Origin of the sequence: Natronomonas gomsonensis, from assembly GCF_013391635.1 — an archaeon.
GTDB classification, from domain to species: Archaea; Halobacteriota; Halobacteria; order Halobacteriales; family Haloarculaceae; genus Natronomonas; species Natronomonas gomsonensis_A.
In genome coordinates this window covers 213,924-269,186 of record NZ_JACAWU010000001.1, presented here as the reverse complement: position 1 = coordinate 269,186, position 55,263 = coordinate 213,924, and the positions used below count along the sequence as shown (strand labels likewise).

56 protein-coding genes (2 of these 56 running past the window's edge) are annotated in these 55,263 nt (G+C 66.4%); 16 read left to right on the top strand and 40 right to left on the bottom strand.

Annotated elements, in window-relative coordinates; genetic code table 11:
- Positions 1-44: the 5' end (the start) of a pyridoxamine 5'-phosphate oxidase family protein gene (locus HWX69_RS01570; protein ID WP_178915318.1), read on the bottom strand. It extends 1,066 nt beyond the left edge of the window; 44 of the gene's 1,110 nt are visible here — the first part of the coding sequence; its start codon is at positions 42-44; its stop codon lies off the left edge, out of view.
- 129 nt (positions 45-173) lie between these two features.
- Here HWX69_RS01570 and HWX69_RS01565 point away from each other — a divergent pair, with 129 nt between their 5' ends.
- Entirely contained in the window at positions 174-1,610 is a 1,437-nt protein-coding gene (locus tag HWX69_RS01565) for a dihydrolipoyl dehydrogenase (protein ID WP_178915317.1), read from the top strand.
- An 84-nt stretch (positions 1,611-1,694) separates the two neighbouring features.
- Positions 1,695-2,051, top strand: a complete 357-nt coding sequence (locus tag HWX69_RS01560; RefSeq protein ID WP_178915316.1) for a DsrE family protein — start codon at positions 1,695-1,697, stop codon at positions 2,049-2,051.
- Between the two features lie 3 nt (positions 2,052-2,054).
- Here HWX69_RS01560 and HWX69_RS01555 read toward each other — a convergent pair whose 3' ends face one another.
- From HWX69_RS01555 to HWX69_RS01510, 10 genes are all read right to left on the bottom strand, one after another.
- Positions 2,055-2,486, bottom strand: coding sequence for a pyridoxamine 5'-phosphate oxidase family protein (locus HWX69_RS01555; protein ID WP_178915315.1), 432 nt, complete (start codon positions 2,484-2,486; stop codon positions 2,055-2,057).
- A gap of 65 nt (positions 2,487-2,551) precedes the next feature.
- On the bottom strand, positions 2,552-4,600 hold the full coding sequence (gene fdhF, locus HWX69_RS01550; protein ID WP_178915314.1) for a formate dehydrogenase subunit alpha: 2,049 nt from the start codon (positions 4,598-4,600) through the stop codon (positions 2,552-2,554).
- Between the two features lie 94 nt (positions 4,601-4,694).
- Positions 4,695-4,910: a YgaP family membrane protein gene (locus HWX69_RS01545; protein ID WP_178915313.1), complete on the bottom strand. Its 216-nt coding sequence runs from the start codon at positions 4,908-4,910 to the stop codon at positions 4,695-4,697.
- Between the two features lie 52 nt (positions 4,911-4,962).
- Positions 4,963-6,213, bottom strand: coding sequence for a M20 family metallopeptidase (locus HWX69_RS01540; RefSeq protein ID WP_178915312.1), 1,251 nt, complete (start codon positions 6,211-6,213; stop codon positions 4,963-4,965).
- 118 nt (positions 6,214-6,331) lie between these two features.
- Positions 6,332-7,234, bottom strand: a complete 903-nt coding sequence (locus HWX69_RS01535) for an ABC transporter permease (protein ID WP_178915311.1) — start codon at positions 7,232-7,234, stop codon at positions 6,332-6,334.
- Complete coding sequence (locus tag HWX69_RS01530) at positions 7,231-8,145, bottom strand: ABC transporter ATP-binding protein (RefSeq protein ID WP_178915310.1); 915 nt, start codon at positions 8,143-8,145, stop codon at positions 7,231-7,233. The genes HWX69_RS01535 and HWX69_RS01530 overlap by 4 nt, the downstream gene beginning before the upstream one ends.
- Entirely contained in the window at positions 8,129-9,502 is a 1,374-nt protein-coding gene (gene nosD / locus HWX69_RS01525; protein ID WP_178915309.1) for a nitrous oxide reductase family maturation protein NosD, read from the bottom strand. Before nosD ends, HWX69_RS01530 begins: the two co-directional genes overlap by 17 nt.
- 3 nt (positions 9,503-9,505) lie before the next feature.
- Complete coding sequence (locus HWX69_RS01520) at positions 9,506-10,231, bottom strand: hypothetical protein (RefSeq protein WP_178915308.1); 726 nt, start codon at positions 10,229-10,231, stop codon at positions 9,506-9,508.
- Between the two features lie 3 nt (positions 10,232-10,234).
- Positions 10,235-12,136, bottom strand: coding sequence for a TAT-dependent nitrous-oxide reductase (nosZ, locus tag HWX69_RS01515; protein ID WP_178915307.1), 1,902 nt, complete (start codon positions 12,134-12,136; stop codon positions 10,235-10,237).
- Positions 12,137-12,359: 223 nt separating this feature from the next.
- Complete coding sequence (locus HWX69_RS01510) at positions 12,360-12,899, bottom strand: halocyanin domain-containing protein (protein WP_178915306.1); 540 nt, start codon at positions 12,897-12,899, stop codon at positions 12,360-12,362.
- 168 nt (positions 12,900-13,067) lie between these two features.
- Here HWX69_RS01510 and HWX69_RS01505 point away from each other — a divergent pair, with 168 nt between their 5' ends.
- A complete protein-coding gene (locus HWX69_RS01505; RefSeq protein WP_178915305.1) occupies positions 13,068-13,757 on the top strand; it encodes a helix-turn-helix domain-containing protein in 690 nt (229 codons plus the stop codon).
- 84 nt (positions 13,758-13,841) lie between these two features.
- Positions 13,842-15,023: a hypothetical protein gene (locus HWX69_RS01500; protein ID WP_178915304.1), complete on the top strand. Its 1,182-nt coding sequence runs from the start codon at positions 13,842-13,844 to the stop codon at positions 15,021-15,023.
- Between the two features lies 1 nt (position 15,024).
- On the opposite strand, the gene HWX69_RS01495 is transcribed toward HWX69_RS01500, so the two are convergent.
- Positions 15,025-15,351, bottom strand: a complete 327-nt coding sequence (locus tag HWX69_RS01495) for a DUF7521 family protein (RefSeq protein WP_178915303.1) — start codon at positions 15,349-15,351, stop codon at positions 15,025-15,027.
- 109 nt (positions 15,352-15,460) lie between these two features.
- On the bottom strand, positions 15,461-16,687 hold the full coding sequence (locus tag HWX69_RS01490) for an acyl-CoA dehydrogenase family protein (RefSeq protein ID WP_178915302.1): 1,227 nt from the start codon (positions 16,685-16,687) through the stop codon (positions 15,461-15,463).
- A gap of 108 nt (positions 16,688-16,795) precedes the next feature.
- Here HWX69_RS01490 and HWX69_RS01485 point away from each other — a divergent pair, with 108 nt between their 5' ends.
- Together HWX69_RS01485 and HWX69_RS01480 are read left to right on the top strand one after the other, a co-directional pair.
- Positions 16,796-17,092, top strand: coding sequence for a cupin domain-containing protein (locus HWX69_RS01485; RefSeq protein ID WP_178915301.1), 297 nt, complete (start codon positions 16,796-16,798; stop codon positions 17,090-17,092).
- Between the two features lie 91 nt (positions 17,093-17,183).
- Positions 17,184-18,107, top strand: coding sequence for a hypothetical protein (locus HWX69_RS01480; RefSeq protein ID WP_178915300.1), 924 nt, complete (start codon positions 17,184-17,186; stop codon positions 18,105-18,107).
- A gap of 13 nt (positions 18,108-18,120) precedes the next feature.
- Here HWX69_RS01480 and HWX69_RS01475 read toward each other — a convergent pair whose 3' ends face one another.
- The 3 genes from HWX69_RS01475 to HWX69_RS01465 form a co-directional block, all read right to left on the bottom strand.
- The gene (locus HWX69_RS01475; protein ID WP_178915299.1) at positions 18,121-18,771 is read right to left on the bottom strand and encodes an RAD55 family ATPase; all 651 of its coding nucleotides are present in this window, start codon (positions 18,769-18,771) and stop codon (positions 18,121-18,123) included.
- Positions 18,764-19,642 (bottom strand): GAF domain-containing protein, encoded by an 879-nt coding sequence (locus HWX69_RS01470; protein ID WP_178915298.1) that lies wholly within the window; start codon positions 19,640-19,642, stop codon positions 18,764-18,766. Before HWX69_RS01470 ends, HWX69_RS01475 begins: the two co-directional genes overlap by 8 nt.
- A 93-nt stretch (positions 19,643-19,735) precedes the next feature.
- Complete coding sequence (locus HWX69_RS01465; RefSeq protein WP_178915297.1) at positions 19,736-20,986, bottom strand: outer membrane protein assembly factor BamB family protein; 1,251 nt, start codon at positions 20,984-20,986, stop codon at positions 19,736-19,738.
- 106 nt (positions 20,987-21,092) lie between these two features.
- On the opposite strand from HWX69_RS01465, the gene HWX69_RS01460 reads away from it, so the two are divergent.
- Entirely contained in the window at positions 21,093-22,493 is a 1,401-nt protein-coding gene (locus HWX69_RS01460) for a hypothetical protein (protein ID WP_178915296.1), read from the top strand.
- 15 nt (positions 22,494-22,508) lie between these two features.
- On the opposite strand, the gene HWX69_RS01455 is transcribed toward HWX69_RS01460, so the two are convergent.
- Genes HWX69_RS01455 through HWX69_RS01440 form a run of 4 tightly spaced genes read right to left on the bottom strand, consistent with a single transcriptional unit; the run spans position 22,509 to position 26,364 of the window.
- Positions 22,509-23,396 (bottom strand): polysaccharide deacetylase family protein, encoded by an 888-nt coding sequence (locus tag HWX69_RS01455; RefSeq protein WP_178915295.1) that lies wholly within the window; start codon positions 23,394-23,396, stop codon positions 22,509-22,511.
- Entirely contained in the window at positions 23,389-24,423 is a 1,035-nt protein-coding gene (locus HWX69_RS01450) for a DUF354 domain-containing protein (protein WP_178915294.1), read from the bottom strand. The genes HWX69_RS01455 and HWX69_RS01450 overlap by 8 nt, the downstream gene beginning before the upstream one ends.
- A 1-nt stretch (position 24,424) precedes the next feature.
- A complete protein-coding gene (locus HWX69_RS01445; protein ID WP_178915293.1) occupies positions 24,425-25,783 on the bottom strand; it encodes a nucleotide sugar dehydrogenase in 1,359 nt (452 codons plus the stop codon).
- A complete protein-coding gene (locus HWX69_RS01440) occupies positions 25,780-26,364 on the bottom strand; it encodes an N-acetyltransferase (RefSeq protein WP_178915292.1) in 585 nt (194 codons plus the stop codon). The genes HWX69_RS01445 and HWX69_RS01440 overlap by 4 nt, the downstream gene beginning before the upstream one ends.
- Before the next feature lie 211 nt (positions 26,365-26,575).
- Here HWX69_RS01440 and HWX69_RS01435 point away from each other — a divergent pair, with 211 nt between their 5' ends.
- The gene (locus HWX69_RS01435; protein ID WP_218644648.1) at positions 26,576-27,769 is read left to right on the top strand and encodes a carboxylate--amine ligase; all 1,194 of its coding nucleotides are present in this window, start codon (positions 26,576-26,578) and stop codon (positions 27,767-27,769) included.
- An 18-nt stretch (positions 27,770-27,787) separates the two neighbouring features.
- Here HWX69_RS01435 and HWX69_RS01430 read toward each other — a convergent pair whose 3' ends face one another.
- From HWX69_RS01430 to HWX69_RS01415, 4 genes are all read right to left on the bottom strand, one after another.
- Entirely contained in the window at positions 27,788-28,765 is a 978-nt protein-coding gene (locus HWX69_RS01430; protein ID WP_178915291.1) for a Gfo/Idh/MocA family protein, read from the bottom strand.
- Complete coding sequence (locus HWX69_RS01425; RefSeq protein WP_348642994.1) at positions 28,762-29,856, bottom strand: DegT/DnrJ/EryC1/StrS family aminotransferase; 1,095 nt, start codon at positions 29,854-29,856, stop codon at positions 28,762-28,764. Before HWX69_RS01425 ends, HWX69_RS01430 begins: the two co-directional genes overlap by 4 nt.
- 169 nt (positions 29,857-30,025) lie before the next feature.
- A complete protein-coding gene (locus HWX69_RS01420; RefSeq protein ID WP_178915289.1) occupies positions 30,026-30,586 on the bottom strand; it encodes a metal-dependent hydrolase in 561 nt (186 codons plus the stop codon).
- A 2-nt stretch (positions 30,587-30,588) separates the two neighbouring features.
- The gene (locus HWX69_RS01415; protein ID WP_178915288.1) at positions 30,589-31,587 is read right to left on the bottom strand and encodes a DUF1616 domain-containing protein; all 999 of its coding nucleotides are present in this window, start codon (positions 31,585-31,587) and stop codon (positions 30,589-30,591) included.
- 297 nt (positions 31,588-31,884) lie between these two features.
- Here HWX69_RS01415 and HWX69_RS01410 point away from each other — a divergent pair, with 297 nt between their 5' ends.
- The 3 genes from HWX69_RS01410 (at position 31,885) to HWX69_RS01400 (ending at position 34,185) form a co-directional block, all read left to right on the top strand.
- Positions 31,885-32,415 (top strand): DUF7344 domain-containing protein, encoded by a 531-nt coding sequence (locus tag HWX69_RS01410; protein ID WP_178915287.1) that lies wholly within the window; start codon positions 31,885-31,887, stop codon positions 32,413-32,415.
- Between the two features lie 25 nt (positions 32,416-32,440).
- Positions 32,441-32,719, top strand: a complete 279-nt coding sequence (locus HWX69_RS01405) for an ArsR/SmtB family transcription factor (RefSeq protein ID WP_178915286.1) — start codon at positions 32,441-32,443, stop codon at positions 32,717-32,719.
- Positions 32,720-33,252: 533 nt separating this feature from the next.
- Entirely contained in the window at positions 33,253-34,185 is a 933-nt protein-coding gene (locus HWX69_RS01400; RefSeq protein WP_178915285.1) for a glycosyltransferase family 2 protein, read from the top strand.
- A 14-nt stretch (positions 34,186-34,199) separates the two neighbouring features.
- Here HWX69_RS01400 and HWX69_RS01395 read toward each other — a convergent pair whose 3' ends face one another.
- The 9 genes from HWX69_RS01395 to HWX69_RS01355 all read right to left on the bottom strand — a co-directional run bounded on the left by HWX69_RS01395 (position 34,200) and on the right by HWX69_RS01355 (position 44,290).
- Positions 34,200-34,883 (bottom strand): hypothetical protein, encoded by a 684-nt coding sequence (locus tag HWX69_RS01395; protein ID WP_178915284.1) that lies wholly within the window; start codon positions 34,881-34,883, stop codon positions 34,200-34,202.
- Complete coding sequence (locus HWX69_RS01390; RefSeq protein ID WP_178915283.1) at positions 34,876-35,877, bottom strand: methionyl-tRNA formyltransferase; 1,002 nt, start codon at positions 35,875-35,877, stop codon at positions 34,876-34,878. The genes HWX69_RS01395 and HWX69_RS01390 overlap by 8 nt, the downstream gene beginning before the upstream one ends.
- Before the next feature lie 64 nt (positions 35,878-35,941).
- Entirely contained in the window at positions 35,942-37,405 is a 1,464-nt protein-coding gene (locus tag HWX69_RS01385) for a flippase (protein WP_178915282.1), read from the bottom strand.
- Positions 37,405-39,204: a hypothetical protein gene (locus tag HWX69_RS01380; RefSeq protein WP_178915281.1), complete on the bottom strand. Its 1,800-nt coding sequence runs from the start codon at positions 39,202-39,204 to the stop codon at positions 37,405-37,407. The genes HWX69_RS01385 and HWX69_RS01380 overlap by 1 nt, the downstream gene beginning before the upstream one ends.
- A 117-nt stretch (positions 39,205-39,321) precedes the next feature.
- Positions 39,322-39,510, bottom strand: a complete 189-nt coding sequence (locus HWX69_RS01375) for a hypothetical protein (RefSeq protein ID WP_178915280.1) — start codon at positions 39,508-39,510, stop codon at positions 39,322-39,324.
- A gap of 2 nt (positions 39,511-39,512) precedes the next feature.
- Entirely contained in the window at positions 39,513-41,345 is a 1,833-nt protein-coding gene (locus HWX69_RS01370; RefSeq protein WP_178915279.1) for a right-handed parallel beta-helix repeat-containing protein, read from the bottom strand.
- Between the two features lie 246 nt (positions 41,346-41,591).
- The gene (locus tag HWX69_RS01365) at positions 41,592-42,914 is read right to left on the bottom strand and encodes a hypothetical protein (protein ID WP_178915278.1); all 1,323 of its coding nucleotides are present in this window, start codon (positions 42,912-42,914) and stop codon (positions 41,592-41,594) included.
- A gap of 76 nt (positions 42,915-42,990) precedes the next feature.
- Positions 42,991-43,269 (bottom strand): ArsR family transcriptional regulator, encoded by a 279-nt coding sequence (locus HWX69_RS01360; protein ID WP_178915277.1) that lies wholly within the window; start codon positions 43,267-43,269, stop codon positions 42,991-42,993.
- Between the two features lie 178 nt (positions 43,270-43,447).
- The gene (locus HWX69_RS01355; RefSeq protein ID WP_178915276.1) at positions 43,448-44,290 is read right to left on the bottom strand and encodes a sensor histidine kinase; all 843 of its coding nucleotides are present in this window, start codon (positions 44,288-44,290) and stop codon (positions 43,448-43,450) included.
- Positions 44,291-44,593: 303 nt separating this feature from the next.
- Between HWX69_RS01355 and HWX69_RS01350 the strand changes: the two genes are divergently transcribed.
- Complete coding sequence (locus HWX69_RS01350) at positions 44,594-44,893, top strand: HalOD1 output domain-containing protein (RefSeq protein ID WP_218644647.1); 300 nt, start codon at positions 44,594-44,596, stop codon at positions 44,891-44,893.
- A gap of 97 nt (positions 44,894-44,990) precedes the next feature.
- Positions 44,991-45,575, top strand: a complete 585-nt coding sequence (locus HWX69_RS01345; RefSeq protein ID WP_178915275.1) for a DUF7344 domain-containing protein — start codon at positions 44,991-44,993, stop codon at positions 45,573-45,575.
- 171 nt (positions 45,576-45,746) lie between these two features.
- Here HWX69_RS01345 and HWX69_RS18450 read toward each other — a convergent pair whose 3' ends face one another.
- The 3 genes from HWX69_RS18450 to HWX69_RS01335 all read right to left on the bottom strand — a co-directional run bounded on the left by HWX69_RS18450 (position 45,747) and on the right by HWX69_RS01335 (position 48,687).
- Positions 45,747-45,917 (bottom strand): DUF7563 family protein, encoded by a 171-nt coding sequence (locus tag HWX69_RS18450; RefSeq protein WP_463605608.1) that lies wholly within the window; start codon positions 45,915-45,917, stop codon positions 45,747-45,749.
- 137 nt (positions 45,918-46,054) lie between these two features.
- Positions 46,055-47,869 (bottom strand): glutamine--fructose-6-phosphate transaminase (isomerizing), encoded by a 1,815-nt coding sequence (gene glmS, locus HWX69_RS01340; RefSeq protein ID WP_178915274.1) that lies wholly within the window; start codon positions 47,867-47,869, stop codon positions 46,055-46,057.
- A 257-nt stretch (positions 47,870-48,126) separates the two neighbouring features.
- The gene (locus HWX69_RS01335; protein ID WP_178915273.1) at positions 48,127-48,687 is read right to left on the bottom strand and encodes a DUF7344 domain-containing protein; all 561 of its coding nucleotides are present in this window, start codon (positions 48,685-48,687) and stop codon (positions 48,127-48,129) included.
- Between the two features lie 460 nt (positions 48,688-49,147).
- Between HWX69_RS01335 and HWX69_RS01330 the strand changes: the two genes are divergently transcribed.
- Complete coding sequence (locus tag HWX69_RS01330; RefSeq protein WP_178915272.1) at positions 49,148-49,984, top strand: ParB N-terminal domain-containing protein; 837 nt, start codon at positions 49,148-49,150, stop codon at positions 49,982-49,984.
- Between the two features lie 11 nt (positions 49,985-49,995).
- Here the strand turns inward: HWX69_RS01330 and HWX69_RS01325 are convergent, their stop codons facing one another.
- The 3 genes from HWX69_RS01325 to HWX69_RS01315 are packed head-to-tail and all read right to left on the bottom strand — an operon-like array spanning position 49,996 to position 52,735.
- The gene (locus tag HWX69_RS01325; RefSeq protein ID WP_178915271.1) at positions 49,996-50,733 is read right to left on the bottom strand and encodes a hypothetical protein; all 738 of its coding nucleotides are present in this window, start codon (positions 50,731-50,733) and stop codon (positions 49,996-49,998) included.
- 41 nt (positions 50,734-50,774) lie between these two features.
- Positions 50,775-51,719, bottom strand: a complete 945-nt coding sequence (locus HWX69_RS01320; RefSeq protein ID WP_178915270.1) for a glycosyltransferase — start codon at positions 51,717-51,719, stop codon at positions 50,775-50,777.
- Between the two features lie 5 nt (positions 51,720-51,724).
- Positions 51,725-52,735 (bottom strand): GNAT family N-acetyltransferase, encoded by a 1,011-nt coding sequence (locus tag HWX69_RS01315; protein WP_178915269.1) that lies wholly within the window; start codon positions 52,733-52,735, stop codon positions 51,725-51,727.
- Between the two features lie 137 nt (positions 52,736-52,872).
- Here HWX69_RS01315 and HWX69_RS01310 point away from each other — a divergent pair, with 137 nt between their 5' ends.
- Together HWX69_RS01310 and HWX69_RS01305 are read left to right on the top strand one after the other, a co-directional pair.
- Positions 52,873-53,409 carry a hypothetical protein gene (locus tag HWX69_RS01310; RefSeq protein WP_178915268.1) on the top strand — a complete coding sequence of 179 codons (537 nt, stop codon included), beginning with the start codon at positions 52,873-52,875 and terminating at the stop codon, positions 53,407-53,409.
- A 282-nt stretch (positions 53,410-53,691) separates the two neighbouring features.
- Complete coding sequence (locus tag HWX69_RS01305; protein WP_178915267.1) at positions 53,692-54,225, top strand: SCP2 sterol-binding domain-containing protein; 534 nt, start codon at positions 53,692-53,694, stop codon at positions 54,223-54,225.
- Positions 54,226-54,229: 4 nt separating this feature from the next.
- Here HWX69_RS01305 and HWX69_RS01300 read toward each other — a convergent pair whose 3' ends face one another.
- On the bottom strand, positions 54,230-55,263 hold the 3' portion of the coding sequence (locus HWX69_RS01300) for an AMP-binding protein (RefSeq protein ID WP_178915266.1). Its footprint extends 619 nt past the window's final position; 1,034 of the gene's 1,653 nt are visible here — the last part of the coding sequence; its start codon lies beyond the right edge, outside the window; it ends in the stop codon at positions 54,230-54,232.

Below are 55,263 nucleotides of genomic sequence, written 5' to 3'. Positions count from 1 at the left end.
GTCGGTCCGACCTCATCGTCGGCTCTGTCGCTGCGTGTCCCCATCGTGGGTCAACCCTGCGGACCGGTGGGGATACGTTTTGTCACTGTCCGACGGTCCTCCTCTCGACGCCCGGGTAGCCGAGTCACACGAGCAACTGGGGTTTGATACGGATTCACACTGTAGATACCGCTATGGAAGACTTCGATTTCGTCGTCGTCGGTTCGGGGTCGGGACTCGACGTGGCCAACGCCGCCGCCAACCAAGGGCAGTCGGTCGCCGTCGTCGAGAAAGGGCCGCTCGGCGGGACGTGTCTCAACCGGGGATGCATCCCCTCGAAACACCTGCTGTATCACGCGGACGTACTCGAAACCATCGAGCGGGCCGGGGAGTTCCACATCGATGCCGAGGTGAACGATGTCGACTTCGCGGAACTCGTCCGGTCGGTCAACGAGGAAGTCTCCGAGGACGCCGAGTCGATTCGGCGCGGACTGCGCTCGTCGTCCCGACACGACCTGTTCGAGGGCGAGGGCCGGTTCGTCGACGATCGAACCCTCGAAATCTCCAGCGGCAACGACGAGGGGGCGAGACTCCGGGGTGAGACGGTGCTCATCGCGGCCGGCACGCGCCCGGGTGTTCCGAACATCGACGGCATCGAGTCGGTCGATTACCTGACGAGTACCGAAGCCCTCCAGTTGGAGACGCCGCCGGACCATCTCGTCATCGTCGGCGGCGGCTACATCGCAGCGGAACTCGGCCACTTCTTCGGGACGTTCGGCAGCGACGTGACCATCGTCGGTCGCCGGCCGAATCTGCTTCCGGACGCCGACGAGGAGGTCGCGGCGGCGTTCACCGAGCGCTACGCCGACCGTTTTACCGTCCACACCGGCCACACGGCGACGGCAGTCAGCGAGGACGGCGACTCGGTGACCGTCGAGGCCAAACCCTACGAGTACGGCGACGACGGCGGCATCGTCGAGGACGCCGACCCGGTCACCGCCACCGGCGACGAACTGCTCGTCGCCGCCGGTCGCGTCCCGAACACCGACATCCTGAACGTCGAGGCGACGGGCGTTGAGACCGACGACGGGGGGTTCGTCGAGACCGACGAGTACCTGCGGACGACTGCCGACGGCGTGTGGGCGCTGGGCGACATCGTCGGAGAGTACCTGCTGAAACACAGCGCCAATCACGAAGCGCAGACGGTCGCCCGGAACCTCTTCGGCGAGGAACTCCAGGCGGTCGACTACGAGGCGATGCCGTTCGCCGTCTTCGCCTCGCCGGAAGTCGCCGGCGTCGGGGCGACGGAAAGCGACCTCCGGGCCGACGGCGTCGAGTACGCCACCCGGACGTACCCCTACGACAAAACTGCCCGCGGGAGCGCCATGCGTGCCGAGGGGTTCGTGAAGGTGCTCATCGACCTCGACGGGGAGATACTCGGCTGTCACATCGTCGGCCCCGAGGCGTCGAACCTGATTCAGGAGGTCGTCGTCGCGATGAAAGCGGGGTCCGGAACGGTTCGTGACATTCGCGAGTCGGTTCACATCCACCCGGCGCTGTCCGAGGTGGTCCAGCGGGCGTTCGCCGGGCAGTTCACCCGCCCGGACGACGCCCACAGCCACGACCACTGACCGGTTCGTGCCTTTCGGTGAGTGGTTCCGACGACACACGACCCACTCGGCCTTTTGTACCGACTCGACGTATCCCTCTCCGTAATGACGAAAGCAGCAATCGTGATTCTCGCCGGCACCGAATCGCACGCCGACCGCGGCCGACTCGTCAACGGCCTCGAAGCAGCCAAGGAGTTCGCCGAGGCCGAGGGCGACGACGTCGAGTTGATTTTCGACGGCGCCGGCACCCAGTGGGTGCCCGAACTGGAGGACGAAGACCACCGACACCACGACCTGTATCTGTCGGTCCGGGACGACACCTCGGTCTGTGATTTCTGTTCCGGTGCCTTCGGCGTCGACGAGGCGGTGAACGACTCCGGCGTCGTCGTCGCCGACGAAAACGACGGCCACCCGAGCATCCGCTCGCTCGTCGCCGACGACTACGAAATCATCACCTTCTAACGCTCACTCGACCGTTCGGCGGCCGACGACCGACTCCATCTCCAACTCGAAGAGGCTGAAATCGACCGCCTCGACGGCCTCGTCGAACAGCCGAAACGGTGGGAACCACTCCCGCAGTGTCGCCTCATCGACGTCGCTTTCGAACTCGCTCACGGGGCCGCGGACCTGAATGCTCCAGGAGTCGGCCGTCGAGGCGTCGAAGACGACGAACGTCGTCGTCCCCGTCGTCTCCAGGAACCGCCGCTTCTCGCTGTCGTCGTCGTGGCCGCTCACCCTGAGCAGGAGTCGCTTCCCGTCGTAGTGGTAACTCAGCGGTACCGCGTAGGCGTCGTCGCCGTCGGCCAACCCCAAAACGCCGTGCTCGCCGAGTCGAAGGAACTCATCGAGTTCGGCGTCGGTCATCCCGACGGTGTACACGTAGTCGACGTGTTTCATGCGGCTAGTACCACCCCCAGTCGCTTAAGCGGGTCCCCGGTCGTGCCGCGGCATCGACCAGCCAGTCACTCCCGGTGGATTTCGACCGTCACCGCGCTGTGTTTGTACTCGGGAATCTTCGCGACGGGGTCTAGGGTGTCGCCGGTGAGTCGATTGATGAGCGGGTCGGCGTAGTGAAACGTCGCGAAGACGGTTCCCCGACGAACCGCCGGCGTGAGGTCGGCCTCGATGGTCACCGACCCCCGCTCGCTTTCGACGCGAACCCTATCACCGTCGGCGATGTCGCGCCGCTCGGCGTCCTCGGGGTGTATCTGTAAGACGTCCTCGCCGCGCATGCGAACGAGCGTCCCCGACCGCCGCGTGAGCGCGCCGCTGTTGAACTGCTGGAGGACCCGACCGGTCGTCAACACGAGTTCGTCGTCGGCGACGTCGTCGACGGGGTCGACGTGCTCGACCGCCCGGAGGTCGGCGGTTCGACGCCCGGATTCGAACCGGTCGGCGTGGAGGACGCCGACGCCCTCCTCGGCACCCGCTGGAAACGGCCACCGCTGGCTTCCCGTTCCGATGCCGTCGTAGCTCATGCCGGCGTACTGCGGAAGCACTTCGGTGAGTTCCTCGAAGACGGCCTCCGGACCGTCGTAGTCGAAGCGGACGCCATCGTCGGCCAACCGCTCGCCGAGTTCACACAGCACCTCGAGGTCGAGACGGGCGTCGCCGGGTGGTTCGGTATTGGGTCGCATCCGCATGACCTGTCGGTCGGTGTTGGTGACGCTGCCGGCCTTTTCGGCCCACGCACTCCCCGGGAGAATCACGTCGGCGTACTCGGCGGTTTCGGTTTCGAAGAGGTCCAACACGACCAGACAGTCCAGTTGCTCGAAGCGCTCGCGGACCCGGTCGGCGTTCGGTTCCGTCACGGCGGGGTTTTCACCGAACACCAGCGCCCCGCGCAGGTCCTCGCCGAAGGCGTGTGTCATCTCGACTTCGGTGAGTCCCGGTTCGGCCGGCGGCTCGAATCCCCACACGTCGGCGACGGCATCGCGGGCCTCGTCGTCGCCGACCGACTGATACCCGGGTAGCACGTTCGGCAACGCGCCGACGTCGCCGGCACCCTGAACGTTGTTCTGGCCGCGAAGCGGATTCACGCCCGTCCCGCGCTCGCCGACGTTGCCGGTCAAAAGGGCCAGGTTCAACAGTGCGTGAACGTTGTCGGTGCCGCAGTGGTGTTGGCTCATCCCCATCCCGGTGAAAGTCGCCGCCCGGTCGGCCTCGGCGTACGCGCGGGCGGCCGCCCGGAGGTCGTCGGGGTCGACGCCCGCCAGCTGGGCGTTGTCGTCGACATCAATGCCCTCGAGGAACTCGACGAACGCGTCGACGCCTTCGACGCGCGTTTCGAGGAACGCCTCGTCCGTGAGGTCCTCCTCGACTATCACCTTCGCGACGGCGTTGAGAAGCGGGATGTCGAACCCCGGCTTCACCGGCAGGTGGTGTGTGGCCGCCTTCGTGGTGTCGTTCTCTCGTGGGTCGACGTGAATCAGTTCGGTTCCGTCCCGAACCGCGGGGAGGAGATACGACCGGAAGATAATCGGGTGCTGTTCGGCGGGGTTGGCGCCGGCGACGAGGTAGGCGTCGGCCTCTCGGAGGTCCTCGAGGGTGTTCGTCATCGCGCCGGCGCCGAAGCGCTCGCCCATGGCGGCGACCGTCGAGGAGTGACACAACCGGGCGCAGTTGTCCACGTTGTTCGTCCCGAGACTCCGTGCCAGTTTCTGGAGGACGTAGTTCTCCTCGTTGGTGCAGTTCGAGGAGGCGAAAAACCCCAGCGCGTCGGGACCGTCGGTCTCGACGATTTCCGAGAAGACCTCCGTAACCGCCTCCAGCGCCGTCTCCCAGGAGACGGGGACGAACGTCTCGCCGTCGCGGACGAGTGGCGTGGTCAGGCGGTCCTCGTGGTCGACGATTTCCCACGCCGCCGCCCCCTTCGGACAGATTTCTCCACGAGTGTTGACAGGGCCCTTCCAGCCGGTCGCCTTCCCCGAATCCGGGTTGTACGTGAGACCACAGCCGACACCACAGTACGGACAGATGCTCTCCCGTGGCTGTGTGGGTCGATTTGACACACGCCGAAATCGGCGTCATTCCACATTAGTGTTCACGTCCGACGAGTTACCAAACCGACAAAAACCGATCGACAAAATCGACCGCGAACCGACGCTACTCGTCGGCGGTGCTGATTCCCAGCGCGCGGTACAGCGGACAGAGGCCGGTCAGGCTCGTCCCGACGAGGACTGCCCCCACGACGAGCGCGATGATGCCTGCCGTCAAGCCGAGTTCGAGAACATTTGCGACGGCCGCGATACCGACGGCCGCGAGCAGTGCGCCAACCGCGAGCCGAACCCGTCCGTCGAGTACGCCGATATTTTGCTTCATGCCCAATAGTATGCATGCAACGATATTAAACGTGCCCCCGCGGGCAGCGCTTTCACGTTCCCTCCGTGTCGGCCCAGACGGCGGGGAGCCGCGCGTAGACGGCCGCGTTGATCGCGAGCGCGTCGACCGTGATGTACTCGTCGACGGCGTGGACCGTGTCGGTTCCGGCCGCGAACTCGACGGCCGGAATGCCCGCGTTTCGGAGTTTCTTCGCGTCGCCGCCACCGGTCGCACTCCGGCGGTACACCCGCTTGCCGGTCACCGTTTCGGCCGTCGAGGCAACGGCCTCGACGAGCGGGCTGTCGGGTGGCTCTGCGGTCCCGACGCTCCAGGAGACCTCCGAGATGGTGACGCCCTCACACATCGCGGCACACTCCCGGATGTCCGAGAGGACATCGGGCGTCTGTACCCCCGCCGTCAGCCGGACGTCGATTTCCGCCGTCGCGGACTGCGGAACGCTGTTTATCGCCTCACCGCCTTCGATGGTCCCGAGATTAATCGAGGGGAACGAAAAGAGGTCACGCGCCGTCTCGGCGCCCATCGTCGGCCCGTAGTACTCGATGGACTCCTCCAGTATCGGTTCGACCGTGGCGTCGATGTCGAGTTCGCGCCGCCCGAACCGCTCTCGAAGCGTCGTTACGGCACCGTACAGGCGGTCGATGGCGTTGTCGCCGAGAACCGGCCGCGACCCGTGGGCGGCCTCGCCGGTTGCCTCCAGCGTCAACCAGATGCTCCCACGGTCGGCGACGACGACGGAGTATCGGCCCCCCGAGCAGGTCGGTTCGCCGATGACGCAGGCGTCGGCGTCGAGACGGTCGGCCGCCAACAGCGCCGGCAGTCCCGCGTCGCCGCCGACCTCCTCGTCGCTGACGAACGCGAACAGGAGGTCGACCGGCGGCTTCTCGTCGGCTTCGACGAACGCCCGCAGTGCGAGCAGCATCGCGGCCAGCGGCCCCTTCATGTCGGTCGCGCCGCGGCCGTAGATGCGGTCGTCGACTCGTTCGCCGAGGGGGTCGTACTCCCAGGCCTCGGCGTCGAACGGCACCGTATCGAGGTGGCCGTTGAAACAGAACGTCCGGTCGCCGTCACCCGGAACTCGTACGAGGAGGTTCGGCTTCGCGGGGTCGACCGCGAACCGTTCGGTCTCGACGCCCAATCCGTCGAGGTCCGCTTCGATTCCCTCGAGGAGGGCGCGCGTGTCGCCGGGTGGGTTCGACGTGTCGACGGCGAGGGTGTCGAGCGTCGTCCGCACCAGTTCCGACCGGTTCTCGGCAACGTACGTCGCAGGGTCGCTGTGAGTCATCGTGTAGTGTGGTACCGTCGGTGCTGCGACACAGTCACCCGATAGAGGTACCGGTGGTACGTCAGCGCTTCGACGGTTCGGGCGGCGGACTCGAAGGCCGTGGAACGGCCAGGATACCCTACAGTCGCCGCCGGGAGACCAACAGGCCGGCCGCGGCAACCGGGAGGACACACCACGCGAGGAGCACGGCGACGAGTCCCGGCGTCGAAAGTCCCGTCGTCGAGAGAACGGCCGCGAACCCGCTTCCCGCGGTCGTTCCCAGTTGGCTCAATACGAGCACGCGGAAGACGCTCGCGGGGTTGGTGAGGACGAACAAACTCAGCACCGCCTCCGGCAACTCGAAAGCCGCGACGACGCCCAGCGCCAGCAGGTCGTGGACGAGGACGAACCACACCCACACGAGCAACACGCCGCCGAGGGCGTGGGTCTTCTCGCGGGCGAGCGTCGAGACGAGTACGGCGACCGCGAGGAACGCCGCGCCGACCGCGACCGCGCCGGCGAGGAAGGCGAGGAACGCCCCCCAGTAGGCGACGCCGAACTCCCGAACGAGCAGGACGCCGACGACGCCGAAGCCAAGCACCGTCGCACCGGCGAGGACGGCGACCCGCCCGAGGTACGTCCCGGCGACGACCCGCCACCGCGACACCGGCAGCGAGAAGACGACCTCGAGCCAGCCTTCCTCGTCGCGACCGACGACGGCGTCGTAACCGAACGCCAGCGCCGCAAGCGGCACGAGATACACCGCGAGGCTGGTGAGGCTGGCGACGACCCGTTCCATTCCCTCGGGGCCGACCGCCGACCCGCTGAACGTCGCAAGCATCGTCCCGAACAGCGCGAACAGCGCCGAAAGCGCCAGCGCCCACCGACTCCGCAGCGCGAGTCGGTACTCGGTGACCGCGACGGTGGCTATCTGCCGCAGTTGCGGCCGCTCGCTGGGCGCCGCGGACGCTTCGTGGGCGGCCGCGTAGCCGCCGTCGGGCGTCGGCTCCTCGCGTTGTTCGTCCGGGCTCTCTGCGGTCATGGACTCACCTCCGCCGTTTCGAGTGCGCTGTGGAACGCCGCTTCGAGGCCGTCCCGTTCGACGGTCACGTCGGCGATATCGACGGTCGAATCGACCGCGGCGAACAGCGAGGGCACGTCGCCGGTCGGACACCGGACGGTGACCGTCCCGTTCGTCGCCGAGGCGGTGCCGAACGTCTCGGCGGCCGCGAGGAGTCCCCCGATATCTCCGGCGCTCTCCGGTCGTATCCGGACGGTTACGTCGTCGGCGTCGACGAGTTCCGAAACCATTCCGGAGGCGAGGACCTGTCCGCCGTCGAGGACGGCCACGCGGTCACACAACCGCTCGATTTCCGAGAGCACGTGCGAGGAGAGGACGACCGTCGCGCCCGTCTCCGTCCGCACGCGGTCGATGATGCCGTGGAACTCGGCGACGCCACGGGGGTCCAGCCCCGCCGTCGGCTCGTCGAGAACGAGCACCTGCGGCTCCGGGAGGATGGCGGCGGCGAGTCCGAGCCGCCGACGCATCCCGTTGGAGTATCCCGAGACGGCCCGGTCGGCGGCCGACGGCGAGAGGCCGACCGTCTCGATGGCGTCGTCGATGCGGCCGTCACGCCGGAGGCTGCGCATCCGGGCGTGAAACGACAGCACCTCCCGGCCCGTGAGTGCGCCGGGGAAGCCGACCCGCTCGGGCAGGTAGCCGACACGCCGCCGTATCTCGGTGCCGGCGTCGGCAACCGACTGCTCGCCGACGGCCAATCGGCCGCCGTCTGGTCGGTCCAGTCCGACCAGCAGTTTGAACAGCGTCGTCTTGCCGGCGCCGTTCGTCCCGAGGACGCCGAAGGTGCTGCCGTCGGGTATCTCTATCGACAGCCCGTCGAGGGCCGTCACGCTGCCGTACTCCTTGCGGACGTCGTTAGCTGTGATTCGCATAGTTCCTCCAGTCGTGTGGGGTGTCGGCCAAGGGCTGTCTGTCCACGATACCCGGCGAGTCGACGACGGGGAACGAACTCTCGGCGAGTCGAACCGCGTCGAAGGCGGGGCTGTCGACGAAGATTCGCGCCTGTGGCCGCTCGGCGACGAGCGCTTCGACCAGCCCCGCCGGTCGGTGGCGGACCTCGCTCGTCCCGTCGCCATCGAGGTCGACGGCGCGGGCGTCCGACCAGTAGTTCCCGCGGTCGCTGCCGTTCCAGACAATGAGGTTCTGCGTCGTCGTCAGGACGGCGTCTTCGTTGTTGATGAAACTGTTCCCGACCACCTCCTGTCCGTTGCTGTCGGCGGTCACGTGGATGCCGACGCCGTTGCGCAACAGGAGGTTCCCGGCGATGCGGTTGTCCTGTGCGTTGTAGACGTACAGGCCGTTGCCGTTCTCCAGCAGGACGTTGCCCCTGATTTCGGAGCGCTCGATGTCCTTCAGGAGGATGCCGTGGCCGCTGGTGCCGTCGTTGCGGGCCGCCGTGTTGTTGACGAGGGTCAACCCGTCGCTGACCATCAGCGCGTAGCCCACGTCGTTGTCGACGGCGAGGTTGTCCTCCAGTCGGTTGTCGTTGGAGTACATGTAGTGGACTCCGTAGCGGCTGTCCCACATCGTGTTGTTCGTCGCGACAACGCCCTCGGCCCACGAGTAGTAGATGCCGTCGCGGACGTCCGTGATTTCGGTGTTCCGTATCGTCGAGTTCCTCGTCTCCCAGAGGTTGATGCCGTTGCCGCGGTCGGTGCGGCGCTCGACGTCCTCGCGGCCCTCGATGCGGCTGTCGGTGACGGTCACGTCGTCGGCGCCGTCAACCCACACGCCGAAGGTAATCTGCGAGAGGTACAGTTCCCGGAGTTCGGTTCCGTTCGCCGTTCCCTCGACGAAGACGCCGGCGTGTTCGCTGCCGGCGTCGTAGCCGGAGTTCCGGAGCCACAGCCCCTCGACGGTGACGTTCTCGGCCGCGACGACGAGTACGTTCCCCTCGCCACCGCCGTCGACGACTGCGCCGGCCTCGCCGGCCCTGACGGTCACGTCGCTGGTGTTCACCCTCAAGCGGTCCTCGAAGCGGCCCTCGAGGACGACGGTGTCGCCGGGTTCGGCAGCGTCGATGGCTCGCTGGGCGTCGGCGAACGTTCGGTCCTCGACGGTCACGCTCGATTCCTCGGGCACCGACGGCGGTTCGTGCGCGTTGGTCTCGTCGAGGTCGAAGGCGTCGGGTTCCTCGTCGGCCGGCGCCGCCACGACGAACGGCGCGGTCACCGACACGAGGAGGACGGCCACGACTGCGACGGCGAAACCGGCTTCGAGGCGGGTCACGGCTCAGTCACCTCCCGGTTCGTTCCGAACGCCGCTCTCGCGGCGACGGACGCCGCCGATTCGTTCACGGACCAGCCCCGGCACGTCGCCGAACGTCGCCTCGCTGTCGCGGGCGAGGAAAGCGACGCCCAGCAGGACGACCGCCAGCATCGTCAGGTACCCGCCGGGGCCGAACCACGCGAACCCGCTGATGTTCGCCACCTCGTAGCCGCCCAGCACGGGCGGAGTGAACCCTTCGACGCCACGCAGCGGGGCATCGGGGTCGAGGGAGTGGCCGGCCTGATACAGCCGGTACTGGATGAGCGCGAACATGACGGCGAACGTCACGACGGTCCCGACCAGTTGGGCGGTCAGCCCGCGTTTGAGCTTGCGGACGGTCGGCGCCAGCGAGACGAACACGCCGGTCGCGGCGATGGCGACGAACGCTACCGGCCCCAGTATCCACTCCGGAACGCGGATGGAGTTCTCGTGGACCGGGAAGTTCGGCTCGACGTAGACGGGGTCGGGGTAGTAGAACCCGACGTACTTGTTGAGGCTGTGGACTTCGACGTAGTCGCCGCCCAGCCGCGGGTAGGCGTACAGCTCGATGGCCAGCGCCTGACCGGGGTACTGCGGCGCGGTGAGCGTGATGCGCCACATCGGCACCGCGAGTGCGAGCAGCAGGAGCCCCGCCGCCAGCAGGGGCAACCCACGCCGGAGTTCCGCGAACCGCGCGAGCGACGACTTCATGGGTTATCCCTCCGGTTCGACGAGGAGCTGAGAGCGCATCTCCAGGTGGAGTGCACTGCAGAAGAACCCACAGTACATCCAGTAGACCCCTGGCTCGTCGGCCTCGAAGGTCACTTTCGTCGTCTCCTGTGGCGCCATCTTGATGTTGACATCGTGTTCGGGGATGACCAGCGAGTGCAGGATGTCGCTGGTCGTCTCGATGTTCGTCACCTGCATCTCGACGGTGTCGCCCTCCTGAACGGTGATGTCCGGGAAGCCGAACTCGTTGCGCATCGAGTACATCTTCACCTCGACGCGGTCGTCGGCGACCCGCTCGACGGACTCCTCGCCGGCGGCGGTGTGCTCTAAGTCGAGGTCCTCGGGGTCGTAGGTCTTCGCCGGCTCTATCTTGTCCCGGTGGACGATGGAGGCGTCGTGGGGTTCGGCGTAGGACGGTTTGTCCTTCACCAACTCCATTCCACCCTCGTCGTCGCCGATGTAGATGAGCTGGTCGTTCTCGGGGTGCATCGGCCCGACCGGGAGGAAGCGGTCCTTCGAGAGCTTGTTCAGCGAGATGAGCCAGTCACCCGCCGGGTCGGCCGTGTAGGACTCGCTGGCGATGAGGTGACCGGGGTTGTAGTGGACGTCGATTTTCTCGACGACCGGGTCCTCGCTGCCGAGGTCGGCCTCGACGGCGGCCTCGATGTCCCACTTGACGACTTGCGAGTCGATGAACAGCGTCGTGTAGGCGTGGCCGCGGCCGTCGTAGGCGGTGTGCAGCGGCCCCATTCCGAGTCGTGGCCGGCCGACGACCGCCTCCTCGGGGTCGTCGACCTCGTCGAGCGCCGCGATGTCGATGACCGTCGCCGTCGGGTCGAGTTTCCCGCTGGCGATGGCGTAGTTGTTGTCCGGCGTGACGCTGACGCCGTGGGGACTCTTCGGCGTCGGGATGTACTTGACGACGGGGTCGCTCCCGCTGTTCAGCGGGCTGTCCTGTCGGCCGTCGACGACCGGAACCTCGTTTATCTCCTCGTAGTCGCCGGCCTCGACGGCGGCCTCGATGGCCGGGATGTTGAACGCCTTCACCATGTCGCGGTCCGACTGGGTCATCTCGGATTCGGTGACCCCGCCCTCGCTGTTGTAGCCGGTGGTGAAGAACCACTTGCCCTCCTTGCCGCCGTCGCCGTTGTCCATGTTGCCGTCGACCAGCACCTCCCACTCGACGTTCATCGTCTCGGGGTTGATGGCGGCGAACACCGAGCCGTACTCGTCGGGGGCGTCGAGACTGCGGCCGTCGTTCTCCAGCGGGACGCGGAACTCGCCGACGCCGATGACGTACTTCGTGTCCGGAAGGACACAACAGGCGCCGTGGGTCCCCTGCTGGTTCGGGATGTCGACGATGGCGTCCGTCTCGAAGTACTTCAGGTTGATGCGGGCCATCCGGCCGTTGGCCTTGTCGTTGACGAACGCCCAGCGGCCGTCGTAGTCGTTGTCCGTCTGGCTGACACGCGGGTGATGGGTGTCCCCCCACGTGTAGCCGCCCGCCTCCTCGAGCATCTCGCTGCTCTCGTCGTCGTAGCCGTAGCCGCGTGCGCTCTCGTGGTTGAACACCGGGATGCGCATTATCTCCCGCATCGACGGCAACCCGAGGACGCGGATGTCCCCTGAGTGGCCGCCGCTGAGGAAGGCGTAGTACTCGTCGAGTTCCCCGGGCGGGACGTGGGCGTCGGCGTTGCCGCTGGCGCCACCGGCCCCGGTCCCGTCGTCGCGGTCGAGCAGGCCGGTACAACCGGCCATGGCCCCGAGGGTCCCGGCGGCGGCGCCGGCTTTCATGAAGTCCCGCCGGTCGAGGCCCAACTGCGGTAACAGCATCTCCTCGTCCCGGCCCTGTGCGTCGTCCGTCTCCGTATGGGTCGTGTCGGTCATTGTCCTCTGGTGTCGTTGGTCGCCGGGCGGTGCTACATGCGGCAGTACTGGAGGGACGCATATACCGTCCCGAGCAGGGTCCCGACGCCTGAGATGGGTCCGAACATGTTCGGCCGCCCATCCGCCGGGTCCTTCCTCGGGTCGCAGCGTTCGGCGCACCCGCTGTCGGCGGCTGGTTATCGTCGGCACGCACGCGAGAAAGGAAGGGCTCGAACTCGACGGCTTACTCGACGACGACGACGCCTTTCATCCCCATCGATTTGTGGGGATTACAGTAGTACTTAGACGTTCTGGCGCTGTCGAAGGTGTACTCGAAGGTCTCGCCGGCTTCGCTGTAGAGGTCGCTCTCGAAGTCGCCACCGTCGTCGACGACGTTGTGGGCGCCACCGTTGCCGCTCCACTCCCAGACGACCGTCGTGCCGGCGTCGACTCGAATCGCGGGCGGACTGAACAGCAGTCCGTCGGAGCCGGCGCCAACCTCGACTGTGACCTCCGACTCGCCTGTCGCGTCGGTGACGCCGTCGTAGTTCGACACGCCATCGAACCAACCGTCGAACTGGGCGGTGTCACCGCCGCTGTCGCCGCCACCGTTCCCATCGTCGCTATTGCCGTTTCCGCCGTTGCCGTTGCCGTTTCCGCTGTCACCGTTACCATTTCCACTGTCGCCGTTGCCACCGCCGGTACAGCCGGCGAGTAGGCCCGCGGCAACCGTCGTTCCAGTCACCTGAAGCACTCGCCGTCGCGTCGAATCGTGTCGTCCCATTACGTTCGGAGCGAGGATACCGATGGATAAAGACCGTCGAGGGGCATCCCACCGCTCGGGACCGACCCGAACATGTTCGCTGCGGCCGAGTGTGGCGCTCACGCGGCCGAATCCCAACATTTGGGAGGCGACGACGGGGCTTTCCCGTCGGGTTCCATACCCTCGGGTATGCCACGGGCCGAACTCACCGTCGACCTTCCGGAGCGAACCTGGATTCACCAGGTGACGACGACACACGCCGACGCGACGTTCCGTGTGCTCGCGACGATGCCCACCGACGACGTGGGATTCGCACTCGTCGAGATTACCGCCCCCGAGCTGGAGCCGGCGATTCGCTCGATGGTCGAAAATCCGCAAATAAACGACATCGAACCGCTCCAGCAGTCCGCGGGCCGCGTCGTCGTCCAAATCGAAACGACTGCACCCCTGTTGTTGCTGTCTGCGCAGGCCTCGGGCATCCCCATCGAACCGCCGGTACTCATCAGGGAGGGCACCGCCGAAATCGAACTCAGAGCCTCCCACGACCGACTCTCGACGCTTGGGGAGGAATTCGACCGGTTCGGCCTCTCCTACACCGTCGAAGCCGTCCACGAGGACACCGAACCCGACCGGCTACTCTCACAGCGGCAGGCCGAACTGCTGTTGACGGCCGTCGAGTGTGGCTACTACGACACACCGCGGGAGTGTTCGCTCACCGAACTCGCCGATGCCGTCGGTCTCGCCAAATCGACGTGCAGCGAGACGCTTCACCGCGCCGAGGGGCGGGTCATCCGCCGGTTCGCCGAACAGCACCTCGTCCCGCGAGGCGACATCGAAGCCCAGACCGACTCGCCGACGATGCTCTCGAACCGAACATAATCGGAACCGACACGGCCTCGGCGTTCTGCCGTTATCTCCGACTCGTCCCCGAGGACTTTCACGCTCGGCCACGAACGGCCGGCGATGAGCGCCTCCTCGGCGACTGCGCGGTGGACGCGGCTATTCGTACTCGCCGGTCTCGGGTGGTTCGTCTGCTGGCAGGCGGCCGTCGTCGCTGGCGTCGGCCGCCCCGCCGTCGTCGTCGGCCTGTACGGCTTCGTCCTGCATACGGTGTTCGGGAAGGCCTACGCGCTCGTCCCCTCCTACTTCGACCGAGCGCTCGCGTTCCCCCGGGCACCGGCGGTCCACTTCCCGCTTGCCGTCGTCGGAACCGCCGCCGTCGCGGCGGAAGCGGCCGGTTTCCTCCCGACCATGTGGGGAACCGTCGGCGCCGCGCTGTGGGCGCTGGGGTGTCTCGTCTTCGTCGGAACGCTCGCCTGGAGCGTCCGCGACAACCTCTCCGGCGGCGAAACCGGGACCAGCGACGCGAAGGCCGACAGACTGCGGGTCGACCGCTTCGCCAACGCCTTCGTCCCGGCCGCGCTCGGCTACCTCCTCGTCGGGTCGGTGCTGTCGCTCGGTATCGGATTCGGACCGCTCCCGACCGGCGGCCCGCCGGTGACTCACCTCTTCGCCGCCGGGACGGCCGCGCTGCTCGTGTTCACGCTCGGCTTTCGATTACTACCGCGATTCCTCGTCGTCACACCGAGATGGCCGCTGGTCGCAGTCGTTCTCCCCGCTGGCGCGGCCGGGCCGCTGCTTCTGGCGACAGCCTTCGGCGGTGGTGGGTGGTTCCACCTCGGTGCCGGCGTTCAGGCGCTCGCGCTCCTCGGCTTCGGCGTCGCCTACGTCGACATGTTCCTCCGGAGCGACCGGCGTCGAATCGGGCTGTACACTGTCGTCCTCGCCGCCGTCGCCGCGGCGGGGGTCGCCCTGCTCGGCGTCCACATGGCGGTCGAGGGAATCAGTTCCGACGTCGCTTCGGCCCACGCTCGACTCGCGTTGCTCGGCTTTCTCGGCCTCGCCGTCGTCGGCGTCGAATACCAGTTCTATCCGCCGACCGTCGCCTCGGCGATGGGGGTCGACGACCGAACTGCGGCGGTCGCCGTCGCCCTGCTCGCCGTCGGCGTCGTCGTGGAGGGTGGTGGACTGCTCGCCGGCGCGGGGGCGGCCGTCGAGGGTGGTCGGTGGTTGGCGCTGGCCGGCGCCGTCGCTCACGCGGTCGTGTTGCTCGCCGTGTTCTGGACGCGTCGAAACCGGCGGTGAGTCACTGTTCGTCTCTCGACGTGGTGAGTTGCGGTTCGAACGCGGCATCGGGGCCGAACAGCGACCACGCCAACAGCAGGAACCCGAGTGCGATGGAGGCGCTGTGGACGGTGACGCCGACGAGCAGCGAGGCGAGTTCCGATTGGTGCAGTAGCCCCCCGAGCAGCGTCCCGCCGGTGATACAGCCGAGGCCGGCCGACAGCGCTCGCAGCGACCGCGAGCCGGTCCGTCGGTACGCCCTCACGGCGAGTAGCGTCACGAAGCCGCCGACGACGAGCGTCACCGTGTTGGCCACGACCACGGCCAACTGGAGTCCGTCGGCGGTCATCGGGTCCGTCCCCTCCGTTTGTGCCGGTGTCCACCCTTCATACCCATGAATACGGTACCCGCGGGTTTCAATCGGTAGTCGGCGTCCCAGTTCCTGAGAGTCGGCACGGTTACTCGACGGTTCGCCCCTCGAACGTCGGGAGCACGTCGAGCTCCTCCGTCGGCGGGTCGGCGAGCAGTTCTCGGGCGACGACGCGCTTGTGGACTTCGTCGGCGCCATCGATGATACGGAAGGCACGAACCGACTCGTAGAAGTCCGACAGCGGGAGGTCCTTGCCGATGCCGCTACCGCCGCAGGCCTGAACGGCGGTGTCGACGGCCTCCTGGACCACTTCGGCGGTGAACGTCTTCGCCATCGCGACCTCGGTGCGTGCCTCCTCGCCCGCTTCGATTCGGTCGGCGGCGTGGCGCACGAGCGTTCGGGCGGCGTGGAGCCGCGTCCCCGAATCGGCGATGGCGAACCGCTGGGCCTGCTTGTCCGAAAGCGGCGTGCCGAAGGCCTCCCGCTCGGAGAGGTACGCCGACGCGATGTCGAGGGCGCGGTCGGCGACGCCGGAGAACCGCAGACAGTGTGTCAGCCGGGCCGGTCCGAGCCGCCGCTGAGCGGCGGCAAAGCCCTCTCCCTCCTCGCCGAGGAGGTGTTCGTTGGGGACGCGAACGTTCTCGAATTTCACCTCGGCGTGGCTCTTCCCGGTCGGTCCGCCGCCCATGTGGGGGATGTTCCGAACCACATCGACGCCCGGCGTCTCGGCGTCGACGAGGAACAGCGAACACCCCTCGTAGGGGTGGACTTCGGGGTCCGTTCGGGCGAGGACGACGAACACGTCGGCTTCGACGCCCTGTGTCGTCCACCACTTGTGGCCGTCGATGACCCACTCGTCCCCATCGCGCTCGGCGCGTGTGCGAATCATCTTCGGGTCCGACCCCGCACCGGGTTGCGGTTCGGTCATCGCAAACGCCGACCGCATCGTCCCGTCGACGAGCGGCTGGAGATACCGCTCCTTCTGGAGGTCGTCGCCGACGAGTTCCAACAGGTGCATGTTCCCCTCGTCGGGGGCGTCGACCCGGAGGGCGAGCGGTCCGAGCAACGAGCGGCCGGCGGCCTCGAAGACGGGCAACGCCTCGCGGAAACTCAAGCCGAGTCCGCCGTACTCGGCGTCGATTTGGGGCGCGTACACCTCGTACTCCCGTGCGGCGTCCCGCAGTTCCTTGACGGTGTGGGCGGACACGTCGCCGCCGCTTGCCAGCGACCGCTCCTTCGGAACAACAACGTCGTCGATGAACTCACGGGTTCGCTCTGCAACGACGCGGCCTGCGTCGGGGTCGTCGTACTTCATACGTACTCCTCGTCACGCCACGTAACAAACGGGTGTGCGGAATCCCAGCGATTGAGACACGAACATGTTCGGCGACGGGCGGAGGTGGTCGGCACCCGAACGTCGAGCGTGCCCACGAAACGCCACCTCTCGGAACTCGACTCGACGCCGCAGGCGAACGTGTTTCCGGGAACCGAACCCAAGACGGTCCGGCTGTCGCTTTCGGCCGGCGAGGAGATACCACCACACCGCCACCCCGACCGACACATCGTTCTGTATCTACTGGAGGGGCGTCTCGACCTCGCGCTCGACGACTCGACGCACGAACTCGATGCCGGCGAGATTGTTCGGTTCGACGGCGACCAGGATATCTCGCCGAAGGCGGTCACCGATGCGACGGCGCTGCTCGTCCTCGCCGCTCAGTGAGCGCTCTTCGGTGCATTGACTCTCCTCTGAACGGGTATGACTCACGCACATCGAAGACGCTTTGATTGCCGAGGCGAACGTAGCACGCCCGATGGAGCGAGCGGACCCCGCCGACCGAATCGACGCGATTCGAACCGCCGAGGACCTCGAGGAGTTGGCCGAGCGTTTCGAGGTGGATTCGGTTCACGAGGCGTACTTCCGGGCGAAGGTGGCGTGGGAGACAGCCATCCGGCAAACACAGGCCCCCGACTCCGACGACGAGGGGCTTCCCGGGACTCGTGTCGTCGTCGACGGCCACGCCTTCCACGTCCACGGCGTCACCCACGCCGGCACCGACGAGGAGCGGGCGTTCCTCCGCGAGCACGTCTCGGCGTTCCAGGACCGCGATGCCGTCGTCTACTGCGAGCAGGGCATCCGGCCGATGTACTTCGAGGACTTCCCTTCGACCTGTGAGATGGACGACTACCGGTGGGCGATGCAGCGGTGTGCGGAACTGGACTTGCCGTCGCATCTGGAGGCGCTTCCGGAGTCCGGCGTCGACGCGCTGTTGGAGAACCTCCCCGCGGTCACGGAGACGTTCCGGAAGGCCACCTTCTCGCTCATCGACTCCGGAACGCCGGTGTACGGCGAGGCCTTCGAGCGCGCCCTCGGCGACGTGGCGGCGGATTTCCTGACCACCCACGCGGACCTCGCGGTCGGCAAGAGCTACGAGGCGTTTGCGCTCAGCAGCGAGGCGAGTCGCAATCCCGAACGCCTCGGCGCCCTCCAGCGATACTACGAGCGCAACTTCCTCCCCCAACCGCTGGAACGCGAGTGGCTCCGAGGACACGACCCGGAGCTGGAAATCGTCACCCACGCGCGCAACGAGCGGATGGCCGACTACGCCGTCTTCCACAACGACGACGCCGAGGAGGTCCACCTCGTCGTCGGCGCGGCACATCAACCCGGCGTCGTCTACTACCTCGAACGCTACCGGGATGGACGGACGGTTCCCGAATCCTTCGAAGTCGTCTGACCCACCGTGATGGTCACGGGAACGCGTCGAACGGCGTCCATTCCCGCGGTTGGTCGGCCAGTCCCCGCGTCCTGAGTTCGGCCCTGCCGTCGCGGTCGCGAACCTCGATGCGGCCCGAACAGAACTGCGCGAGCGTGTTGATGGCCTGTTCGTCGTGTCCGGCGGGGTCGACGACGAACACGCCGAGCCCGTCGACCTTGTCGATACGCCCCACGAGCGTGTGGGTGAATCGAGACACCGTTCGGAGGTCGCCGAAGGACAACAGCGTCGACACCGAACAGAGTCCCGTCCGAACGCGGTCGATGTCCGTGGTTTTGAACTCCCGATACACGTCGGAGAACCGCATCCCGATGCCGGTGAGGTCCGAGGGGCCGGAGACGGGCAACACTCGCGCCGGTACGTCCGGGTCGTCGTCGTCGCCGACGCAGTCGAGAATCGCGGTCCGGTCGTCTCGAACGTCGATACCGAATCGCTGGCAGTCCTCAGCCACCCGAGACGCGCGCTGGTTCGTCGTGACGATGATGGCGCCCTCGTCGTACTCGCCGGCAAGCATCTGCATGCTGAGGCTTCGAGCGCCGTCGTGGGTCGGACCGGAGACGAGCACGCTGGTTCCCGGTCGGATATCAGCCAGCGGCAACTCGGCGAATCGGTACTCATCACGCATCGCGACCACCCCCGCGTTCGCGGAGCTTCAGACGCAACGTCAACTGCTCCATCGCCTCGTCGGCCAAAAGCGAGAGCAGTTCACGCTCGCGTTCGGAGAACGCCCGCGGTTCGTCGTCGTAGACGCAGAACGTCCCGATGGCGTGGCCCTCGGGCGTCGTGACGGGCGCGCTCGCGTAAAACCGGATGTCGGCGGATTGTAGCCCTTCGTTGTCCTCGAACCGTGGGTCCTCGTTGGTGTCCTCGATGACGGTCACCCCCTCGTCGAGCAGTGCGTAGGTACAGACCGTCTCCTCGCGTTCGACTGGGTCGAAGGAGACGCCGAAACAGGAGAGAAACCGCTGTTCGTGGGCGTCGACGAGGCCGACGGCGGCGGCGTCGAGGTCGAACAGTGCCGTGGCGAGTTCGGTCAGTCGGTCGAGGGAGTCCCCGAGCGATTCGGGGTCGGTCGCGTACCGTTCGAGCGCCGCCACTCTCGCGTCCTCGTCGTCCGGAAGCGGATACGCAGTCTGGTTTCGAAACAGCCGCGCGTGTTCGACGAGTTCGGTGAGTTCCTCGTGGGCGTCGGGGTCGTCCTTCGAGAGGTACTCCGCGACCACGTCACCGAAGGCGGCGGTGTCGATGTCGTCCAGCGGCGTGTCGGTAAACAGGATACACGCGGCGTCCGGGGCGTCGTTTCGCGCTGCTCGAATCAGTTCTAACCCGGTGCCGTCCGGGAGGTCGTACTCCGTGACCAGACACTCGACGGTCCGCTCTGTGAGTACGCTCCGAGCATCGGACAGCGACGCGGTCGTCTCGACCTCGTAGATAGGATCGAGAGCCGCCCGCGTCGCCTCGCGGTCGGCCTCGCTTTGGTCGACACAGAGAATCATACCGTCCTGTCAGATGGACGGATAGTAAATGATGTGGAATTTGTTGCCGGTTTTGGCGGTGAAGAAACCGCGTTTCAGCGGTCAAAGCGGCGACTAAGACACGTATTCGAGGGCGACGACGCGGCCGTCGCCGTAGCGGACCAACACCTCGTCGCGGTCGTCGCCGTCGATGTCGGCCGGGGTGACGAACGTCCAGACCGGAACCGAGCGCTCGTAGACGGCCACCTCCCCGCCGGAGTCGGCGTCGAGGGCGGTGACGGTCCCGGTCCGTGCCGCCGCGAGGACTTCGGGACTGCCGTCGCCGGTCACGTCGCCGAGTCGGGGCGCCGCGACGATGGTGTCCTCGCTCGACACCGTCGTGGACCACTCGGTGTCACCCGACTCGGCGTCCAAAACGACGACCTCGCTTTCGATTCGCCCGAGGTACACTTCGGGGGTGTCGTCGCCGTCGCCGTCCGCGACGGTGTGGAGACGGCCGTTCGAAATCGACCGGTTCCACGTCTCGGCACCAGAGGCGCCGTCGTAAGAGCGGACGGCCGCGGTTCCGGCGACGACTATCTCGACGCCGTCGTCGGTCCGTGCGCTGGCGACGTACCGCGCGCCGTCGTCTCGCTGCCACTCGACGGTTCCGTCCGCCGAGAGCAACACCAACGACTCCGTGGTGCCGACGAGGATTTCGGGTCGGCCGTCGCCGTCGAAGTCCTCCACGAGCGGCGCCCCGTACACCGACACCCGCTCGCCGACGGTCTCGTTCAGGGCGACCCGCCACGCGACGGTTCCGTTGCTGTGGGCGAGGACGACGCCGCCGTCGATGTCGCTGGCGACGATTTCTCGGCCGTCAGCGGCTGTGACGTTCGCTATCGTCGGCCGCGCGTAACCGTACGTCGACAGCGGGACGCGCCACTGCTCGGTTCCGTCCGTTCCGTCGTAGACGACGAGGGCATCCTCGGTCGTCGCGACGGCGACCTCCCGTTCCCCGTCGCCGTCGATGTCGTCGATGGCCGGTTCGGTGAGCGCGTGGGTGAAACACGCCTCCGGCGGCATTCCGTCCTGCCACAGCGCCTCGCCGTCGTCGTCGGCGAGTCGGACGAGCGAACAGGAGGTGTTCGTCAGTTCGGCGTCGTCACCGGGTTGTTCGGTGACCGGCGCGACGAGTACGTCTCCGTCGCTCCCGGCACCGATGGCGTGGTGGTTGAACTCGTTGTCCCGCGGGGTGTCGCTCACCCACGACTCCTCGAAGGTGCCACCGAACGGCGAGGCGCCGATGCCGCCCAATCCCACGACGAGTCCGGCGCCTAAGACGGCGAGCAACCCACCGAGAACGACCGCAGTGCGGACGCGCATCTGTCTCCTCTCGGGAATCGCCGCGCAAAAGCGTACCCATCGGAAGCGGCCGTTCGAGACACGAACCAGAGCGGCTTTTCACTCGTCGGTGATTACCGTCGGGGGAATGGCTCACCGCCGGTCCGTACCGTCGCTTTCGGTCGGCCTCGTCGTCACGATTGTGCTCGCTGTCGGTCCCGGCCTCGCGGCCGCACACGACGTGACCGGCTCTCGCTTCGACGCGCCGATTCCGCTGTGGCTGCTTCTGGTCGGCGCCGGCGTCACCGTCGCGGTGACGGCGCTGTGGCTGGCTCGCTCCCCGGAACCGTCCGAATCCCCTCGTCGTCGACACCTGCTGACGGTTCCGCCGTCGCTCGTCGGACCCCTTCGAGGCGTGGCCCGCGGGCTCTTCTTTCTCGCCGTTATCGCGGCGCTGGTGGTCGGCGTCGTCGGGCGACAGGTCCCGGCCGAGAACGCCGCGACAGTGTTCGTCTGGCCGGTGTGGTTCCGAGGGGTCGCCCTCCTTGCCATCCTGTTCGGAAGCCCGTGGCCGACGCTGTCGCCGTGGGAGGCGGTTTACGACGGCCTCGTTCGACTCGAAGGCGGGGCCGTCGCCCTGCTCGGGTCCTATCCGACGGCGTTCGGGACGTGGCCGGCGCTCGTCGGCTTTCTCGCCCTCGTCGGTATCACCGAGACGCTGACGGTCGTCCCGCGGTCGCCGCGGTTGACGACCGCCGTCGTCGCGGCCTACGGCCTCACGATGGTCGTCGGCGCGGGCTGTTTCGGGCGGTCGTGGCTCCGGCGAGCGGACCCGCTCGCGGTGTTCTATCGACTGTTCGGACGCGTCGCGCCGCTTGAGTGGTCTCGCACCGACGACGGCGGGTACGCCGTCGCGGCCCGTCCGCCGTGGCTGGGGTGTCGCGCCCCCGTCGACGGCGTCGCGAGCGTCGTCTTCGTCGTCGCGATGGTGTACACGGTCAGTTTCGACGGCTTCACGAACCTCAGGGCGTTCCAGACGGTCCTGTTCGCGACCCGAGACGCGCTCGGCACCGGTCCCGAAACGGCAATTTTCCTGTACGCCATCGGCCTCGTCGGTTTCGTCGCGACGTTCGCCCTCACCGTGTGGGCGGTCGAGCGCCTCGGGCGGCCCGCCGAGGACGCCGTCGTCGACGCGCTGTACGGCTTCGCCCCGACCGTCCTCCCGATTGCGGCCGCCTACGAAATCGCCCACAACTACCCCTACGTCCTTCGGAGCCTCGCTACGCTACTCGAAATCGCCGCCAGTCCCCTCGTGCCGGCCGTCGGCTCCCTCGACCCCCTCGGCTGGCTCTCGATGCCGGTTTTCTGGGGATCTCAAGTCGCGCTCGTCGTGTTCGGCCACGTCGTCGCCGTCGTCGCCGCTCACCGCGTCGCGGTCGAGCGATACGGCGACTCGGCCGGCCGCGGTCACCTCCCACTGGTCGTCCTGATGGTCGGATACACGGTGCTGTCGCTGTGGATTATTTCACGACCGGTCGTGTTCGTGTAGGGGTGTCGGCGGCCGCTATCGGTTCGGCTCCATCTCCATCCCTACCGTGTGGTCGAGCTGTTCGTACAGCTCTCCGGGTGGCCCCACCCACGCCCCGAGTTCGAGTGCGCGCTCGATGAGCCGACGGTACAGCGCCCCGTAGTTCGGGAAGTCGTTTTCGTAAAAGAACCGCGGGTGCCACAGCACGGTCATGACGGCGCCGTTCTCGCGGGCTTCTTCCAGCAGTCGCTCACAGACCCGCCACGCCCGGTTCGGCCTGCACTCGACGTTCGGCAGCGACAGCTCCATCACCGTCAACGGGAACACGACGAACTCGTCGTCGAACGGTCGGAGCGGTGTGTAGCCGTGGTCGAAGCCGTACGTCTCCGAGGAGCCGAGGCTGGCGTCGTACCGGAGTCCGACGTCGGCCTGCATCTCCCACGTCTCGGGTACGTCGAGGTTCAGGTAGTGCTGGCGGCCGCCGACCACCTTGCTTCCGAGAATCGCTTCGAGTTCGCCCTTCTCGGCCCGGAGGCGCTGTGGCTCCCGGTAGGATTCGTAGGACCCGTGCAGTCCCACCTCCCAGCCGCCCGAATCGAGCCGGTGGATGACGTCGACGATGTCGGGGTCGCTGACGGAGTAGCGGTCGCCGTACAACTGCCAGCTCTGCGCCGAGAGCCACTCCCGAACCGGCCGGTCGCGGAGGCGCTGTTCGTTCAGGAAGTAAAACGCCGAGCGGACACCGAGGTCGTCTTCGATAGCCATCACGTCCTCGAAGCGCCAGTACGGCTCGGTTCCCGGGAGCAACGCCTTCAGGTGCCGTGGGTTCCGGTCGCGCAACGTACCGTAGATGGCGCCGAACCGCTTGTAGACGCGGTCGACGTCGTGTGTGAGACAGAGATGGAACGTGGCGTCCTCAGGCATCGGCGACCTCTCGAATGACCGATAGTTCGTAGGCGGTCACGTCGACGGTGTCGTCGAGCAGTTCCTGCCGTCGCTCGGCCCACCGCGCGGCGGCGTCTGGGTCGTTCGCCAATCGGCGTGCGGCCGCGACGACGTCCGTCGCCGGTACCTGCTCGATGAGGTCGTAACTGGCGACCGCAGAGAGCGTGCCGAACTCGCCGCCGGCATCGATGGAGTTCGACCGGACGGTCGGCGTTCCCAACACCGCCGCCTCCATCGCCATCGTCGCCGAGTCGGTCACGCAGAGCGACGCCTCCGCGAGCAGGTCGTGCATCGACTCCGGTGGAACCGGAAGCCGATTGGCCGACAGCGACTCGGGCAGCGGCGCCTCCGTCGAGACGTACACCTCGCCGAACGCCGACAGCGTCTCGACGAGTTCGGCCTGTGTTTTCGGGGAAATCCCCCGTTCGCCGACGTCGTGGTGGGCGCCCATCGAGACGAACCGGAGGAGTGCGTACGGCTCCTCGGGGTCGACGCCGTGTTCCCGGAGCATCGAGCGGTCCGAGGTGAAGCGGTTCGGGTGGAGATACGCCAACTCGTGGAAGCCGTCGTAGCGGCGGTGGACCGCGCCGCGGTCGGCGCCGTAACTCCGCGGCGTACAGTACGCCGTCGTCAGCGGGGCGGTGAGTCGCGGGACGGTGTTGGGATGCTCTTGGTCGTTGAAGACGACGCTCTCGGCGCCCACGAGTCGGGCGGCGTGGACCGCCGACGGACTCAGGTGGCTGACGACCACGTCGGGATCGAACGACCGCGCGACCTGGAAGGTCCGCACCTCCCGACGTGCCCACTCGGCGGCGAGACTCGCCTTCCGGTCGCCCTTCGACGACAGCGGCGTGTGCTCGATGCCGTAGGCGTCCAGCAGGTCGGTCGTGACTTCCTTCTCCCGGGAGACGACGCGAACCGCGGCCCCGTCGGCCGACAGTTCCGCGATGGCGTTTTTGAACAGGTGGACGTGTGCCGGATGCGTGATGTCGAACAGCACGCGCATCTCACTCCTCCATGGCACGGCCGATTGTGACGACGCGGCTCTCTATGGTTGCGGGGTCGAGGACGCCACGTGTGTCGACGACGACCAGGTCGTCGTGGTCGTTCCACGGGAAGGTCTCGAAGGCCTCGTGAGGGGTCACGAGGACGACCGCATCGAGGTCGGCGGCGGCGGCCGCCTCCTGTGACAGCAACTCGGCGTCCCCGTCGATGTCGTCGAGCAGCGGGTCGACCGCGAGCGTCTCGGCGCCAAAATCCGACAGCAACTCCAGTATGGTAAGCGCCGGGCTGAAGCGTGTTTCCTCGACGCCGGCCCTGTAGGTGACGCCCAACACGAGGACGGTCGAATCCTGCAGGTCGGTGCCCGCCTCCGAGAGCGCCCGCTGGAGTTGTTTGACGACGAACGTCGGCATGCTGTCGTTGACCGCCCGCGACATCCGGATAATCGGGCTGTACACGTCGAATTCGTTGAGCAGGAAGTACGGGTACACCGGAATGCAGTGGCCGCCGACGCCGGGACCGGGTTCGAGGATGTGACTGTGTGGCTGGCTGTTGGAGGCGGCGATGGCCTCCCGAACGTCGATGCCGAGGTCGTCGGCGTACGTCGCCAGTTCGTTGGCGAAGGCGATGTTGACGTCGCGGTAGACGCCGCCGAACACCTTGGTCGCCTCGGCGGTCGTCGAATCGCTCACCGGAACCACCTCGTTCGTCGTCACCTCGTCGTAGATTTCGGCCGCGAGGCGCGTGCTCTCGTCGTCGACGCCGCCGACGATTTTCGGGTACGACTCCCGGATGTCGACGAGCGCCCGCCCGCTGGAGGTTCGCTCGGGGCAGAACGCCACGCCGAACTCGTCGGGGTCGACGCCGCTCTGTTCGGCCAACTGCGGCACGACGGCGTCGGAACACGTCCGCGGCGGGACGGTCGATTCGATGACGACGAAATCGCCGGGTTCCAGCCCCGTCGCGACGTCGTCGAGGACGGACTCGACGGCAGCGAGGTCCGGGTGGTTGTTGTCGGTCAACAGCGTCGGGACGACGACGACGTGCATCGATGCCTCGCTGGCCGCGGTTTTCCCGTCCGCGACCGCCCGCAGCGCGCCCGACTCGACGGTTTCGGCGACCAGCTCTTCGAGTCCCGGTTCGCCGACGACGTGGCACGCCCCCTCGTTGACGGACTCGACGACAGAGGAATCGATGTCCGCGCCGACGACGTTGCCCGACACGTCCGCGAGGACGGCCGCCAACGGCAGACCCATCTTCCCGAGTCCGTACACTGCGACGGGGAACGCACCGTTGCGGAAGCGCTCGCCGACGTCGGCGGCGTCGGTGCCGTACACCCGTCGTGAGTCGACTGTTTCGCTCATCGAATCACGTTCCCTCGGTCGAGATGCTCCGGAAGCGGTCGGTGCTCCGCGGGCACGCCGACGGCGAGCGTTCCGGACGGCACGTCGTCGATGACGACCGATCCGGCGGCGACGAACGACCGCTCGCCCACCGTCACGCCCGGCAGTATCGTCGCGTTCGCTCCCACGGAGGCGTGTCGTTCTAGCGTCGGCCCCTCGAGCTCGTTCTCGCCGCGTATCGGATAGGGGTCGTTCGTCAACACGGCGTTCGGCCCGAGGAACACGTCGTCCGCGATGTCGGTGTGGGTCGGGACGTACACGCCGGTCTGCATGCTGACCCGGTCGCCGACGACGGTGTGGCCGTCGATGACGGTGTTCGTCCCGACGGTGCAGTCGTCGCCGATGTCGGTGTGTTCACGCACGAGGACGCCGTGGCCGGTCGCCAGCCCGTCGCCGACGGTCACGTCCGCGTAGATGACCGTCCCGGAACGGACGGTGCAGTCGTCACCGAGAACTGGCGGCTCGCCGGATTGGCCTTCGGGGCCGACGGTGGCGCCGGGTCGAATGTCGCAGTTCACTCCGACGGTCGCGTGTTCAGACATCGGTTCCCCCCATGTTCGGTTCCCGCAATCGGTTCCGCCGAGCGTCGGTGTCGGTTTCGTTCACGCCGACACATCGCCGACTGAACGGCTTTGTTATGGTGCCACTACCGCACGCTGCGGGGCTCTCGTCGGCGGGTTCGGCTCAGCCGTCCGCCCGCCGGGTTCCGGTAGTTCCTCTATAGCAATGGGCCCGGACTCCCCTCGCTCCGGTATGCACGACGTGACTACCGACGGGGGATCGATGCTGATTCCGACCGGATTCGACGCGGGGAGTTACACCAGTGTTCGGTCACTCGCCCGACTGGATGTCGGGACGATAATCGGCTCGGAGCACGACGACGTTCCCGCGGCCGCCTCGCGGTTCTGTGACGAATTCGTCCGGCTGCCCTCGCCCACCGAGGACCTCCTCGCCTACCGGGACGCCCTGGTCGGCGTCGCCGCCCGCCCCGAGGTTCGGACCATCGCCCCGCTTCGACCGCAGGACCCCTACGTCTTCGCGAAGTACGCCGACCGCTTCGAGCCGTACGTCTCGCTTGTCACGCCGCCGATGGAGACGCTTCGAACCGTCCACGACCGGGTTCGGCTCATCGAAGCCGCCGGGGAGGCCGGCGTTCCCGCCCCCGAGACGCAACTGCTCTCCGACGTCGACACTTGGGACGAAGAGCGCATCATCAAATCCCGATACAACCTCCTCGTCGACGAGTACCTCCCCGAGTGGTCCCCGCGGGACGTCGGGGTCGTGAAGACGGTGACGCACGTCCGCCCCGGGGAAACGCCGGACGTCGACGAAATCGAAGCCGAGATGAAACACGAACCCATCGTCCAGGAGTACGTCCGGTCCTCTGGGGAGTACGTCTTCGGCGCGCTGTACGACCACGGGGAGGCGGTGTCGACGTTCCAGCACCGACAGATTCGCGGCGATTCCTACACCGGCGGCGGCGGCGTCTACCGGGAGTCGATAGCCGATCCCGAACTCGAAGCCGTCGGGACGCAACTGTTGGACCACCTCGACTATCACGGCCTCGCCTGCATCGAGTACATGCGCGACGCCGACACCGGCGAGTACGTGCTGACCGAAATCAACCCCCGGATGTGGCAGTCGCTGCCCTGTGCCGTCGTGGCGGGTGCGGACTTTCCGGCACACTACTGGCTGTTGGCGACCGGGCGCGGCGAGGAAATCGAACCGGGCTACGAGGTCGGCGTCGGCAGCCACCTGTTGTACGGCGAACTCGGCCACCTGTTGAGCATCATCACCGACGACTCCCCGTTCGTCGAGGCGCCGTCTCTCGTCGGTACGGCGGCAGAAATCGCGATGTCCTGTTACCGGATGCCGAACTTCGACGTACTCAAATTCGACGACCCGCGGCCGTTCCTCCGCGGGGTTCGACACGCCATCCAGCGGTAAGCACCGCGACTGAGTCGTTCAGGAGTGGGTCCGCTGGTCGGCCCACTCGACGCTGCCGTCGTGTGTGAGCGTCTCGAGGACGCGCCCCGCGACTTCGAGCGCTCGAAGCCCGTCTTCGCCGGTCACCTCCGGTGGCGTTCCCGTTCTGACGCAGTCGACGAACGACGCGAGTTCCGCCTTCAACGGCTCGCCGTTTTTGACCGTCGGGCGCTCGACGACCGTCTCGCTGCGGAACCGCAGTCCGCCGTTGGCCTCGATGTACTCCGGGGTGGTCTGCCGAGTTATCGTCACGTCCTGTGAGGTGTAGTCGACGTCGACGCGACAGTCCGCGGCGGTCAACGCCAGCGTCCGCACCTTCTTTTGTGTAATTCGACTCGCGGTGAGCGTCGCGACGCTGCCCCCCTCGAACGTCAGCATCGACGTGACGTGTTCGCCGTCGGCGGTTCCGGTCGTCCGCACGTCCACGACCGACTCCCCGAGCAGCGACAGCGCGATGTCGATGTCGTGAATCATCAGGTCCATTACGGCGCCGTCGTCGCCAGCGCGGTCGACCGGCGGCCCGAGTCGCTGGGCCTCCAGCGCCACGATGTCGAGTTCGTCGGCGAACTCCGAGACCGCCTGAACGGCGGGGTTGAACCGCTCGACGTGGCCGACCTGCAGCGTGACGCCGGCCTCCTCGGCCGCATCGACGATTGCGCGTGCGTCCCGTGGCGTCCCCGCGAGCGGTTTCTCGACGAGCAGGCTCGTGCCGGCGTCGGTCGCCGCCTCCGCCACCTCGCGGTGATAGGGCGTCGGCACGACGACCGACACCGCCTCGACGGCGTCGAGCAACGCCGGCAACTCCATGGATTGGGTCCCCTGTTCGGCGGCGACGCCGGCGGCTCGTTTTTCGTCGGCGTCGTGGATCCCGACGAGTTCCGCCCCCGGGAGTTCCCGGTACACCCGCGCGTGGTGGCGCCCCATGCTCCCGACGCCGACGACGCCGACGGGAATCATCGGTCGAACCTCGCGAGTCGGTCGGCGACGCGCTCGACTTCCGCCTCGTCGAGGCCGGGATGTACCGGCACGGAGAGGACGGTCTCGGTGGCTCGTTCGGCCTCCGGATAGCTCCCGCCGATGTCGACGTACGGCGGCTGTTCGTGGACGCCTCGCGGGTAGTACACGCCTGACGAGATGTTCCCATCGTCGAGCCACTCCGCGAGGCCCTCGCGGTCCGAACAGCGAACGGTGTACTGGTGATAGCTGTGCCGGTAGCCGTCTGGTTCGACCGGCGGGCGAATCGACGGCGCCTCCGTCAGCGCCTCGGTGTATCGCTCGGCGTTTCGCCGCCGCGATTCGACGTACGACGGGAGCTTCTCGAGTTGCTCCCGGCCGATGGCCGCACACAGACTCGTCATCCGGAAGTTGTGTCCGACGCGATGGTGCTCGTAGCTGCTGTCGGCGTCCGTCCGTCCGTGGTTGATGAACGACCGGGCGTGGGCCGCAATCGAACTGCTGTCGGTCGTAATCATCCCGCCTTCCCCGGTCGTCATGTTCTTCGTCGGGTAAAACGAGAACGTCGCCGCGTCGCTGAGCGAGCCGACGCGGCGGCCGTCGATTGCCGCGCCGTGGGCCTGAGCGGCGTCCTCGATGAGTGTGAGGTGGTACTCGTCTGCTAACCGCCGCAACGCTCCCATCGGGGCGGGCAGCCCGTAGAGGTGGACGGCGAGAATCGCATCGACTGATTCCGCCTCGAGTTGGCGCTCGACGGCCACGGGGTCGAGGTTGTAGGTGACGGGGTCGATGTCGGCGAAGACGGGGGTGGCTCCGCAGAGCCGAATCGCGTTCGCCGTCGCGATGAACGTAAACGGCGTCGTCAGAACGCGGTCGCCGGGTTCGATGCCCGCGGCGACGAGCGCCGCGTGTAACGCCGTCGTCCCGTTGGAGGTCGCGACGGCGTGGTCGGTGCCGCAGTAGTCGGCGAATTCCGACTCGAAGGCCCTGACTTCCGGGCCATCGGCCAGCCGGCCGCTGTCGATGACGGCCGACACCCGCTCGGCTTCGGCGGCGCCGACGTCCGGGTCGGCTATCGGTATCGAACGCAGCAGCGTTCGTCGGGTATCGGCCGACTCGTTACTCGCGGTCTTCGAGGGCGTCGTATCCTGTGTCATAGTGTCGCGGGCCGTGCTGACGGCTTGTCAGGTGGTCGCCGCAATCGGGTTTTGTTATGATGCGCTTTCGGCGAGTAGACCGTTACTTCTCGATTCGAGCGCCGCTTTACCGTCCGATTCGGGGCGACCTCGACCGGCGCGGCACGCCGGGGTGGCCGTCGTAGCGCCACAGCGCGAACACCGCGAGCAGCAACGCGAGTTCCGCGGCCAGGTAGATGGTTCCCTCGGGGCTCAACATGAACTGCCTCGCGTCACCGAGAATCGCCCACGTTTCGGCGAGAAACCCCGGCGATTCGCTGGGCACCGCTTCGACGAACGGCCAGAGGAGAAACGACACGCGCGGGCCTCCACCGAGAACCATCGGGTACACCACGTCGCCCGCGAGGTGTGTCAGATAGCCGATGGCGAAGGCGACCCCGATTCGGCTGCCGAAGGCGCCGAGGACGAACGCCACTGCAGGCAGTGCGAACACGAGGGAGTGAGCGAGCGTCTGCCCGCCGGGGAGAAGGCCGAACTCCCACGCCAGCGGCTTGTCGATGAGGTCGGGCAACTGGGTGGCGATCGCGACGACGACGACGGGGCGGCCCGAGGGCCGTCGGCCGTCTCGGAGGTGGCTCCACGCCGAATACCCGAGGTAGCCGACCGCGAGGTGTTCCCACGGGAGCATGGTCAGGCGTCGGCGGGGGCGACGTCGACCCAGATGTGGACGGTGCGGTAGGCGCTGTCCCTGTCGGCGGTTTCGGGAGCGGTGTCGACGTACAGGTGGTAGGTCAGCCGGAGTTCCTCACCGGTCATCTCCGGTGTGAGGGTGTGGCTTCGAGTCCAGCGGTCGCCGGCGGCGACCGTCGCGTCGAACCGCGCGAGTTCGTTCGACTCGACGGTCCGCTGTGCTCCCTCTATCTCGGTGACCCGGTCGAGAGTCACCACCACCACGTAGTCGGTGGCGATGCCCTCGTGGTTCTCGATGCCAGCGGTGTAGGTCGCTGGCTGGCCTTCGGTCAGGTTCGTCGGATAGCCATCGGCGACGAGATCGCCGTCGTCGGTCTCGGTGACGAGATGGAGGTCGGTGAAGGACTCGCCGTCGGCCGGCACGGCGAGGACGAAGCCGGCGGCGGCGACCGTCGAGACGATGCTCAGACACAACACGAGTGTGACGGCCCGCTCGCCGAGGGAGCCGTGACGGAGCGAGCCGACGAGTCGGCCGACCCAGTGTCCGACCGGAACCCGAAAGCGGTGCTCCGCTGGGACGTGAAACCGCCGGACGCTGGCGACGACGCCCCCGCCGACGATGTACGCCCCGAGCAGGCCGGCTACGACCGGCTCGGTGATTCCGCCCGGGAACAGCGCGACGAGCAGACCCAGGAGCGGAACGATGACGAGACTCAATCCGACCGAGAGCGCGAACCGTTCCCCGACGGAGATTCGAGTCGGATACCGGAGTTCCGGCGCGGTCGCCCGCTGTGGGAATGCCGCCGAGACGGTGACGTATCCGGGGAGGAAGAACACCACCGGTGCGGCGAGAATCAACCGAACCGGAGTGCCCAAAGACAGGAACCCGGCGATGTGGGCGCCGGCGAGTACTCCCCACCCGGCGACGATGTCGAGCGGGACGCTTCCGACAGTGCCGTCTTTCACGTGTAGTGACTGCATTCGGCTTTCGTCACTCATCGGTCCCTCCGGTTCTCGACGCTTCGAGAGTCCGTCGTGGTGTCCCCCGAGAGTTCGGTTCGCTCATCTTACCTGTGGGCGGCGGCCGTCGGCCTTTGTTATCCCCACCATACCGCCGTCGGGTGAGAAACGACTCCATGCGATGGCCGAAAGGGGCCGTATCCGTCGAAAACGGGCTGTTAGAGGTCGGTCGCCCCACCGGGCCGAGCGATAACCGCTGTGTAACAAAGTGCCGTGGGGCGGTTGGTGGCGGTAGAGCCGATCACGGGATCCGAAACGAGACTACCGAGACTGGTAATGTCGAACGATTCAAGCACACTGTCACAAGACGCTGCATTCGATTTGCTGAGTAACGCACGGCGACGACTCGCGCTGAAATACCTGCTCGAACAGGACACACCGGTCGGCATCGACGAGCTCGCGGCCCACGTCGCGGCCGTCGAAAACGACACCGAGGCCGAACAGCTCGACGAGAAGCAGCGCAAACGGACGTACGTCTCGCTGTATCAGACGCACATCCCGAAGCTCGCAAAGGCGGGCGTCGTCGAGTACGACCCCGACGAGCGGACCGTCGAACTGAACGGGAACCTGCGGACGATAACGTCGTATCTCTCATCGGAGGAACCGAGCGACGAGTGGCCGCGGTACTTTCTGGGGGTATCCATCGGTGGACTGGTCGTTCACGTCCTCTCGGTGCTTCTCGCCCCCCAGTTCAGTGCGGCGGTCGGCACGGTCATCATACTCCTGTTTACCGTGCTGAGCCTCGTCTACTACCGGTCGTCGAGACGACAACTCCGGCCTGTGGTGTCACGGGGGGCCGAACAATGAGCGCGAGCCCCTGGGGTGTGATTCGATGACCGACGACTGGGACGAAATCGGGTTCATCATCAGCTCGAAGTACCGAATCAGTGTCCTCAACCGCCTCGTGGAGGGGCCGGCGACGCCGTCGAAGATCTCCGAGGACGAGGACATCTCCATCGCCTCGGTGTCGCACGCGCTCAAACAGCTCCGGGAGCGGGACCTCGTCGAACTGCTCGTCGACGAGGACCGACGGAAGGGCCGCGTCTACGGGATCACCGAGCGGGGCGAGCGGCTCTGGACGGAGATTCAGAACCGAGAACTGGTGGATTGAGACTGTCCGCCGTACCTGTGGGACAGTACTGTCCGGACTACGGTCTGCCGGGCGCTCTCCGGGCGCAACTTCCGAAAGAATCGTCACGGAGCAGGCCGTAAGCGGCTACTCGTCGGCGTCGTCGGCGGGAACGAGCATCTCCGGCGACCGCATGTACGCCGGAAGCTCGGCGAAGTCCTTGATTCGTTTCTGGTCGTCATCTGTTAGCCACTTACTCATATTTGCTTGGTGGATTCGGGGACTCAAATACGTATCGAGCGTTCACGAGCGTTCGGAATTCCGGCGATGAGTTGGTCACCGACTACCGGTCTCTCGACGGTCGGTAGTCGGCGACAAACACCCCGGCAACGGTGTGGCTTTTCCCGACGACTTCGAGCGGTTGTCACTGCTTACCGAACGTCGCCGTCGGTATCCACCGCCTAGCCGCCGTGGTCCCGAGTGAACTGTCGCAGCCACCAGTCAGCCAGCCCATAACAATACGCTCGTCGTGGCTTTTCGGCACAACGAACCCACGAGTGGTTCGGCCGGAAATCATGTACGAAAACAGCTCCATCGGCGTCGTCGTTCCAGCGTACAACGAAGCGGGGTTCGTCGGGGAGGTCCTCGAGACGCTCCCGGCGTTCGTCGACCGCGCCTACGCCATCGACGACCGCTCGACGGACGAGACGTGGGCGGAGATACAGCGAGCGAAACGCCAAACTGAACATCGCCGCGAGGGGGAGAATCCCTTCGTCGTCCCGATACGTCACGAGGAAAACCGGGGCGTCGGCGGCGCCATCAAGACGGGGTATCTCCGCGCCCTGGAGGACGACATCGACGTAATCGCGGTGATGGGCGGGGACGGACAGATGGACCCCGACGAGCTAGTGCGCATCGTCGAACCGGTCGTCGACGGCCGCGCCGACTACGCGAAGGGTAACCGGCTGATACGCGAGTCCGACCACGCCGAGATGCCGGCGTTCCGCTACGTCGGCAACATGGTGTTGACGTATCTGACGAAAGTTGCCACCGGCTACTGGCACGTCGGCGACCCGCAGATGGGGTACACCGCCATCTCGCGGTCGGCACTCGAGGCCATCGACATCAAGGCGATGTACGAGTTCTACGGCTACTGCAACGACCTGTTAGTCAGACTCAGTGCCGCGGGCCAAACCGTCGTCGACGTGCCCGCACCGCTGTCCTACGGCGACGAGACGAGCACCATCAGCTACGCCGAGTACATCCCGCGGGTGTCGCTCATGTTGCTCCGGATGTTCGTCTGGCGGCTGGCGACGAAGCGCGATTCACCGAGCGAACAACTCCGGACGGGGCTGTTCGTCGGCGGCGCCGCCGGCGCGGTCGTCGGACTCGTCGGCACCGTCCTCCGGCGACGCTCCGGACTCACGCTCGTCGGAATCGTCGCACTCCTCGGCGGGATGGTGCTGGATATGGTGCTCAACCGCCCCCTGAACGGGCGGTCGGACTGAGAAGGGTCGGCCCGTCAGTACGCCGCGGCGTATCGGTCGATTTCTTCGAGTCGCTCGTCACGTATCTCCCGAACGATGGCGTCCATATCGCGGTTCTCGGGCGTCCACAGCCCCGGGTGGACGAGTATCTGCACCTGTTCGGGGATGGGGCCGTCGAAGGGGGACTGGTCGCGCCACTTCTGTCTGGAGTCGGAGATGTAGTCGATGTCGCCGAAGAACCGTGGCTGGTAGGTGTTCTCGAAGCCCCCGTATTGCCGCCCGAGGACCCACTCCGGCGGCATGTGGAACGAGACCGTATCGACGGTCGCGTTCGTGAGGCGGCCGAGCGTCTCACACTCGATACGAACCGCGGACTCGACGACACCGGTTCCCGGGTCGTCGTCCCAGTAGTGGTGAGTGTCGAAGTGCACCGCGATGTCGTGTCCCAGCGCGAGAATCTCGTCGAGGAGGTCGACGTTGTTCCGGAGGGAGTACGCCGGCGTCGTCAGCATGAAACAGTACGTCGTCTCGATACCGAGGTCGGCTTCGATTTCGGCCATCGCGAGCGCGGCGGTCGGCGAGAGGTCGATGTCGTGTCGGACGACGACGGCCCGCTCGGAAAGCGGTTCGAAGCCGTGGAACGTGTAGCCCTCGTCCAGAAAGCCGTCCAGAAACGCCCGGTAGGCCTCGGGCGTCGACGGCATCGGCTCGTTACGCATCGCTACCACCCGAAGAGAGGTTGTGTCGCTGGTCGTAGCCGTCGACGCGGTCGTGTTCGCCCGACGAGTCGAGTTCGATGCCGGGTTCGGGCTCCCAGGACCCCTCGGTCTCCCAGTCGGTGACGAGGACGCTCCCGTCGGCGGTCGCGACGGCGAAGTCGCCGGTCCAGAACGCATCGAGGATTCGACCCGGCGTCGCCTCCCAGCCGAGGTCGGTCGAGAACGGCACCACCTCCCAGACGTCGATGCGGGTGTCGCCGTCGAAGGTGAACGCGCCGGGGTAAGGGTCGGTCACCGCACGCACGAGATTATAGATATCTCGGGTGCTGTCACCCCAGTGGATGTCGCCGTCGTCGGGCGTCCGCTTCGGGTAGTACGTCGGCTCTCCGGGCTGTTCTTCGAGCTCTGTCCCGTTGACGACCGTCTCGATTGCCGTCGGGAGCATCTCCTTCAGCAGGACGCTCACCTTGTAGTACAGCGTCTCGATGGTGTCGTGGTCGGTGAGGTCGAACTTCCGAGTGGTGACGACGGCGCCGTCGTCGACGCCGGGTTCGAGTTGGATGACCGACAGCAGAAACCGGTCGTACCCCTGAATCAGCGACCAGTTCAGCGGCGAGCGTCCTCGGCCCTTCGGCAGTCCCATCGCGCTACCGTGGTTGCCGAGGGCGCCGTGGGTGAACGTCTGCAAGACGCCTTCCGGAACGAGCCGTTGCCAGCCGTTGACGACGAGCAGGTCGCCGTCGAGTGCCGCGAAGTGCTCGCGGTCGGCGTCGGTCATGGCGTACGTCTCAGGGTGGTAGACGGGAATCCCGTAGTCGGCGGCGAGGGCGTCGAACTTGGCGTACTTGACGACGCCGTGGCGGTCGGCCATCTCCGGGGTGAGGGTGACGACTTCAGTGACCGGGGCGTCGGCTTCGAGCAGCGATTCGAGGACGGCGTGACCCGGTTCGGTACAGCTCGCGTAGACGATGTCGGTGTCGGGGGGAACGTCCATCTCTGTCGGGCGTTCCGCGCCGACCCGTTTCGTTATGCTCGCCCTGACCGTCGTGCGGTCCCGTTCAGGTGAGATACGAGACGGCTCGCCGGACGTCGAGCAGTCCGCCGCCGGCGACGCCAGCGAGCCAGATGGCCGCGCCGACGGCCACGACCCCGAGGAGAGTCAACAGGCCGGTGACGTGTGGCACCAGAAGCGCCACCGCCGCACCCATCACGAGGGAGACGGCGGTGACGCCGGCGAGCGACCGGGCGATGCCGGCGAACTCGATTGGGAGTTCGAGGCTGATGATGTAGACGTTCGCGAGCGTGTAGCCGCTGAAGGTGACGACCGTCGCCAGCGCCGCTCCCGCGACGCCGAAGATGGGTATCAAAAGCAGGTTCAACACGACGTTCGACAGTGCCATGATAATCTTGACAATCGCGCGGTCGCGGGCCCGTCCGAGGAAGTCGAGGCCGTCGCTCGTGATTTTCACGACGGCCATCGCCAACACGTAGACGCTCAGCAACTGGACGACGACGACGGCACCGAGATACTCCTGGCCGAAGACGTAGCGAACCATCGGCTCGGCGACCAACACGAGTCCGACGACGGCGGGGACGTACAGCAACAGCACGTACTCGAGGGCCTGCTCGTACAGTCGGGCGGCGCGGTCGGCGCGGTTGCCGGCCTTCTGTTCGCCGACGGCCGGCGAGATGGTGAACCCCAGCGAACTCGCGGGGGTGACACACACCTGGGCGATCTGTTTGGCGATGGTGTAGTAGCCGACGGCGGTCACGTTCAACAGCACGCCGACGAGGATGGTGTCGACTTTCCCGTCGATGACGCTCGCACTCCGGGTCGCGGTCAGCGGGATGCTGTACTCCAGCAGTCGGCGGACGATGCCCTCTTCGCGGTCGGCGGTCGGGAACGAGCGGTAGAACCGGACGAAGACGACACCTCCGACGACGACCGACGCGAGGCTCGCGGCGACGAAGCCGGCGAGGGCGCCGACGACGCCGAACCCCAACAGGACGAACCCGACGGCGAAACCGACGCGGCCGACCGCCTGTACCGACCTGACGACCGCACTCCAGGACACTCGATTGAGCCCCTGAAACATCGCCGTGAGGTACTGTCGGAGGGATTCGCCGACGACGTACCCGATACCGAGGAGCAAAAGCGGCGCCAACTCGGCATCGCCGAGAATCTTTGCCAGCCAGGGTCCACCGAGGGTGACGGCCGTACCGACGACCACCGAGAGGGCGAGCAGAAAGCCGAGGGCTACTCGCATGACGTGGGGCACCTGTCCGGGCGCGGATTCGGCGAACTCGGTCACGTAGCGGGCCGCCGAGGAGGGCAGGCCGAGCGTGCCGAGGATGCCGACGGTGCCGAACACCGACAGCGCGAAGTACAGCAGTCCGTACTCCTCGGGCGTCAGCAGGTATCGCGCGAGGACGACGATGAGGACGGCGTTGGCGACGACGTCGAGGATGTTGGCCCCGAACGTCGCCTTCACGCCGCGGGAGAGGCGTTCGGCGAGCTCCATCAGTCGGCCGGGTCCAGCCGGTAGAGCTGGTACTCGCCGTTGTCTTGGAGTCGATGGATTCTGCTGGAGCGGTCGAGCCGTTCGAAGCCGGCCTCGCTGTAGCGGAGTTCGTCGTACAACTCGACTTCAGAGACGCGATCGCTCTCCGTGACGGCGATGTACCTATCCGTCTCGTAGAACGTCGTCAGATTGTCGTTGAACACCGGCCCGGGTATGCCGGTCCGGAATCCCGGAAAATCGAGGTCGCCGCGGGCGGCGGTGAAGCCGTAGTGTGCCTCTATGTACCGCCAGGAGCCAAGCCGGGTTCCGAGTAGCGGCGTCTCGCCGTCGTGGTAGTCGAATGTCACGTCGTGACCCTCGAGGGACTGGTCGGTCACCTGTTGGTTGGCCTTGAACACGTATGGGCTGGCGTGTACGGTGACGAGTTGTACGAGGAGTACGGCGACGAAGAACGCCCCGAGTGCGACCGAGAGGTGCCGTCGCGTGAGCCGTCGTTCGGCGTTGGAGATGATTCGTGTCAGGCCGAGGCCGCCGACGAGTGCCACCGGCACCGAGATGAACCCGAGTATCCGGAAGTAGTGGTCGCCCTGTGCGGCGAAGAAGATGACGAGGAAGCCGACGCCGAGCGGGGCGAGCGCGGCGGTGAGGTAGCCGACCATGGGGTCGGTCGGCGTCAGTTCACGGAACCGCTGTCGGAATGCGCCGTAGGTGGCGACCAACGCGAGCAGCCCGACTACGAGCGTTCCGGCGAACAGTTTGAGGAACAACAGTTCGAAGCTGCCACCGAGGGCGGCCACCGAGGTGCCCGCACTGGTCGTCTCGGTGAGCGTCTCACCGCCGGCAACGAGGCTCTCGACGATGAACACGGCCCGACTGGACGCCCGGTCGTGGACGGCAATCCAGGCGACCAACACCACCGACAACAGCGCGGCGTGGACGCCGACGCCGCTGTAGACGGCGAGTGGGTTGGTCGACGCGTACCGGCGAGCGAGCGCCTGCGTGGTGACGATTGCGAACAACAACAGAAGGACGCCAAGCGTCTCCTGTGGGTGGACGAGCACCATCCCACCGGTCGCGATGCCCAGAAGCGCCCCGAAGGGCGTCAGGAGGACGAACCGCTTCGACACCGACGTGAGGTGTCGAAACAGCAGGAACAACACCACGGGCGCAAAGAGGATGGCCTGACTCGAGGGGTGGGCCAACACGTGGACGCTCACGAGGTTGATGGGGATGAACAGCAAGCCGACGAGGACGCCGACCGGGAACGCCCAGCGGCTGTCGGAGATGGCGCGCAGACAGAGGCCGAAGAAGACGACCGACACCGCCGGGAAGACGACTGTCGGGAGGACGACGAGTCCTCGCGTCAGTTCGACGCCGCCTAACTCGAAGAGGAAGTTGCTGATAATGTGAATCGCCGGATACAGCAGCTCGTCGGGGCGCAAGACGCCGTTGTGTATCTCTCTGGCCCAGCCGAGGTGCGTCAGCGAGTCGCCGCCACCGTGGAAGGCGTACCCACGAAGGACGGGCAGTCCCACGACGGCGAGGACGGCCGTCGCTGCGAGAGCGAGGCCGGCGTTGGACAACACGTCGTTGTCGGGGACAGACACCACGACGGCGACGGCCAAGAGAAGTGCTGCTCCGACACCGACCCAGAAGGTCGTCGGCGCCGCGGCGTACACGGAGAGTTCGTACCCCGTCGCCGGGTTCCGGTAGCCGGCGACGAGGGCGGCCGTGACACACAGAAAGCCGAGCGTAAGTGCGGCTCTGTACCGAACTGTTGGGGAAGTAGTCGTGTTCATCCGTTTAACGTCCCGGCCGAATCGGTCGGCCGAACTGCCGGAACGTCGGCCCGTTTTGCCCTTTGTTATGAACGGATTTCGCCGCCGTCGCCCGGGTAGGGCGAGGCTAGCCGACCGTCACCGGTGTTCGAGGAGGTCGCAGACGGCGCTGCTCTCTGCGACGATGAACGTCTCGCGGTCCCGGTCGGCCTCCCGTGGCGAGAGGAACACGACGTGGCTCGCACCGCAGCGGTCGGTCGTGACGACCTCCCACTCCTCGATGTCGTCGTTCGGTTCGCCGAGCCACGGTGGCAGTTCGAAGTCCATCGTTACAGGTCGCTGCTCTCGACGGTGATGGCCACCGCGCCCTCGACGGTCACGGAGGTGAGTTCGCCGGAGTAGCGGAAGCCGTCCATGCCCTTCCCGACGACGCCGGTAACGGTTCCGTCGCCGACCTCGTCTTCCAGTTCGTCCCACCGGGTACCGCCGTCCAGCGTCGAACTGAGCGAGGCGTCGGCCTCGATGTCGCCGGACACAGACAACTTGTAGCTCGCGACGGTGTTGGTGTTCGTCCCGTCGACGATGACGCGGTTCGGCAGGGGCTCGGTCGTGCTGGAGTCTTCGGTCGTCTCGTCGGTGGAGTCCGTGCTGTCGGTAGAGCCGTCGGTCGACCCGTCGGTGGACTCGTCGGTACTGCTGTCTTCCTCGACGACGAGGCTCTCGAAGTCGACGGCCTCGCCGTCGGCGTAGAGGGTCAGCGACTCGACGTCGCCGCTGACGGAGTAATCCAGCAGGTCGCCCTCGTAGCGGAAGGAGTCGCCGCTCTCGGAGATGCCGCCGGAGGTGGCGCCGAAGCCGGTCCACGTCCCGTCGTCGTTCTGTTCGGCGCCGTCGGTATCGCTGTTTGCGGGGAAACTGTCCCGGTTGTACAGCGGTGTGACTTCGCCCGTCGTCGTGAACTCGTACTCGATGCCGCCGGAGTCGGTGGTTCGCAGCGAGAGTTCCGTTCCCGTCTCCGTGTTCGCGTCCTCGGTGGTGTCGGTGCTGTCGGTGGTCTCGGTGGTCGTATCCGAGGTGTCCGTGCTCGTATCGGTGGATGCGGAGACACAGTCGGAGCCCTGACACACGTCGGTGAACCAGCCGGGCACCGTGAGGTTGCCGTCGCCAGTCACGTCGATGTCGTTACCGGACCACGCCTCGGGTGGGCTCCGGACGGCGTCGTGGCTGGCGTTGTTGTAAACGCGGACGTTCTCGATGTGGCCGCTGCTGTCCTGGCCCTCGCCGGCGAAGTCGAGGGGGGCCGTCGCGCCGTCCCAGGAGTGGACCACGTCGCAGTTCTCGATGACGATATCGTCTCCGGGACCGCGAACCCAGATGCCGCGCTGGTTGTGCGCAAAGCCGGTGTCCGGCGACTTCGCGTCGTTGATGACGACACAGTCGCGGACGATGGAGTTCGTCGACCCGACGCGGATGCCCGCGATGTTGACGTTGTGCGTGACACAGCCGTCGATGATTATCTGGCCGTCCGCGCCGCCGTCGTCGTACCCCGGCGAACTCGCGTAGATGCCGTTGTCGGAGAACTCGCTGATGTAGCAGTTGTGAATCTCGACGACGCCGGCGTGCTCTCGCGGGGAGTAGAACGCACGCGAGCGGTCGTCGGTCTCGGAGCCGTCCGGGAAGTTCCAGTTGTCGACGACGATGTGGCCGTCGGACTCACACTCGAGCCGAATCCGGGATTCGGTGACCTTCCCGCGGACGGTGAGGTTCTTGATGACGAGGGTGCCGCCGGCAGCGAGGATGTTGTTGTTGAACTCGCCGGCGGTCGCGTTGAGGATGACCTCGCCCTCGCCGATGACGCCCGCGTTGTACTCGGCGTTGCGGTGGAAGCCGTCACCCTCCCAGTCGTACTCGCCTTCGGGGATGCGGACTTCGACGTTGTTCTCGAAGAACTCCTCGAGGTAGGGGTCGATTACGTCACCGTTAGTCAGTCCCTCTTCGCCCAAATCGACGACGGTATCCGGGTCGTACTCGCTGGGGAGTGCGACGGCCGAGCCCGCAAAGCCGGTCGCTGCGACCGCTGCCGCGGAGCTGGCCAGTTTGAGATACGTTCGTCGGTCGAAACCATCACCGCTTCCGTCACCGCTCTGCTGGCGTTCTGCCATATCCGAGTAGGCAGGCATTATCTACAAGAGTGTAATGCCCGGATAGGGGCGCTTAGCTGTCGATTTCTCGTGAATACCTAGTGGTTACTCGGTGATGGATGTAGTTTTGCTGTGTTTGCGTATAGAATAACCGCTCCGGGCGTTAACTCAGGGTAAACGGCGACTAACGATGGTATGCGCGTGCTACCGGGATGATGGATACGATAGGCAATAACATGCACAGTATAACGGGTCAGTAGGCTGCTCTTACCGCTTCGAGAGGCCGTTTCTGCGGTTCGTCGAGACGGAGGCGTCGACGTTGGCGGTCGAATCGACGAGCCGCACGGCCTGCCCCGCGACGTCGAGGACACTGTTCGTGACGACGTTATCGTTCGACCGACGGAACTCGATACCGTCGCGGTCATCGCCGGGCTGGTGGACGTACAGCCCGTCGAGGACACAGCCGTGGCGTTCGTCGATTCGAATGGCCGAGTCGTTCGCCGCGCTGCCGGTCACGGTGACGTTCTCACAGTCGAGGCGGGGTGGCGTCGACCCTTCGGCGACCGTCGGGTCGGGCACCTTCGCGCGGATGGCGTTGATGCCGTCGGTGTTGATACGAATCCGGGAGTTCCGGATGTTCAACCGTGCGAGCTTCGAGGAGAGGACGATTGCGCCGTCGCTGTGTGTGACATCGAGCAACTCGACGCGGCAGTCCTCGACGAGAGAGGGTTCGGCGTCGGGCCTCGGTTCGTAGTCGGTGACCCGGATGCCTCGCATGTTCTCGAACTCCGGGTGCGGTTCGTCACACCGGATGTGGGCGCCGCGGACGACCGACCCGCTCTTGATTCGGACGTTCGAGATGCCGCAGTTCGCGTAGTAGCCCCCCTCGACGACGATTCGTCCGGCTGGGGGGTCGGCGTACAGCCCGTTGTCGGAGAACCCCTCGACGTGGCAGTCCCGAAAGACGATTTCGCCGTGATTGTCGTCGCCCACGTACATGCCCGTCACGCGCGACTCGCCGGAGCCGTCCGGGATGCTGACGCGCTCGACGAGCCCTTTCCCGTCGGGGTCGGTCACGTCGACGCGGACGGGGCCGCCACCGCGGTCGATCTGGCCGGAGACGGAGATGTCCGACACGAGGAGCCCGTCGGACACTTTCAACTGGAGCGCCCGGCCGTCGACCTCGGGATTCGTGTAGTCGAAGTGAAGCCCCTCGACGGCGATGTCGCGGCTGTCGATGGCGTTTATCTGCACCGTATCGTCGCCCTCCGCGGGAACGAGCGTCGCGTGGTCGCCGACGAGTGCGAGATTCGAAATATCTTCGATGTTCCAGATGCCGCTGAGCAGGAAGCGGCCCTCTCTGAGATACAACAGCGTGTCGTCGTCGGTGTACTCCTCGAGGAGCGGTCGTATCGACCGCTCGCCGTTCGGGTCGGCACCCTCCTCGACGAGGTCGACGACGGTTCCGTACTCCGAGGGGGTCGTCGTCGGTGGTGACGGTCCGCCCTCGTGGGTCGGGGTTGGCGTTTCGGTTCGCTCCCCGCAACCGGCGAGTCCCGCGATGAGACCCGCGGCTGCGGTTCGGAGCATCGTTCGACGGTGCATCTACCGGGCAAAGGCCCCGTGGCGGCATTGTAATAGGAAGCGTACCCCGATTAGGCACCCACTACGTCAGTAAATCAGCGGTGAGGATGCGCTTCCACACCGCTTCGCCGAGTTCGGTCAGCGCGTACAGGCGGCCCTTCTGTCGGGCCTCGGGTACGAGCAATTCGACCATCTCCCGCTCCCGGAGCCGCCGCAGCGCACGCGAGATGTGTGTGATGCCGAGTCCGGACTCCTCGGCGATGGTCGTCGGCGTCGACGGCTCGGACGCCAACTGTCGGAGCACCGCGACGCGGTACTTCGAGCTGATGACGTAGCCGATTTCGTCCCACTCTGATGACATTGTTGGATAGCGTGCGTCCGGCGACAACCGCCGCTCCACTCGGATTCGGTTCTCGGTGGCCCGCTCGCATCAGTAGTTTCCGTCGGAAGTGGGGTGAGTGTTCTGTCGGGATGGCTACGGTTGGCTGTGATTGCTCCGGAACGATTGTCGGTTACGTGGACGCGTCGGCGGGAACGGCTCAGGCGTCCGGTGGCCGGAGTTCGACGCCCGTGATTTCGAATCGGGCGCCGCCGTCGCTTCCCTCGGTCACCTCGATGTCCCATCCGTGGGCGTCGACGACATCTCGAACGATGGCGAGGCCGAGTCCGGTCCCGCCCTCGTCCGTCGAAACCCCCGCCTCGAACACGTCCTCGCGTCGCCCCGCCGGAATTCCCGGGCCGTCGTCTTCGACGAAGAACCCCGTCTCGTTCGGGAGGAGTCCGACGGTGACCGTCAGGGTCGTCGTTTCGGCGTCGTCGGACAGGGTCCGACTGCTCGGTGCGCCGTGCTCGACAGCATTCCGAAACAGGTTCTCGAACACCTGCGACAGTCGAGAGGCGTCGGCTCGAACCGCCCTGTCGGCGTCGACGACCACCGTCGCCCCAGTCGTCTCGACGGTCGCCCAGCAGTCCTCGACGAGCCGCTCCAAGACGAGGGAGTCGCGCTCGCCGACGACGCCCCCGTCGTCAACGAGAGCCGATACGTCCTCTACGAGCGCCTCGATGCGGTCGTGGGCGCGGTCGATAGCGTCGAGGTGGTCGGTGGTCTCCGGCTCTTCTCTGGCCAACTCGAGGTGGCCGCTTGCGACCATCAACTGCCCCCGGAGGTCGTGGCCGAACGTGCGAACGAGCCGTTCGAGCCGCCGGTTTTCCGCTCGGAGTTCACACGCGCTGTCCCCGAACGTCGGGGCGTCGTGGTCGTCGTCGCTCGTCGGACCGGCTGGCCGGGTTACCGCCCCCTCTGTGCGTGCGCTCTCGTCGCCGCCGGACTCCTCGACCCCGGTCCGACGTGGGCGATGGTCTGGCTGTTCGTGATGGGGCATCGGTCCTACCGTCCCCCCCGGATGTCGGGGTGCTCTCGGCCCGCAGTCCCCCCTCGCCGTAACTCGGTCGCTCGGCGTTCCCCCACGCGTCGTTCCTTCGACAACCGGAATGACATCGTCTCCAGTACCCAGCCATCGGGTATTGTTAACAGGCGATTACCGATCCGGAATAACGAGTGGTTATCTCCTACACGGCGAGGCAATGCCGGTCGGTTCGCTCATCCCGCAACCACGAGCAGGCGGTTGTGTTGAATCAAAAACACTCTCAAAACGTTAATATGGGGTGGTGTCGACTTAGCGGATATGTCTGGTCCCCTCGGGGACGAACCCGGCCACGTGGTCGATTCCGAAGGTGTTCGTATGTTCCGGACCGAATGGTCCGCGGAGCGCCCCCCGAGTCTCGCGGTCGTCGAGGCTGTCGCGGCCGTCACCGGTAGCGAACCGACCAAGCTCCCGCTTTTGAACGACGCCATCAACACCGACGCTCTCGATACGCTGTTCGTCCCGGAGGCCGACGACCAACTCCGAGTCTCGTTCGCTTACGACGGCCTGGACGTCACCGTCGATGGCGAGGGCTCGGTCACGGTCTCGCCGGTCGAGTAAACGTCGCTCCGGGCCGAGTAGGGGTGACCCTCCCCTTCGACATCGAAGGTGGAGATTCTTGCTTGTTCGTGGCGACGGGGACGTAGGGTGGATGGATATGGACATCACACAGTTGGTCGTGACTTATAGCGCGAAATCGAACACTCGGGGGAATAGCGGGGGTGGAGAAAGCGGCACGACCGGGAGTGAAACGTCGAACGAAGGGAACTCACTCGACGTCGTCTTCGACGTTCTCAGTTCCTCGCGGCGTCGACACGTGCTGCGGCAACTCGAGGCCTCCGGCGGGGAGTCGACTATCAACGACCTCGCGGAACACATCGCGGCGGTGGAGAACGACAAGGCGGTGTCGGCGCTGAGTTCCCAGGAGCGAAAGCGCGTCTACGTCAGCCTCTATCAGGCACACCTCCCACGGATGGAAGAGGTCGGTGTGGTCTCTCTCGACGACGGGACGGTCTCGGTCGGCCCGAACGCCGACCGCGTCTACGCCCATCTCTCCCAGCCGTCGGAGCCCGAATCGACGAGGCTGCCCATCGCGTACGTGATTCACACGGCGCTCAGCATCGTCGCGCTGTTGGTGGGGGTCGTGTGGTTCGAGTCGTTTTTGCCCGTCCTGTTTGCGCTGTCGCTTTCGGTGTACGCAGTGCTCGCGGGCTGGCAACTCCTGACTGCCGAGCGGCGATAACACCTCGAGGCCTCTCGCGGGCGAAACGGTTGGGGTGGGTGGGACCGCCACGAACGTGGCGGTTCGGCGCGTCACGTCGGGTGGTCGAAACCACGCCTCGACGCGCCATGCGTCAGTTGCTTTCCTGTGGTATAATTTTTTGTGATGATCCGAGTGACATAATCCGTGGCGTCACTCGCTGGAACGGGCGGCCGCTCCCGCATACAGCGCCTTCGAGGGGAGACACTGCGTACAGCCGTAGACGGAGCGGCCCCTTCCGAACACGCGAACGAACCGTGCCGACACCGATGTTCCACACCGTTCACACGACCAGTTGGTTTGGTCCTCCTGTAGGGAGTCCATGTCAGGTGCTACCCACACTATCACTTTGTAATGCCGAGCGGAACGGTCGGTTCGTCGCCGCTATCCGGAGGATACTCCGAGTTCGCCGCAGACGCAGGTGTCGCTAAAATCGCCGGAACACGTCGGTTCGGCACCGCTTACTCGACGGTGACGCTCTTCGCGAGGTTCCGGGGTTTGTCTATCGGGCGGCCTCGGAGCTCGGCGGCGTGATACGAAAACAGCTGTAACACTACGTTCGAGAGCAGCCCCGAGAGTTCGGGGTGTGCGTCGGGGATTTCGATGGTCTCGTCGGCAGCCCGTCTTACCTCGGTCGCCGACTCCGGGGCGATAGCGACGACGGGCGCCCCGCGGCTCTGGACCTCACGGACGTTGTGCAGCGTCTTCTCGTCGTTTTGACCGGTGAACACCGCCGTCACGACCGAATTATCGGTTACCAGCGCCAGCGGCCCGTGTTTCAGTTCGCCGGCAGCGAACCCCTCGGCGTGTTCGTACGTTATCTCCTTGAACTTCAACGCGCCTTCGAGGGAGACAGGGAACCCCACGCCTCGACCGATGAAGAAGTACGACTCCTTGGCGCCGTAGGCGTTGGCGACCCGTTCGGCGTGGTGGTCGCCGAGTATCGATTCGAGAGCCTCCGGAATCGCTTGCAATCCGTCGAGGAACGCCTCGTCTGGCGTCGCGTCGGGGTCGTTGTCGAGTCGCAGTCGCTCGGCGAGCAACCCGAGGGTGGCGACCTGCGAGGAGAACGTCTTCGTCGCCGCGACGCCGATTTCGGGCCCCGCCCGGATGAACAGCGCGTCGTCGGCCTCCCGGGCAGCCGTCGATCCGACGACGTTCGTGACCGCGAGCGTCCGTGCGGGCGTGTCGGCAACCGCTCGCATCGCCGCCAGCGTGTCGGCGGTTTCACCGCTTTGGGTGACCGCGACGACGAGCGTCCCCTCGTCGACGGGGTGTGGTTCGGTGGCGAACTCGCTCGCCAGCGCCGCCGTCGCCGGAACCCCTCGACGTCGGAGCATCGCCTGTCCGTACAGCGCGGCGTGATACGACGTGCCGCAGGCGACGAACACCACCTCACGAACGTCATCGAAGGAGCCGGGTGGGAACTCCTCGAAGACGACGCCGTCGCCCGTCGGGTCGGTCCGCCCTCGGACGGTCTGTCTGAGCGCGACCGGCTGTTCGTGTATCTCCTTGTGCATGTAGTGGTTGTAGCCGCTCTTGTCGGCGTCACCGTCGGTCCACTCGACGGTGTCCGGCGCCCGGTGGACGGCGTGTCCGTCGACGTCCGTCAGGCGGACGTCGTCGGGTCGAACGACGGCGAAATCGCCGTCATCGAGGTGGATGACGCGGTCGGTGAACTCGAGGAACGCGGGCACGTCGCTGGCGAGATAGTTGGCCGTCTCGCCCAACCCGACGACGAGCGGCGAGCCGCTCCGGGTCGCGAAGACGGCGTCTTCACCGCGGATGACTGCGGCGATGGCGTAACTCCCCTCCAGCTGTGCGATGCTCTCCCGAAACGCGGTCTCGGGGTCGCTTCCGGCAGCCAGTCGCTCCGAGATGAGGTGTGGCACGACTTCGCTGTCGGTGTCGCTGGTGAACTCGTGGCCGCGTGCGCGGAGGTCGTCCCGTAACGTCTCGTAGTTCTCGATGATGCCGTTGTGGACGACGGCGACTCGCCCGTGGCAGTCGGTGTGGGGGTGGGCGTTGGCGTCCGAGGGCGGGCCGTGGGTGCTCCAGCGGGTGTGTCCAATGCCGATGGGGCCACTCGGCGGGTGCTCGGAGACGGCCTCTTTCAGTCGGTCGGTCTCCCCCTCTCGTTTCCGAACGTCGAGGTCGCTCCCGTCGAGTAGCGCGACGCCAGCGGAGTCGTATCCCCGGTATTCGAGGTTCGTGAGCGTCGTCAGTAGGTTGTCGACGGCGTCGTCGGACCCGACGTACGCGGTGATGCCGCACATCGTCAGCACTCCCCCCGAATCGCGGCGGTAGTTGTCGGACGGTCGCCTGTCGAATCTGTCGTGTAGCGTCGGTACATATCTGGGTCCCGGGGTGCCGAACTGTCGGCGCCGGTTACCCACTCTGGGTGGAGCCAATCGCTTTGTTATGCTCCGGAGAGTCGAGGGCGAATACAAGTAAGCGGTAACTATTCACACACGGAAAACCGCCACACAGCGTGCGGACGATACGACCGAACGTGCTGACGGTTCGTCGGCGTTCAGTCCCGCGCGTGGGAGGTGTGCAGAACCGCCAGCGCCGCAAAGCCGAGCATCGAGAGCGCGAAAAACGCCGTCGCGAGGGCTTCGTACACCACCAGTGCACCGACGACGAGCGTGAGGCTGACGACGGTGTGGCCGAGGTAGTAGCGACTCCACCGTGAGCGGGTCGGTTCGGGCTGCTCGAGGTACTCGAGGAACTGGTCGATGTTGGGTCCGTGCCCGACGGTCCCCCGATTCTTGTCGAACTCGATGGCGCCGCTGTCAGCCATCTGTGGGAGGTGACACTGATAGAGCCCGATGTAGACGCGCTTTCGCTCCTGGGAACTCAGCGCCGACACCGCCTTGTCGTTCTCCACCGCCGCGATGTGTTCCGCGAGGTCGCTGAGCGACGTTCCGCCGTCCGAATCCTCTAGGAACTTCAAGACGAGCCGGCGACGCTCGTTTTTCAACAGCCCGAAGACGACGTCGAGCGGGACGGACGAGACGGCCTCGCTGTCGTCGTCCGCTGTCTCGGGTGCCGATTCGACCTGCGTTTGTCGTGTGGTTTGAGCTTGTGACATGGTTCTCCCCTTTCGGTCGCCGTAAGTGGCACGTCGAGGACGCCCGTTCACCGCCTGCAGTCGCTATCGCGGCCGCACCGCCACCGACGGCGACACGGCCACCACGCGTTAGTGGCACCGAACCACATCCCCTATCCCGTTCCCCGCGTCGTCCACCCGTTGGCTCGATTGGAACCCTTACCGGCGACCCATATAAACACAGGTAACCGTCCAAACCAACCGTTCGGGGTATGAACGTACTAATCGGAACGGGTCGCCGTCACGGCTGATGCTGCGTTTCCACCAGGTGCCTCCCGATGTCCGTGGGTAAGGTACGCTTTCCCACGGGTGTAGGGGTAAAATAACGAAACACACGGGTCGAGTCCGTACGGCAGAATGGTTCGCTCGGGTCCGAGTACCGGTAGTCGATACGTGACGACGGCGGCGAGCGACGGCGCTTTCCGACGGAACGGGGTGGCCGATGGCTGGTCGTGAGGCGTCCGCGGGCGCCCTCTCGATGCTCGACTCGGTCGTTCGGGGCACCGGTCGACGGCTCGCCGCAGCCGTGCCGTGGCTCGATGGCCCGCTGGCGGAACTCCGTGGCCGCTATGCCCACCTGTGGCTCCGCTATGCGCAGTGGCGCCACGGCCGACGCCACACGGCGCCGATAGACCCCTACCGAATCGCCTGGGTCGACCCCGACCGAATCGAGTACGTCACCGAACCGCCCGAATTGCCGCGATTCCGGTGGGCCGGTTCAGTGATGGACGGCGACTGGGACCGAAGCGGACGCCGATTCGTCGACACCGACGTCTACCGGGCGTTCGAAGCGCACTTCCAGCGGGACCTCGAGTGGTCGGAGACGGCGTTTTTCGACCGCGTGCTCGAGGAGATACGCCGCGGCGAACAGCCGTGGGGGTGTGACTCGCGGGCGGCGCTGGAGCGCCGTCTCCGGAACCTCGACCGGCTGTACGAGCGCGTCGCGGCCGATGGCTTTCGAACCCAGCGGGAGTTGGCGGCCGATAGCGCCTACGACGACCCGGTCGGCTCGCGACGGCGTTCGGTCTACGACCGCCTCATCAACGACGAGATGGCGATAGACATCGGCCGCGACGGCGAGTTGCTGTTCGCGGACGGCCGCAACCGGCTGTCGATAGCGAAGGTGCTGGGCGTCGATAGGGTTCCGGTGGTGATACTCCGCCGACACGAGGCGTGGGTTGCGTTCCGTGACCGGGTCGCCGACCACGTCGCCGAGACGGGCGTCCTCCCATCGGCCGTCGCCGACCACCCGGACCTGAAACAGCTCGAGGAGTCCTGACGGAGTCGACGTTATCGGCGCGGTGTCGGGATGTCGAAGGCGTCGAAGTAGGATTCGACGGCCGACGCCGCCTTCTGTCGGTACGTCTCGACGACGGCCGACTCCGACTGTGCGACGGGCCGCCACAGACCGGGGTGGACGACCAGTCGGAACCGCTCGGGGATGCCGTCGGAAAACGGTTCGGTGTCTCGAAGCTCCCGGTCGGTCACGACCCGATACGACGGCTCCTCGGGGTCCCGACAGGCGTTGATGGCGTCTGGGAGTTCGAGCCGACTGAGCCGCTCCGTCGGCCGTCGAAACGAGACGACCTCGACGGGGTCCTTCGAGAGCCGACTCAGTGCTCTCCGCTCGCGGTCGATTTCTGACAGCAGCGCCGCCTCGCTCGGAAGCTCCTCCCAGTAGGCCCTCGGGTCGAACTGGAGGCCGACCTCGTGGCCGAGCCGCGAAATCGACCGGACGGTGCGTGCGAACACTACCGTCGAGGCGTCGTGAAGCGACGACCGAACCGGGATGCAGTACGTTCCGCGGATGCGGTGAGTCGCCTCCAGTCGCGCCATCGTGAGCGCGCGGGACAGCGACAGCTCCACGTCGTGGTGTAACACGACGCCGTCGGCACGCCGGCGGACGTCGACGAATCGGCGCCCCTCCTCGCGAAGACGATGAAGCAACTGCCCGTACGCCGACAGCTCCAGACGCAGGGGTCGTTTCGGTCGGCCGGTCGCTCTCCGCTCCGATACTGAATCCTCCATGCGCTCACGGGAAGGGGAGTATCGACTTCGTTATAGTCGGCTTAGCGGCGAGCGGTCTCCGCGAGGGCGCGTTCGTACACGCCGTGGAGTTGCTCGACCTGGTTCTCCAGTCGAATGTGCTGGACCATCGTTCGGCCGTTCGAGCGGCCGCCGGTCGACAGCACCTCGACCAGGCCGTCGACGAGTTCTGCGTCCGTCGACCCGACCGCGGAGGGTTCGACGTCCCGAAGCATCGTCGAGACGTCGCCCACGTCGGTCGAAACGACCGGCACGTTACACGCTAGCGCCTCTTTCACCGAGTTCGGCGACCCCTCTCGCTCCGAGGTCAAAAGCAGGGCGTCGGCGGCGTTGACGACCGTCGGCATCTCTTCGTGGGGGACGCCGGTGACGCTCCGGAGTTCGACGGGCGCTTCGAGTCTCCCCTCGGCGGCCGCGACGACACGCTCGGCGCGGGGATAGTCCTTGATGGGTCGCTCCGGACCGTACGGGAACAGCACCTGATAGCCGTCGGCGTCGTCCCAGCCCAGCGCGGCCCGACTCTCGGCTTTCGAAGCCGGCTGAAACCGCTCGACGTCGATGCCGTGTGGGATGACGTGACACGGCTGTCCGAGGACTTCCGCCATCTCGGTCGACATGACGACGACTTCGTCGGCCGCTCTGGCACACAGTTTGCTGAGCGGGCCGTATCGGCCCATCAGGTCGCTGCCCCACAGCGTCATGACGACGGGTCGGTTCGGTTGCAACAGCGCCGCCGGCGCGGTGAGGCCGTAACTGGCGTGGACGAGGTCGTAGTCGGCGAGGGACGACCGCAGCACCCGTCCGTAGAAACGGAGGTACGTCGCCGGTGTTCGTCCCACGAGCCCGTCGTCCGACCGGCTCCCCGGGACGCTGACGGTGTCGACGACGACGCCGCGGTCGCGGAGCGCGGCGCGCTGTCCTCTGTAGAACGTCGCCCGCCTGTTGGTGACGAGGCTGAGCACGCGCATCGAGGTCACCGACCCACGAGCTGGTACGCCTTCTTCGCCGCGGTCATCCCCAATCCACCCGATTCGACGACGTAGTACGGCGTCAGCGTCGACCCGAACTTGCTCTTGTACCGGCTGAGTCGTTCGGTGTTGGCGCCGAGGAGGTCGTAGGTCGACACCGACGGCCGCGGTGGGTCCTCGGCGATGTCCTCGATGATGTTCCAGTGGAGCAGTCCGTTGACTGCGACGCCGTCGTGGACACACCGGGTACCGCCCTGCCAGAAGTACGCCGCGTCGTTCGAGTAGAGGACGGTGATGCCCGTGAGGAATCGTCCCTCGGCGTCGCGAGCGACGTAGGTGCGCGCGCGGTCGGTCTCCCGCATCGCTCGGACGAGGTCGCGGACGTACGGCCACGACACCGACAGCGCCTCCCCTTGCTCGGCGTACCGCTTTCGGGTCTCGTCGAACACCGCTCGCGTGCCGTCCAGCCCCTCTCGCTCGACTGTCACGTCCAGCGCCGCCGCGTCGTTGATTTCACGGCGAAGACTCTTGCTCGCCGCTGTGAGCAACTCGTCTGGCGTGCAGTCGTCGATGTCCAGCCGGTAGGTCCACAGGGGTTCGACGTCGAGGCCGTCCCAGACGTAGGGCCGGGGGTCGCCGTACGCGGTGGGACACACCAGCCGAAGCAGCGTCGCCCTCGAGTCGGCGCGGGTCGCGTCCACGACGAGGTCGGTGAACTCGCGGTTGAGTTTCTCCCGTTTGCTCCGTTTGGGGCTGGCCGGCATGAGCACTGGCCCGAGTCGTGAGACGCCCATCCCGGGCGGCGGTGACGTGAGTACCCGCCCGAGTGGGGTCGACCGGCCGAACACCGGCAGCAGTGCTACCGGCCGGTCGCCGTTGAACCCCGCAAACAACTGGAGGTCGCTGGTGGTATGGTCGTCCAGCACTTCCAGCGCTTCGGGGGCATGGAACGGTTCGATTCCGTGGTCCGGAAGGGCGTCGTCCCACTCCGCAAGCGAGAGTCGTTCGAGTCGCATCTTCTGGGTGCTACGTTCCCGTCGCCTTCGTTACCGCTACCCTTCGGACGCTTGCGGGGGAGTAGGCCGTCGCTACCGCGGGCTATCACCCGAGCGGTCGACGAAAGTAACGTTACCCTTCGGTGCGTCCTCGCGGTATGGACCTACTGGCCGCCCTCGGGAACCCCGCCGACAGCGACCAGGTGCGCGCCGTCGCGGCCGCCCTCGCCGGCATCGAGCGTGACCTCCACGACGCGATACAGGACCACTACGAGACATTGGGCGCCGAGCCGCCGTCGGACCGCGGCCCGCCGGAGGAGCGAATCGAACAACTCCAGCGCCTCGTCGAACATCACGTCGAGGGCGACCTCTGGGGCTACTTCGTGGCCGAGCAGGCGCCGACGGGCCTCGAGAACGCCGAAGCTGCCCGCAACTACGCCGATATCGAGGCGTCGGCGTGGGAACGACGGCGGACGGAACTGGCGGCGTCGGTCGACGACGAGGAGGCGGGCGAACGCGAGCGGGCCGACCGCGCGGTCAGGCGACGCTTCGGCGTCGACATCGAGACGTTCGAGGAACACGTCGTCGGGTACTCGCCCGAGCGGACGCTCCGGCGGGCACTCCGAGGGCCCGTCGATACCGACATCGAGCGCCTCCGCGTCGCCACTCGTGCGCTGGAACGACGGGACGAGTAACCGCCCGTAGAACCGGCCGATTCCGCGAGACGTGGACCACGGTTCGACGGTATGTCAGAGGCCGAACAGGTGGATGCGGTCGCGGGGCGCGACCACAGCATTCGCGGAACCGGCCACTCGAAACAACAACCCCCGAACGGTTGAATCTGGCTCCAAACATATTAGGTGTCGATGCTGCACGTCGCGTGGCGAGTTGCCGTCCATCGACGACTGTATTTAAACCCCCTCGGATTCGCGGAGTCAGGGTCAACGGTGGGGCGAACGACGTGCAGACGAATCACAATGTCGCAATCAGACAACGCCGGCGAAGAACTCATCTTCCCGAGTCAGGCGTGGTTCGAGGAGTACCGACAGCGCATCAACGACAACGACCAGTACGAGGAGTTGGGTTCGGACTGGGGCGTCGACTTCAACGGCGACTTCATCTTCGAGATGCGGGAGATGCCCATCGACGACCTCGACACCGAGGCGATGCCGGAGTTCCTCCACGAGGAAATCGACACATACGTCAGCGACGAGAACGGCACCCACGTCGGCTACGCCTTCCTCGGACTCGAGGGCGGGGAGTGTACCGAAGCCCGCTTCATCGAGAGCGAAGACGAGGTCGACGCCGGCTTCAAACTCATCGCCGACAACGAGACGTGGAAACAGCTGATGAAGGGCGAAGTCGGCGTCGTCGACGGCATGATGTCCGGCCACTTCGACATCGAGGGTGACATGCAGAAAGTGATGCAGTACTCCCAGGCTGCGGTGCAGTTGACCGAATCCGCCGCCGACATCGACGCGGTGTACGCCGACGACGAGTTCTCCGCCTGAGCGTTCACTCGTCTTCCTTCAGCGCCTCGCGGTCCGTCTTTCCGATGTCCGTCAGCGGCACGCTGTCGAGGAACTCCACCTCTTTCGGCATCGCCTGGCGGGGGACCCGTCCGTCCAGATACGCCCGAACGTCCTCGGCGTCGATGTCGGCGCTGTTTTCGCGCTCGACGAATATCTTCACGCGCTCGCTGCCCGGTCGCTCGGGGTCTGGAACGCCGATGGTGGCGGGTCGGCGGACGCCGTCCATCCCGAACAGCACCTCGTCGACCTCCTCGGCGTACACCTTCAGACCCGAGACGTTTATCATGTTCTTCACGCGGTCGACGACGTAGAACCGCCCGCGCTCGTCGACTTTCACCACGTCGCCGGTGGCGACGAAGCCGTCGTCGTCGAAGGGGGCCTCGGCGTTGAGATACCCCTTCATGCGCTGGGGGCCGGACAGACACATCTCCGCTTCCCGCTCGTCGGCGACGGCCTCCGAAATCGGGACCTCCTCGCCGCTGTCGACGTCCAGCAGTTTCACCTCGGTGTCGGGAACGGGGACGCCGACGGTCGGTTGCTCGAAGCCCTCGCCGTCGTCGTCGGTGCCCATCAGCGCCTCCTGAATCCCGGCGACGTTGAAGTGCGTTATCGGCGACATCTCCGAGAGGCCGTAGCCCTGTGAGAGGCCAGTCGAGCGCTCGCCGAAGCGCTCTTTCGTCTCGGAGGCCAGCGGCGCCGACCCCGCGATGCCGATGACGTCGTGTTCGAGTTCCTCCTCGGCGATTTCCATGAACTGCGTCGGCACGCCGAACATCACGATGGGGTCGTGTTCGGCGACGTGACGCCGCATCAACTCGGTGTCGCGGGCGTCGGGGACGACGAGCAGGTCCAGCCCCAAGGCGACGAGCATGTTGCCGATGGAGTAGCCGTAGGAGTGATACATCGGCAACGAGAGCACCGCGGACTCCCGGCCGCGCATCAGGTCGGGAAGCCGCGATTGGGCGGCGATGGTCTGGAGCGCGTTGGCGACGAGGTTGCGGTGGGTGAGCAGACAGC

Excerpts from the sequence above, each read along its gene's own strand:
- HWX69_RS01545 (WP_178915313.1), bottom strand. The coding sequence starts at position 4,910 with ATGAAGCAAAATATCGGCGTACTCGACGGACGGGTTCGGCTCGCGGTT.
- HWX69_RS01335 (WP_178915273.1), bottom strand. The coding sequence starts at position 48,687 with ATGTCACAAGCTCAAACCACACGACAAACGCAGGTCGAATCGGCACCC.
- HWX69_RS01500 (WP_178915304.1), top strand. The coding sequence starts at position 13,842 with ATGAGCGCCTCCTCGGCGACTGCGCGGTGGACGCGGCTATTCGTACTC.
- HWX69_RS01560 (WP_178915316.1), top strand. The coding sequence starts at position 1,695 with ATGACGAAAGCAGCAATCGTGATTCTCGCCGGCACCGAATCGCACGCC.
- HWX69_RS01325 (WP_178915271.1), bottom strand. The coding sequence starts at position 50,733 with ATGGAGGATTCAGTATCGGAGCGGAGAGCGACCGGCCGACCGAAACGA.
- HWX69_RS18450 (WP_463605608.1), bottom strand. The coding sequence starts at position 45,917 with ATGGACTCCCTACAGGAGGACCAAACCAACTGGTCGTGTGAACGGTGT.
- HWX69_RS01490 (WP_178915302.1), bottom strand. The coding sequence starts at position 16,687 with ATGAAGTACGACGACCCCGACGCAGGCCGCGTCGTTGCAGAGCGAACC.
- HWX69_RS01400 (WP_178915285.1), top strand. The coding sequence starts at position 33,253 with ATGTACGAAAACAGCTCCATCGGCGTCGTCGTTCCAGCGTACAACGAA.
- HWX69_RS01510 (WP_178915306.1), bottom strand. The coding sequence starts at position 12,899 with ATGGGACGACACGATTCGACGCGACGGCGAGTGCTTCAGGTGACTGGA.
- HWX69_RS01345 (WP_178915275.1), top strand. The coding sequence starts at position 44,991 with ATGGACATCACACAGTTGGTCGTGACTTATAGCGCGAAATCGAACACT.
- HWX69_RS01450 (WP_178915294.1), bottom strand. The coding sequence starts at position 24,423 with ATGCGCGTGCTGTTCGACATCACGCATCCGGCACACGTCCACCTGTTC.
- HWX69_RS01535 (WP_178915311.1), bottom strand. The coding sequence starts at position 7,234 with ATGACCGCAGAGAGCCCGGACGAACAACGCGAGGAGCCGACGCCCGAC.
- HWX69_RS01395 (WP_178915284.1), bottom strand. The coding sequence starts at position 34,883 with ATGCGTAACGAGCCGATGCCGTCGACGCCCGAGGCCTACCGGGCGTTT.
- HWX69_RS01530 (WP_178915310.1), bottom strand. The coding sequence starts at position 8,145 with ATGCGAATCACAGCTAACGACGTCCGCAAGGAGTACGGCAGCGTGACG.
- HWX69_RS01355 (WP_178915276.1), bottom strand. The coding sequence starts at position 44,290 with ATGCCCCATCACGAACAGCCAGACCATCGCCCACGTCGGACCGGGGTC.
- nosZ (WP_178915307.1), bottom strand. The coding sequence starts at position 12,136 with ATGACCGACACGACCCATACGGAGACGGACGACGCACAGGGCCGGGAC.
- HWX69_RS01415 (WP_178915288.1), bottom strand. The coding sequence starts at position 31,587 with ATGAGTGACGAAAGCCGAATGCAGTCACTACACGTGAAAGACGGCACT.
- HWX69_RS01380 (WP_178915281.1), bottom strand. The coding sequence starts at position 39,204 with ATGAACACGACTACTTCCCCAACAGTTCGGTACAGAGCCGCACTTACG.
- HWX69_RS01440 (WP_178915292.1), bottom strand. The coding sequence starts at position 26,364 with ATGTCTGAACACGCGACCGTCGGAGTGAACTGCGACATTCGACCCGGC.
- HWX69_RS01360 (WP_178915277.1), bottom strand. The coding sequence starts at position 43,269 with ATGTCATCAGAGTGGGACGAAATCGGCTACGTCATCAGCTCGAAGTAC.
- HWX69_RS01460 (WP_178915296.1), top strand. The coding sequence starts at position 21,093 with ATGGCTCACCGCCGGTCCGTACCGTCGCTTTCGGTCGGCCTCGTCGTC.
- HWX69_RS01365 (WP_178915278.1), bottom strand. The coding sequence starts at position 42,914 with ATGCTCCGAACCGCAGCCGCGGGTCTCATCGCGGGACTCGCCGGTTGC.
- HWX69_RS01320 (WP_178915270.1), bottom strand. The coding sequence starts at position 51,719 with ATGCGCGTGCTCAGCCTCGTCACCAACAGGCGGGCGACGTTCTACAGA.
- HWX69_RS01305 (WP_178915267.1), top strand. The coding sequence starts at position 53,692 with ATGTCGCAATCAGACAACGCCGGCGAAGAACTCATCTTCCCGAGTCAG.
- HWX69_RS01430 (WP_178915291.1), bottom strand. The coding sequence starts at position 28,765 with ATGATTCCCGTCGGCGTCGTCGGCGTCGGGAGCATGGGGCGCCACCAC.
- HWX69_RS01350 (WP_218644647.1), top strand. The coding sequence starts at position 44,594 with ATGTCTGGTCCCCTCGGGGACGAACCCGGCCACGTGGTCGATTCCGAA.
- HWX69_RS01445 (WP_178915293.1), bottom strand. The coding sequence starts at position 25,783 with ATGAGCGAAACAGTCGACTCACGACGGGTGTACGGCACCGACGCCGCC.
- HWX69_RS01315 (WP_178915269.1), bottom strand. The coding sequence starts at position 52,735 with ATGCGACTCGAACGACTCTCGCTTGCGGAGTGGGACGACGCCCTTCCG.
- HWX69_RS01405 (WP_178915286.1), top strand. The coding sequence starts at position 32,441 with ATGACCGACGACTGGGACGAAATCGGGTTCATCATCAGCTCGAAGTAC.
- HWX69_RS01435 (WP_218644648.1), top strand. The coding sequence starts at position 26,576 with ATGCACGACGTGACTACCGACGGGGGATCGATGCTGATTCCGACCGGA.
- HWX69_RS01565 (WP_178915317.1), top strand. The coding sequence starts at position 174 with ATGGAAGACTTCGATTTCGTCGTCGTCGGTTCGGGGTCGGGACTCGAC.
- HWX69_RS01390 (WP_178915283.1), bottom strand. The coding sequence starts at position 35,877 with ATGGACGTTCCCCCCGACACCGACATCGTCTACGCGAGCTGTACCGAA.
- HWX69_RS01310 (WP_178915268.1), top strand. The coding sequence starts at position 52,873 with ATGGACCTACTGGCCGCCCTCGGGAACCCCGCCGACAGCGACCAGGTG.
- glmS (WP_178915274.1), bottom strand. The coding sequence starts at position 47,869 with ATGTGCGGCATCACCGCGTACGTCGGGTCCGACGACGCCGTCGACAAC.
- HWX69_RS01465 (WP_178915297.1), bottom strand. The coding sequence starts at position 20,986 with ATGCGCGTCCGCACTGCGGTCGTTCTCGGTGGGTTGCTCGCCGTCTTA.
- HWX69_RS01480 (WP_178915300.1), top strand. The coding sequence starts at position 17,184 with ATGGAGCGAGCGGACCCCGCCGACCGAATCGACGCGATTCGAACCGCC.
- HWX69_RS01495 (WP_178915303.1), bottom strand. The coding sequence starts at position 15,351 with ATGACCGCCGACGGACTCCAGTTGGCCGTGGTCGTGGCCAACACGGTG.
- HWX69_RS01385 (WP_178915282.1), bottom strand. The coding sequence starts at position 37,405 with ATGGAGCTCGCCGAACGCCTCTCCCGCGGCGTGAAGGCGACGTTCGGG.
- HWX69_RS01555 (WP_178915315.1), bottom strand. The coding sequence starts at position 2,486 with ATGAAACACGTCGACTACGTGTACACCGTCGGGATGACCGACGCCGAA.
- HWX69_RS01540 (WP_178915312.1), bottom strand. The coding sequence starts at position 6,213 with ATGACTCACAGCGACCCTGCGACGTACGTTGCCGAGAACCGGTCGGAA.
- HWX69_RS01520 (WP_178915308.1), bottom strand. The coding sequence starts at position 10,231 with ATGAAGTCGTCGCTCGCGCGGTTCGCGGAACTCCGGCGTGGGTTGCCC.
- HWX69_RS01330 (WP_178915272.1), top strand. The coding sequence starts at position 49,148 with ATGGCTGGTCGTGAGGCGTCCGCGGGCGCCCTCTCGATGCTCGACTCG.
- HWX69_RS01475 (WP_178915299.1), bottom strand. The coding sequence starts at position 18,771 with ATGCGTGATGAGTACCGATTCGCCGAGTTGCCGCTGGCTGATATCCGA.
- HWX69_RS01410 (WP_178915287.1), top strand. The coding sequence starts at position 31,885 with ATGTCGAACGATTCAAGCACACTGTCACAAGACGCTGCATTCGATTTG.
- HWX69_RS01470 (WP_178915298.1), bottom strand. The coding sequence starts at position 19,642 with ATGATTCTCTGTGTCGACCAAAGCGAGGCCGACCGCGAGGCGACGCGG.
- HWX69_RS01375 (WP_178915280.1), bottom strand. The coding sequence starts at position 39,510 with ATGGACTTCGAACTGCCACCGTGGCTCGGCGAACCGAACGACGACATC.
- HWX69_RS01505 (WP_178915305.1), top strand. The coding sequence starts at position 13,068 with ATGCCACGGGCCGAACTCACCGTCGACCTTCCGGAGCGAACCTGGATT.
- HWX69_RS01455 (WP_178915295.1), bottom strand. The coding sequence starts at position 23,396 with ATGCCTGAGGACGCCACGTTCCATCTCTGTCTCACACACGACGTCGAC.
- HWX69_RS01370 (WP_178915279.1), bottom strand. The coding sequence starts at position 41,345 with ATGGCAGAACGCCAGCAGAGCGGTGACGGAAGCGGTGATGGTTTCGAC.
- HWX69_RS01420 (WP_178915289.1), bottom strand. The coding sequence starts at position 30,586 with ATGCTCCCGTGGGAACACCTCGCGGTCGGCTACCTCGGGTATTCGGCG.